This window comes from Pseudomonas fluorescens (genome assembly GCF_005938625.1).
Taxonomy (GTDB): Bacteria; Pseudomonadota; Gammaproteobacteria; order Pseudomonadales; family Pseudomonadaceae; genus Aquipseudomonas; species Aquipseudomonas fluorescens_BD.
In genome coordinates this window covers 1-56,484 of sequence record NZ_VCNJ01000003.1, presented here as the reverse complement: position 1 = coordinate 56,484, position 56,484 = coordinate 1, and the positions used below count along the sequence as shown (strand labels likewise).

Sequence of the window (56,484 nt, the reverse complement as noted above, 5' to 3'; positions counted from 1 at the left end):
CCCTGAGCGGGTGGCCATGGGCATGGGTGCCGAGTCGGTCAGCGAGCTGCGCGAAATCGGCAAACTGCTGGCGTTCCTCAAGGAGCCGGAGCCGCCGAAGGGCTTGAAAGACGCGTGGTCGAAACTGCCGATCTTCCGCAAGATCATCTCGATGGCGCCGAAAGTCGTCAAAGACGCGGTGTGCCAGGAAGTGGTCATCGAAGGCGACGACGTCGACCTGGCGATGCTGCCGGTGCAGACCTGCTGGCCCGGCGACGTCGGCCCGCTGATCACCTGGGGCCTGACCGTCACCAAAGGCCCGAACAAGGATCGCCAGAACCTCGGCATCTACCGTCAGCAAGTGATCGGCCGCAACAAGGTGATCATGCGCTGGCTCAGTCACCGTGGCGGCGCCCTGGATTATCGCGAGTGGTGCGAAAAGCATCCGGGCCAGCCGTTCCCGGTGTCCGTGGCCCTCGGCGCGGATCCGGCGACCATCCTCGGCGCGGTGACGCCAGTGCCGGATAGTCTCTCCGAATACGCTTTCGCAGGCCTCTTGCGCGGTAACCGCACCGAACTGGTCAAGTGCCGTGGCAACGACCTGCAAGTGCCGGCAACCGCCGAAATCATCCTCGAAGGCGTAATCCATCCGGGCGAAATGGCGGACGAAGGCCCGTACGGCGACCACACCGGTTACTACAACGAAGTCGACAGTTTCCCGGTGTTCACCGTCGAACGCATCACACACCGGATCAAACCGATCTACCACAGCACCTACACCGGCCGTCCGCCGGATGAGCCGGCAATCCTCGGCGTGGCGCTGAACGAAGTGTTCGTGCCGATCCTGCAGAAGCAGTTCCCGGAAATCACCGACTTCTACCTGCCGCCGGAAGGCTGCTCGTACCGCATGGCCATCGTGACCATGAAGAAGTCGTATCCAGGGCATGCCAAGCGCGTGATGCTTGGTGTCTGGTCGTTTTTGCGACAGTTCATGTACACCAAGTTCGTTATCGTCACCGACGACGATATCAACGCCCGCGACTGGAACGACGTGATCTGGGCCATCACCACGCGCATGGACCCCAAGCGCGACACGGTGATGATCGATAACACGCCGATCGACTACCTCGACTTCGCCTCGCCGATCTCCGGCCTGGGTTCGAAAATGGGTCTCGATGCCACCCACAAGTGGCCGGGCGAAACCACTCGCGAGTGGGGTCGCGTGATCGTCAAGGACGACGCCGTCACCCAACGGATCGATGCCATCTGGAATCAGTTAGGAATAGATTGATGCGTGTAACCCTGCAGCCCTCCGGAGCGGTGCTTGAGATACAGCCCGGTGAGCGGATTCTCGATGGCGCGCGGCGCCTGGGCTACGAATGCCCGCAAAGCTGCCGCAACGGCAATTGTCATGTGTGTGCGGCGCTGCTGGTGGAAGGCCGCGTCGCCCAGGACGGCAAGGTGCACGACCACGGCGAGTTCTACACTTGCATAGCCGAGCCGCTGGAAGACTGCATCCTGCTGTGGGATGGCGTGCTCGCGCTGGGAGAATTGCCGGTGCGCAGACTGTCGTGTCAGGTCATCGAATGCCGCGACGTCGGTGGCGACACCTGGCGCGTGCGTCTGCGTGCGCCGGCGGGCAAGCCGCCGCGCTATCACGCCGGGCAGTACTTGATGATCGAACGCGAGAACGGCGAGAAGTCGGCGTTTTCCATGGCCTCGGCGCCGCACGGCGGGCGTGATCTGGAAATCCACGTGCTGGCGCGCGAATCCAGTGCACTGAGCCTGATCGAGCAACTGCAACGCAACGCCATGGTGCGGGTCGAGCTGCCATTCGGTGATACGCATCTGGCCGAGCTGCCGGATGGGCCGTTGGTATTGGTCGCTGCGGGTACTGGCATGGGCCAGATTCACGCCCTGATCGAGCATTGCCGTGCCAACGGCTTCAAACATCCCGTGCATCTGTACTGGGGCGTGCGCCGTCCGGAAGATTTCTATGAGATCGAGCACTGGGACGAATGGCTGAAATTGCCCAACCTGTTCCTGCACAAAGTCGTCAGCGATCAATGCGGTTGGGAAGGGCGCTGCGGCATGCTGCACGAGGCGGTCTGTGAAGACTTCCCCGACCTGAAACCTTTGCACGTCTACGCCAGCGGCTCACCAGCCATGGTCTACGGCACGCTGGACGCGCTGGTTGAAGCGGGGATGGATGCTCATCAAATGCGCGCAGACGTATTCGCCTACGCCCCACGTTCCTGATTCTTTATAACTCGCTATATAGCCGATCGGTATTTATGTAATTGCATAAATACCGCTAGGTTATATATCAATCAGGCAATCAATTAAGAACTGTGCCATGGCACTCAAATTGCCTTAAAACATATGTGCCTTATTGTTACAGCGGTGCGTTCTATTAAGTAATTCTTCACCCGCGGGGAGCTGAACGCTATTCGCCATGAGCGCCATTGAAAACGCTTTTCTGAATTTGAATTACCCTCCGCGGCTCGATCTTGGGCCGCAGCTGACGCACGAACAACTTCTCGCTTCCATGCAATCGACCATGGCGCGCCACAAGGGCGGGCCGGTGTGGCTGTTCGCCTACGGTTCGCTGATCTGGCGGCCGGAGTGTTCGGCAGTGGAGCGGGTGCGCGGACGCGTGCACGGCTACCATCGTGGCTTGTACCTGTGGTCGCACGAGCACCGCGGTACCCCGGAAATGCCCGGTCTGGTATTTGGTCTGGATCGTGGCGGTTCGTGCAGCGGCTTCGCCTATCGCTTGCCGGAAGATAATCTCGACGCGGCGCTGTACGCATTATGGAAACGCGAGATGCCGGTGCCATCCTATCGCCCACACTGGCTCAACTGCCGGCTCGAAGATGGCACTCAGGTTCAGGCATTGGGGTTCGTGTTGGAGCGGCACCTGCCCAGCTATGCCGGCAACTTGCCGGATCACGTGCTGAGTCAGGTGTTCGAAAGCGCTAGCGGGCGTTACGGCACCACTCGCGATTATGTCGAGCAGACCGCCCACGCCCTGCGCAGCCACGCCATGCCAGATCGAAATCTGGAGGCGCGGCTCAAGCGCTGTCAGTCACAGGCCGATCAAGCGACCGCTTCACGGCTCTGACTGGCGACTTGTTTGTGCCACAACGTCGGGGCGAGGAAGGCCATCGACAGCAGGCAAGCGCCTACCAACAGGACAAAACCACCGTCCCAGCCGAAATGGTCAACGGTATAGCCCATCGCTGCACTCGCCGCGACTGAACCACCCAGATAACCGAACAGACCGGTGAAGCCCGCCGCAGTGCCGGCGGCTTTCTTCGGTGCCAGCTCCAGCGCCTGCAGACCGATCAGCATCACCGGGCCGTAGATCAGGAAGCCGATCGAGAACAGCGCGATCATGTCGACGGTCGGGTTGCCGGCCGGGTTCAGCCAGTAAACCAGGGTCGCCACGGTCACCAGTGCCATGAACACCATGCCGGTCAGGCCACGATTGCCACGGAAGATCTTGTCCGACATCCAGCCGCACAGCAGCGTGCCCGGAATACCTGCCCATTCGTAGAAGAAGTAAGCCCACGAAGTTTTGTCGACGGTGAAGCCCTTGGCCTCTTTCAGGTAGGTCGGCGCCCAGTCCAGCACGCCATAACGCAGCAGGTAGACGAAGACGTTGGCCATGGCGATGTACCAGAGCATTTTGTTGCGCAGCACGTATTTGACGAAGATCTCTTTCGCACTGAATTCGTCTTCGTGGCTGGCGTCGTAGCCTTCCGGGTAATCGTTCTTGTACTTCTCGATCGGCGGCAAGCCGACCGATTGCGGGGTGTCACGCATGGTGATGAACGCGAACACGGCCACGCCCAAGGCTACGGCTGCCGGTACGTAGAACGCCGCGTGCCAGTCGTTGAACAGGCCCATGCCGAGCAGGAACAGCGGACCAATCAGGCCGCCGCCGACGTTATGCGCCACGTTCCACACGGACACCACGCCGCCACGTTCCTTTTGCGACCACCAGTGCACCATGGTCCGGCCACTCGGCGGCCAGCCCATGCCCTGAGCCCAGCCGTTGATGAACAGCAGGATGAACATCATGGTCACGCTGGACGTTGCCCAAGGTGCGAAACCGAAAATGAACATGACCCCGGCCGAGACCAGCAGGCCGAACGGCAGGAAGTAACGCGGGTTGGAACGGTCGGACACCAGGCCCATGAGGAACTTCGACAAGCCATACGCGATGGCAATCGCCGACATCGCCAGACCCAGGTCGCCGCGGCTGTAGCCTTCGTCGATCAGGTACGGCATGGCCAGGGAGAAGTTTTTGCGCAGCAGGTAGTAACCCGCGTAGCCAAAGAAAATACCGGCGAAGATCTGCCAGCGCAGGCGTCGGTACGTGCTGTCTATTTTTTCTTCAGGCAATGGAGCCTGATGTGCGGCAGGACGAAAGAAAGCAAACATTCAAGAGCTCCAGATTTCTTGTTTTGACTGCGGATGCGAATGTTACAGTTTCGTTACCGAAAATAGCACCGGTTCGCATCGAGCAAATAGCGGAAAATGTTGGAAGTCGCGTGTTCCTTTACGAACCTGTCGCTCAGCTGTAAGAACAGGGCGTTTTTGTGGCCGCCGGGATGTTGTGGCATAGACTCGCGATCTACAGATCGACTGATATCTCGAGATAAGCGATGACCCCGAAAGTTCGCAGGCTATTGCCCAGACTGTTGATGGTCGCAGCGGTGACTGTTTCAGTGTTGGCACTGAGCTTTGCCCAAGGTTCTGCAGCACCAGGCCTGCGCAATGTCACCGTATTGATCGTCCGCCATGCGGAAAAGCCTGATGTCGGCCGAGAACTCAATACCCGGGGCGAACAGCGCGCCGCGGCTTACGCGGACTATTTCACCTCTTTGCAGTTGGACGACCAGACACTCACGCCCCAACGTCTGATCGCTACCGCCGACAGCCCGGAAAGCATCCGCCCGCGACAGACGCTGATTCCACTGTCCCGGCGCCTGCAACTGCCGATCGAGCAGCCCTACGTCAATAACGACGTCGACAAACTGGTCAGCTCGCTGCGCAAGAATAATCAGGCGAAGACCGTGCTGATTGCCTGGCACCACGGCCATATCAACAAACTGATTGCTGCGTTCGGCGGCGATGGCCCGGCGCTGATCGGCCAGCCGAAATGGCCGGTGGATGTTTACGATTGGCTGATTGTTTTGCGGTTCGATGACAAGGGGCAGTTGATCCAGTCGCGTAGCGAGAAGGTTCAGGAACATCTGATGCCGGGCGACACGGCGGCGTCGCCCGGTCATTGAGGCGCCTCAGCGCACCTGCACCACCACCTTGCCCACCGCCTTGCGCTGGCCAAGATCATTGATCGCCTGCGCCGCGTTGCTCAGCGGATACACCTGCGACACCAGCGGTTTCAACTTGCCCTCGGCAAACCAGCCGAACAACTGCTGGAAGTTCGCCGCGTTGTCCTGCGGCTGGCGCTGGGCGAATGAACCCCAGAACACGCCAAGTACCGCCGCGCCCTTGAGCAACGCGAGGTTCACCGGCAGTTCCGGGATGCGCCCGCTGGCGAAGCCGACCACCAGCAAGCGACCGTTCCAAGCGATGGCGCGAATGGCTTGATCGAACAGGTCACCGCCGACCGGGTCGTAAATCACGTCGGCGCCCTGGCCATCGGTCAGGCGTTTGATTTCGTCCTTTAGGCTGGTTTCGCTGTAGTTGATCAGCTCATCGGCGCCGGCAGCCTTGGCCACCGCGAGTTTCTCGGCACTGCTGGCGGCAGCAATCACGTGTGCGCCCGTGGCTTTGCCGATTTCCACGGCAGCCAGGCCGACACCGCCGGATGCGCCAAGCACCAGCAGGGTTTCGCCCGGTTGCAGGTTGGCGCGTTGCTTGAGGGCGTGCATCGAAGTGCCGTAGGTCATGCTGAAGGCCGCGGCGATGTTGAAGTCCATTGACGGCGGGATCGGCAGCACGTTGTAGCCAGGCACCGCGACCTGTTCGGCAAAACTGCCCCAGCCGGTCAGGGCCATGACCCGGTCACCGACCTTGAGGTGGCTGACCTTTTCCCCGACTTCGCGAACCACGCCAGCCGCTTCGCCGCCCGGCGAGAACGGGAAGGGCGGCTTGAACTGGTACTTGCCCTCGATGATCAGCGTGTCCGGGAAGTTGACCCCGGCGGCGTGCACGTCCAGCAGGATTTCATTCTTCTTCAGGGCGGGACTGGCGACGTCTTCCAGCACCAGCGATTCGGCAGGGCCGAAGGCTTTGCACAGCACGGCTTTCATCAGGGCTATTCCTTTGGGAGTGATGGCCGATAAGTGTAGGTGTGTCAGTCAACGGGTCAACGAGCATGCCCGGCCCTGATAGTCAGCCATAAGCTTGTGCTTGCGCGGCGGGTCGTTATGCTAGGCCGCAAACCGGATAAGGAGCGAATTGTGAAAGCGTGGATCATGTTGTTGCTGGCCCTGTCTCTGCCTGTGGCAGCGCTGGCCGAAGAAGCCAAAGAAGGCGAAGCGCCGAAGGTTAGCTACATCACCCTGAGCCCGCCGTTCGTGGGCAACTACGGGCTGGACGGCACACCGAAACTCAAGGTCTACAAGGCCGATGTGGCGCTGCGTGTGACTGGCGAAGAGGCGAGCAAACTGGTCAAAGCCAACGAACCGTTGATCCGCAATCAGCTGGTGGCGCTGTTTACGCAGCAGACCACCGAGGCGATGGGCAGCATCGAAGGTAAAGAGAAGCTGCGTCAGGAAGCGCTGAAACAGACCCAGCAAGTGATGAATGACGAGACCGGCAAGCCGGTGGTTGAGGATCTGTTGTTCAACAACCTGATCATTCAGTAAGCATTAAAGTCAAAAGTTCGCCGCCCACGGCAGCTCCTACAGGGAACCGCATTCCAATGTAGGAGCTGCCGAAGGCCGCGATCTTTTTGCGCGTCAGCGCAGGGCAAGCACCGCCGCCCACTGCTCGGGTGTGACCGGCATCACCGACAACCGCGACCCCTTCTGCACCAGTGGCATCTGCGCCAGCGCGGTCTGCTGCTTCAGATAATCCAGCTTCAATACCCGTGCAAACGTCTCGACGTGTTCAACGTCAATCGCACTCCAGGCATTTTTCTCCGCTGTAGCCTTCGGGTCGAAGTAATGACTCTCCGGCTCCAATGCGGTGGGATCCGGGTACGCTGCCTCGATTATCTTGCCGATCCCGGCAATTCCCGGCTCAGGGCAGCTGGAATGATAGAAAAAGAATTCATCGCCCACCGCCATTGCGCGCAGGAAGTTGCGTGCCTGATAGTTGCGAACCCCGTCCCAGCGCGCTTTACCGAGTTTTTCCAGACCTTTGATCGAGAGTTCGTCGGGCTCGGACTTCATCAGCCAATAGGCCATGGTTTTTTGCTCCTGAAACGGTCATTGGGCAGGTTGTCGGGCAATTTTATGACAAACCGACAGTCGGTTGACGTCAGCGTTTGCGCGCAGGTTCACGTTGTCGCAAAATGCCGGCCTTTAAAGCTTGACGCTGCTGCACGGCCTACAAACGGAAACCGCTGCTGTCATCGTGATGATGTGCCTTGAGGGGGGCAATCGATGAAACGCAAACCGGATTTACTATGGACTTTGGTAATTTTGTTTGGCCTGGGCGTCGTGACCACTGGTTACGCACAAAGCCTGTGGGCGAACAAGGCCGACGCGCCGATTGAAGTTGCACAGCAAGTACAACAGTCGACAGCCTTCAAGCGCTGAAGCTGCTCTCCCGACGCCGCTGATCTGCGCGGCGTCCTATCCTGCGAAATACCACGCCTTGTCGCTGACCGTACCTTGTAACGGTACATCCCAGCTCGCCTGCGCCAAGCGCTCGACCTTCTGACATTCATGTGCCAGACCCAGCAGCGTCGGCTTGCGCCAGTTTTTGCGCCGCGCCAGATACGCCAGGCTGCGGTCATAGAAACCGCCGCCCATCCCCAGGCGCCCGCCGACATCGTCAAACCCTACCAACGGCAACAACACCAGATCCAGCGCCCAGACCTTGCGTTGCTGCGCCAGATTGGCTCGCGGCTCGAGAATGCGGAAGCGATTGGGTTTGAGTTTTTCACCGGGACGAATGCGCTGGAAAACCATCTTGGTTCGCGGCCAGGCGCTGAGCACCGGCAGATAGGTCGCTTTACCGCGACGCTGCGCTTCACGCAGCAACAGACGCGGATCGATTTCACCGTCGGTGGGCAGGTACAGAGAGATATGTCTGGCCCGGCGAAAATGCGGGTCTTGCGCCAATTGTCGGTACAGGCCTTTGGCGGCCTGGCGTTGCTCACTCTTGGTCAGCAAGCGGCGCGCCTTGCGCAGCAGGCGGCGGAGTTGCGGGCGGGGCAGCAGCGCGGGTTCGGTCATGGTTCGGCTTCGGCAGGTTGGACGAAAACGTACGCATAAAAAATCCGATGGCGGTTTTCACCGACATCGGATTCGAATCAGGCTCCCCGGATGAACCGCTGTCAACTTAGCCCTTGAACCCGAAAGTTCAAGGTGGAAGATGCAGTAGACTTTAAGGCTTTCCGTCTAGCGGACATGCACACCAGCCCAACGTGCAACTTCCAGGGTAGTGCGAATCGGCTCAGGGACATCGTCAACTGGCAAGCACCCCAGGGAGTGCCGCGAGTATACCGCAAGCGGCCAGTCGAATCAGCCCTTGGTGTTGGTCTGATCGTCGGCGAGTACCAGATCGACACGATCGAGCAAGTCACGTACCTGTTCACGGGTCGAACCGCTGGCCTGGATATCCGGGCGCTCTTCTTTGTGCAAGAGGTCATGGGTGATGTTCAGCGCGGCCATCACGGCAATACGGTCGGCGCCGATGACTTTGCCGCTGCTGCGGATCTCGCGCATCTTGCCATCCAGATAACGGGCGGCACTGACCAGATTGCTGCGTTCTTCCTGCGGGCAGATGATCGAATACTCTTTGTCGAGGATCTGCACGGTGACGCTATTGCTTGAACTCATGAGTCTTGCTCCAGGGCCTTGAGGCGCGAAATCATCGATTCGACCTTACGCCGGGCGATTTCGTTTTTTTCAATGAGGTGAGCGCGTTCCTCGCGCCAGGTCTTTTCCTGAGCTAATAAGAGTGCGTTTTGACTCTTAAGTTGCTCGACTCGGGTAATCAGCAGTTCGAGTCTGGCCATCAGCGCTTGCAGGTCGGTGTCTTCCATTGTGTCCACTGGGTCGGAGTCTGTCTGATGGGATAGCTGGCGGACAGCCTTTAATAGTCTTGGCGAGTCTGTCGATGTAGGATACAAGGCCTTCATTCTAGACATAGCGCCGTCTGGCGCCTAGCTGCCCATGACCATTGCGAATTCCCCGTACCAAGCCTTTGCCACCCTGCTGACTACCAGCGGCCACAACGTCTCGCCTGCCGAACTGCATGGCGTGCTGCTCGGACGCAGCTGCGCCGGTGCCGGCTTCGATAACGAAGGCTGGCTGATCGACGCCGCCGAACTGCTCGAAGGCGATATCCAGGACAACGTCCGCAATGCCCTGATCGGCCTGCAAGAGATGGTCAAAGGCGAACTGACCGGCGACGACGTCACCGTCGTTCTGCTGCTGCCGACCGATGACGCGCCACTGGCCGACCGCGCCGCTGCACTGGGCGAGTGGTGCCAGGGCTTCCTCAGCGGTTTTGGCCTGAACTGCCGCGACAGCAGCATGCTCAGCACTGAAGCCACCGAAGTGCTGCAGGATCTGGCCGCCATTTCCCAGGTGCAAGACGCCCTGGAAGAGTCCGAAGACGGCGAGACCGACTACATGGAAGTCATGGAGTACCTGCGCGTCGCGCCGTTGCTGCTGTTCTCGGAAACCAAGAAAGCCGACGTGCCGCCAGCCGCCAAGCCGTCGCTGCATTAATCGCGTGCCAGGGAAAGCCATCTGCCCATGACCCATATCCCGAAAGCGGAATACAGCCGTCGCCGCAAGGCCCTGATGGCGCAGATGGAACCCAACAGCATCGCGATTCTGCCCGCCGCCGCGGTGGCCATCCGCAACCGCGACGTCGAGCACGTCTACCGTCAGGACAGCGATTTCCAGTACCTCAGCGGGTTTCCCGAGCCGCAAGCCGTCATCGTCTTGATGCCCGGCCGTGAGCATGGCGAATACGTGCTGTTCTGCCGTGAACGCAACGCCGAACGCGAATTGTGGGATGGCTTGCGCGCGGGGCAAGAGGGCGCGATCCGCGACTTCGGTGCCGACGACGCCTTCCCGATCACCGACATTGACGACATCCTCCCGGGCCTGATCGAAGGCCGCGACCGGGTGTATTCGGCGATGGGCAGCAACCCCGAATTTGACCGCCACCTGATGGACTGGATCAACGTGATCCGCTCTAAAGCGCACCTCGGCGCCCAGCCGCCGAACGAATTCGTTGCCCTGGATCATCTGCTGCACGACATGCGCCTGTATAAATCGGCGGCAGAAGTGAAGGTGATGCGCGAAGCCGCACGGATCTCGGCGCAAGCCCATATCCGCGCGATGCAGGCCAGTCGGGCCGGGCTCCACGAGTACAGCCTCGAAGCCGAACTCGACTACGAATTCCGCAAGGGCGGGGCGAAAATGCCGGCTTATGGTTCGATCGTCGCCGCCGGGCGCAACAGCTGCATCCTGCATTACCAGCAGAATGACGCGGTGCTCAAGGACGGCGATCTGGTGTTGATCGACGCCGGTTGCGAGATCGACTGCTACGCCAGCGACATCACCCGCACCTGGCCGGTCAGCGGCAAGTTTTCGCCCGAGCAGAAAGCGATCTACGAATTGGTGCTGGCTTCGCAGGAAGCCGCATTCGCCGAAATCGCCCCGAACAAGCACTGGAATCAGGCGCACGAAGCCACGGTTCGGGTGATTACCACGGGGCTGGTGAAGCTTGGATTGCTGCAGGGCGAGGTCGACGAGTTGATCGCCAGCGAAGCCTATAAAGCCTTTTACATGCACCGCGCCGGCCACTGGCTGGGCATGGATGTTCACGACGTTGGCGAGTACAAGGTCGGCGGCGAATGGCGGGTGCTGGAAGTCGGCATGGCGCTGACTGTAGAGCCGGGCATCTACATTGCCCCGGACAACCAGAACGTAGCAAAAAAATGGCGCGGCATTGGCGTGCGCATCGAGGACGACGTGGTCGTGACCAAGACAGGCTGTGAAATCCTCACCACCGGCGTACCGAAAACCGTCGCTGATATCGAAGCGCTGATGGCGCAAGCAAGGACACACGCGGCATGAGTCGAGTCAATCTGGCAATCATCGGTGGCGGTCTGGTCGGCGCCAGTCTGGCGTTGGCCTTGCAGGCCGGGGCCAAGGCGCGTGGCTGGAAAATCGTGCTGATCGAGCCGTTCGCCCCCGGCGACAGCTGGCAGCCGAGCTACGACGCACGTTCGTCGGCGCTGTCCTTTGGCTCGCGGCAGATTTATCAACGCTTGGGCGTGTGGCAGGAAATCTCCCGCCGCGCCGAGCCAATCAAACAGATTCACGTCTCTGACCGTGGCCGCTTCTCCACCGCGCGCTTGTCGGCGATGGAAGAGGGCGTGCCGGCGCTCGGTTATGTAGTGGAAAACGCCTGGCTCGGCCAGTGCCTTTGGCAGCACCTCGATAAAGAGGTGATCAGTTGGCGCTGCCCGGCAGAAGTCACGCGCATGGAACCGTTGCCCGACGGCTATCGCCTGACCCTTAACGATGAAACCACGCTGGAATGCGATCTTGCAGTGCTCGCCGATGGCGGGCGCTCAGGGCTGCGCGAACAACTGGGCATCAACGTGCGCAAGCGTCCGTACAACCAGAGCGCGCTGATCGCCAACATCACCCCGAGTGAAGCGCACAACGGTATGGCGTTCGAGCGCTTCACCGATGAAGGGCCGATGGCGCTGCTGCCGCTGCCGGAAAATCGTTGCGCCCTGGTTTGGACCCGTTTGGGCATGGACGCGCAGCGTCTGGCTGATTTGAGCGAACGCGATTTCCTCAGTGAACTGCAGGGCGTGTTCGGTTATCGCCTCGGCACGCTGAAACAGGTCGGTGCGCGGCATTTGTATCCGTTGGCGCTGGTCGAGGCCGAAGAACAAGTGCGCTCGCATCTGGCCGTGCTCGGCAACGCGGCGCACAGCCTGCATCCGATTGCCGGTCAGGGTTTCAACCTGTCACTGCGGGATGCTGATGCCTTGGCCGCTGCGTTGTTGTCCAGTGAAAAGCCGCTCGGCGACTTCGCCACATTGCAGGCTTATCGCGAGCGTCAGCGTCTCGATCAGGATCTCACCGTCGGCTTCTCCGATCAGGTCACGCGGCTGTTCGGCAGCACGCAGCCATTGGTGTCGCTGGGGCGTAACATCGGCCTGCTCGGCCTCGATCTGTTGCCGCCGGCCAAGCGCTGGTTTGCCCGTCAGGCCATGGGTTTGGGAACACGACCGGATGCTTAAGTGGTTGACCGGCAAATTCGGTAAAGCACGATTGATGCGCTGGGTGATGACTTTCTACCCGCCGTACCTCGGCGCCGGTGTGCGGGTTCGGCATATCAGCGATGACTTTCGCGATGTGCAGGTGTCGATGGGCCTGGGCTGGTACAACCGCAATTACGTCGGTACCCAGTTCGGCGGCAGCCTGTATTCGATGGTCGATCCGTTTTTCATGCTGATGCTCATGGAAAACCTCGGTTCGCGTTACATCGTCTGGGACAAGGCTGCGGACATCGATTTCATCGCACCGGGCAAAGGCCCGGTGTTCGCCCGCTTCAATATCGACGAGACCTTGCTCGCCGAGATCCGCCGGCAGACCGCCGATGGCGAGAAATACCTGCCGCAGTTGCAGGTCGACATTCATGACGGCGCCGGCAATCTGGTGGCGCGGGTCGGTAAAACCCTTTACGTGCGGCTCAAGCCGCAAGCGAGACAGGCTTAAAGCATGGAAATGCGCGCAGATCTGCTGATTGTCGGAGCCGGAATGGTCGGCAGCGCTTTGGCGTTGGCGTTGCAGGACAGCGGCCTCGAAGTCCTGCTGCTCGACGGCAGCCCGTTGAGCGTCAAACCCTTCGACGCCGAGGCCGCTTTTGAGCCGCGAGTGAGTGCCTTGTCGGCCGCCAGTCAGCGAATCCTCGAACGCCTCGGCGTGTGGGACGGCATCGCCAAACGCCGCAGCAGTCCGTACACCGACATGCACGTCTGGGACGGCAGCGGCACCGGGCAGATTCACTTTTCGGCGAGCAGTGTGCACGCCGAGGTGCTTGGCCATATCGTCGAAAACCGCGTGGTGCAGGATGCCTTGCTCGACCGTTTGCACGATTGCGATCTGGGCATGCTGGCCAATGCACGGCTGGAACAGATGCGCCGCTCCGGCGATGACTGGCTGCTGACGTTGGCTGACGGTCGCCAGTTGCGCGCGCCGCTGGTGATTGCCGCTGACGGCGCCAACTCGGCGGTTCGCCGTCTTACCGGGATGGCCACTCGCGAATGGGATTACATGCACCACGCCATCGTTACCAGCGTGCGCAGCAGCAAACCGCATCAGATGACCGCGTGGCAGCGCTTTACCGATCACGGGCCGTTGGCGTTTCTGCCGCTGGAGCGTGACGGCCAGCAGGATTGGTGTTCGATCGTCTGGTCGACCACGCCGAGTGAGGCTGAGCGCTTGATGGCGCTGGATGAAATGGATTTCTGTCGTGAGCTGGAGCGCGCCTTTGAAGGTCGCCTCGGTGAGGTGATCAGCGCTGATCCGCGGTTGTGCGTGCCGCTGCGTCAGCGCCACGCCAAACGCTATGTGGCTGAAGGCCTGGCGCTGATCGGCGATGCGGCGCACACCATTCACCCGTTGGCGGGGCAAGGTGTGAACCTTGGTTTCCTCGATGCGGCGGTGCTGGCTGAAGTGTTGTTGCAAGCGGCCGAACGCGGTGAGCGTCTGGCGGATGTGAAGGTGTTGAGCCGTTACGAGCGTCGGCGCATGCCGCATAACCTTGCGCTGATGGCGGCGATGGAGGGCTTTGAGCGGTTGTTCCAGGCCGATCCGTTGCCGGTGCGCTGGTTAAGGAATGCCGGGTTGAAGCTGGTGGAGCAGATGCCCGAAGCGAAGGCGCTGTTTGTGCGGGAGGCGTTGGGGTTGACCGGTGATCTTCCGGCCCTCGCCAAAGCCTGACATTTTCGTTGCTGCTGATGGCCTCATCGCGAGCAGGCTCACTCCTACATTTGAAATGCATTCCCCTGTAGGAGCTGCCGCAGGCTGCGATCTTTTGATGTTGTTTTTAAGATCAAAAGATCGCAGCCTGCGGCGGCTCCTACAGGGATGGCGGTCAATCATGCAACATCTGGTAACTCCTTCAAAAAGAGTTCGATTGAGGTGGTAAATGTGAGTCCTTATCATTTGGCCCACATTTTCCGACCGAGAGACCACTCCCATGTTGGCACCCAAGCGTCTTCTGACTGCGCTGGCCCTGACCCTGATCGGTAGCACCACGGCCCAGGCCGCTGATGAGGTGGTGGTTTACTCGTCGCGCATCGATGAGCTGATCAAACCGGTCTTCGATGCCTACACCGCCAAGACCGGGGTGAAGATCAAGTTCATCACCGACAAGGAAGCGCCGCTGATGCAGCGCATCAAGGCCGAAGGTGAAAACGCCACCGCCGACCTGCTGCTCACCGTCGACGCCGGCAACCTCTGGCAAGCCGAGCAGATGGGCATCCTCCAGCCGTTCACCTCGAAAACCATCGACGCCAATATCCCCCTGCAATATCGCTCGTCGACTCATGCCTGGACCGGCCTGAGCCTGCGTGCGCGTACCATTGCTTACTCCACCGAACGGGTGAAACCGGGCGAACTGACCACCTACGAAGCACTGGCCGACAAGAACTGGGAAGGGCGCCTGTGCCTGCGCACGGCGAAGAAGGTCTACAACCAGTCGCTGACCGCGACCATGATCGAAGTCCACGGCGCGGCGAAGACCGAAGAAATCCTCAAGGGCTGGGTCAACAATCTGTCCACCGACGTGTTCTCCGATGACGTTGCAGTGCTGGAAGCGATCAATGCCGGCCAGTGCGACGTGGGCATCGTCAACACCTACTACTACGGTCGCCTGCACAAGCAGAAGCCGCAGCTGCCGGTGAAACTGTTCTGGCCGAACCAGGCCGATCGTGGTGTGCACGTGAACCTGTCGGGCATTGGCCTGACCAAACATGCGCCGCACCCGGAAGCGGCCAAGGCTTTGGTCGAGTGGATGACCACACCAGAGGCGCAGAAGATTTTTGCTGACGTGAACCAGGAATTCCCGGCCAACCCGGCGGTAGCACCTTCGGCAGAAGTGGCGGCGTGGGGCAAGTTCATTGCCGATACCTTGCCGGTGGAAGTGGCGGGCAAGCGTCAGGCTGAGGCGATCCGGATGATGGATCGGGCGGGTTGGAATTGAGGCTTTTTCGATAAACCTGTCTGCTTCAAGATCCAGCCCCTCACCCCAGCCCTCTCCCCAAGGGAGAGGGGGGAAAGGGAGCCGATCTGAGTTGGATTCAAATCCTGAGTTCGGCTCGATATTTCAGGTCGATGTAGCTTGCATAAGCACCTCGGTCAGTCCCCTCTCCCTCTGGGAGAGGGCTAGGGTGAGGGCAGCAGTCCTGACCTGAAACACCAAGTCCAAGAACACTCACATCCCTCCAGAGTCCAAAAAGTGGCCCACCCCGCCCAACGCCGCTGGTATCCCATCGTTTTCGCCATCGCCGCGCTGGTGCTGTTGCCCCTGAGCGTTCTGCTGCTCTCCTGGCAGACCATCGACCAGCAAATCTGGTCGCACCTGTGGGAAACCCAGATGCCACGCCTGCTGGGCAATACTCTGACGCTGGTCGTTGGCGTCGGTGTCGGTGTGACGCTGCTCGGTGTCAGCCTCGCCTGGCTCACCAGCCTCTGCGAGTTCCCCGGTCGGCGCTGGCTCGACTGGGCGCTGATGCTGCCCTTTGCCATTCCGGCCTATGTGCTGGCCTTCGTCTTCGTCGGCCTGCTCGACTTCGCCGGCCCCGTACAAACCCTGCTGCGCGAATGGTTCGGCACCGGTCTTCGCTTGCCACGGGTGCGCTCCACCGGCGGGGTGATTATCGTGCTGGTGCTGGTCTTCTATCCGTACGTTTACCTGCTGGCGCGCACCGCGTTCCTCGCCCAGGGCAAAGGCCTGATGGAAGCCGCGCGGGTACTTGGCCAGTCACCGTGGCAGGCCTTCTGGCGCGTGGCGTTGCCGATGGCGCGTCCGGCCATTGGCGCGGGCGTGGCGTTGGCACTGATGGAAACCCTGGCGGATTTCGGCGCGGTGTCGGTGTTCAACTTCGACACCTTCACCACCGCGATCTACAAGACCTGGTACGGCTTCTTCAGCCTGCCGAGTGCGGCGCAACTGGCCAGCCTGTTGCTGCTGGTGGTGATGCTGGTGCTCTATGGCGAACGTCGCGCGCGTGGCGCCAACCGGGCAAGTAACGAGCGACCTCGGGTGAAAGCGCTGTATCACTTGCGTGGACTCAAGGCTTTTGCGGCGGCGAGCTGGTGCGGCCTGGTGTTCGCCTGCGCCTTCGTCATTCCGGTGCTGCAACTGGTTGTCTGGTTCTGGCAGCGCGGTCGTTTCGATCTCGATGAGCGCTACACCGGTCTGATCCTGCACACCCTGTATCTGGGCGGCATGGCCGCGTTGATTACCGTCAGCGTTGCTTTGCTGCTGGCGTTTGCCCGGCGCTTGGCGCCCACGCAAGCGATCAACTCCGGCGTTGGCCTGGCCAATCTGGGCTACGCCTTGCCGGGTTCGGTGCTGGCGGTATCGATCATGCTGGCGTTCAGTTACCTGGATCGCGAGCTGGTCATCCCACTCTCCGGCTGGCTCGGCGGCGCGGGTAAACCTTTGTTGCTCGGCAGTCTGGCAGCGTTGTTGATGGCTTATCTGGTGCGCTTCGTCGCAGTTGCTTACGGACCATTGGAAAGCAGTCTGGCGCGTATACGGCCATCTTTGCCCGAAGCGGCACGAAGCCTGGGTGTCAGTGGGCCGCGACTGTTTTTCAAAGTGTATCTGCCACTGTTGCTGCCCGGCACACTGAGCGCGGCGTTGCTGGTGTTCGTCGATGTGCTCAAGGAAATGCCTGCGACCCTGCTGATGCGCCCGTTTGGCTGGGACACGCTGGCCGTACGCATCTTTGAAATGACCAGCGAAGGCGAATGGGCGCGGGCGTCTTTGCCAGCGCTGACCCTGGTTCTGGTCGGATTGTTGCCGGTCATCGGCCTGATTCGCCGCTCTGCCCATCGAAACACTTAGTCGTCAGTCCTGAATCATGCGGCTACAATGCGCGGCATTCGGTGCGGTTCGTCTGACAGATCTTTTCGCTGAACTTGGCTGAAAGCCTTCTATTACAAGGCTTTCACGCTGTGCAGCGACTGTCCGCACCTTCGCCACGCCCGGAAGGAGAAACCCATGGGACAGCGTACGCCTCTGTATGACCTGCATCTCGCCCTCGGCGCGAAGATGGTCGATTTTGGCGGTTGGGACATGCCACTGCATTACGGCTCGCAGGTCGAGGAGCACCACGAAGTGCGCCGCGATTGCGGGGTGTTCGATGTATCCCACATGACCGTGATCGATGTCACCGGCCCCCAGGCCAAAGCCTGGCTGCAGCATTTGCTGGCCAATGACGTCGATCGTCTGCACCGCCCTGGCCGTGCGTTGTACAGCACCATGCTCAATGAGCGCGGCGGCATCGTCGATGACATGATCGTCTACCGACTCGACGATGCGTATCGTCTGGTGTTCAACGCCTCCACCCGCGATCAGGATCTGGCCTGGATGACCGAGCAGCTCGGTGCTTATGACGTGCAACTGCACGAACGCACCGAACTGGCGATGCTCGCCATTCAAGGTCCGCAGGCCCGGCACAAGATTGCCGAACTGGTGACCCAGTCCCGCGCCACGCTGATCCAGCACCTCAAACCCTTCGAAGGCTACACCGACGGTGACTGGTTCATCGCGCGTACCGGTTATACCGGTGAAGATGGCCTGGAAATCTGCCTGCCGGCCAGTCAGGCGCCGGGGTTCTTCAACGATCTGGTCGGTGCCGGCATTTCCCCGATCGGCCTCGGTGCTCGCGACACTCTGCGCGTTGAGGCCGGAATGAACCTCTACGGTCAGGACATTCATCAGGAGGTTTCGCCGCTGGCGTCGAATATGGCCTGGAGCATTGCCTGGGAACCGGCCACACGCCAGTTCATCGGCCGTGCTGCACTGGAAGCGGAAAAAGCCGCCGGCGTTGCGCACAAACTGGTCGGTCTGGTGCTGGAGGAACGCGGTGTTTTGCGCGCTCATCAAGTGGTTCGTATCGCCGATGTTGGCGAAGGAGAGATCACCAGTGGTAGTTTCTCTCCTACGCTAAGCAAATCGATTGCCCTGGCGCGTGTTCCGATGGCAACCGCCGACCGCGCCGAAGTGGAAATCCGTGGCAAGTGGTACCCGGTACGGGTAGTCAAACCGACCTTCGTCCGCCATGGCAAAACTTTGATCTAACCTTTTCCGGCGGGCAGACCGCTGACAATTTCTTGAGGACACCGAAGATGAGCGATATCCCTGCCGAACTGCGTTTTGCCGAGAGTCATGAATGGGCACGTCTGGAAGCCGACGGCACCGTCACTGTGGGCATCAGCGATCACGCGCAGGAAGCGCTGGGCGATGTGGTGTTCGTCGAGCTGACTGAAGTGGGCAAGGTCTTCGCTGCGCAAGATCAGGCCGGTGTGGTCGAGTCGGTGAAAGCCGCCTCCGACATCTATTCGCCAATCAGCGGTGAAGTCATCGCGATCAACGAAGAGCTGGGTGGTTCGCCTGAACTGCTGAACTCCGACCCGTACGGCGCGTGGATCTTCAAGATCAAGCCAACCGACGCGGCTGAGCTGGACAAGCTGCTGGATGCTGCGGCGTACAAGGCTGCCATCGGCGAGTAAGCGTTAAGCAATACCCAAAGCCCCGACTCGTCGGGGCTTTTTCATGGGCGATACAAATCCCCTGTAGGAGTGAGCCTGCTCGCGATAGTGCTCTTTCAGACACATTAATGCTGACTGACACACCGCTATCGCGAGCAGGCTCACTCCTACAGGGGGACGCGGTGCACTGAAAATGGGTTGCCATGTGGGCTGCTATGCTGGTTTGACCGTGTTGCATTGACGCCGAGCGCCAGCCAAGAGAGAGCCCGTCATGTCCCAGTTGCCGTCCCTGAGCCAGTTACGCGACCCCGATGCCTTCCTGCGCCGTCACCTCGGTCCCGACGCTGCCGAACAACAGGCGATGCTCGACAGCCTCGGCCTCGGCAGTCGGGTCGAGCTGATCGAGCAGACCGTGCCGCCGGGCATTCGCTTCAATCGCGCACTCGATTTGCCCCCCGCGCTGAATGAACAAGCGGCATTGGCCAAGCTTCGCGGTTATGCCGAGCAGAACCAAGTCTGGACCAGCCTGATCGGCATGGGCTATCACGGCACTCTCACGCCGACCGTCATCTTGCGCAACGTGCTGGAAAATCCCGGCTGGTACACCGCGTACACGCCGTATCAACCGGAGATCGCGCAGGGCCGGCTCGAAGCGCTGCTGAATTTCCAGCAACTGACCATCGACCTCACCGGTCTGGAACTGGCCAATGCGTCTTTGCTCGATGAGGCCACGGCGGCGGCCGAAGCCATGGCTTTGGCCAAGCGCGTTGCCAAGTCGAAGAGCAATCTGTTTTTCGTCGATGAGAACTGTCATCCACAGACCATTTCCGTGGTGCAGACCCGCGCTGAAGGCTTCGGTTTCGAGCTGATCATCGACGCTGTGGATAACTTGAAACAGCATCAGGTGTTCGGTGCGTTGCTGCAGTATCCCGACACCCACGGCGAGATTCACGATCTGCGGCCATTGATCGATCACCTGCATGCGCAACAGGCGCTGGCCTGCGTCGCCACGGATTTGCTGAGTTTGTTATTACTGACGCCGCCGGGTGAGCTGGGCGCTGATGTGGTGTTCGGTTCGTCCCAGCGCTTTGGCGTACCGATGGGTTATGGCGGCCCCCATGCGGCGTTCTTTGCCAGCCGCGAGGAATACAAACGGGCGATTCCGGGGCGGATCATCGGTGTGTCGAAAGATGCCCGAGGCAACGTGGCGCTGCGCATGGCGTTGCAAACCCGCGAGCAGCATATTCGCCGCGAAAAGGCCAATTCGAACATCTGCACGGCGCAGGTGCTGCTGGCCAATATCGCCAGTTGCTACGCGGTGTATCACGGGCCGGAAGGCTTGAAGCGTATCGCCCAGCGCGTGCATCGATTGACCTGCATTCTGGCGGCCGGGCTTGAGCGCAAAGGCGTCAACCGGATCAATGCGCAGTTCTTCGACACGCTGACGCTGGACGTCGGCGGTGCGCAAACGGCCATCATTGAAAGTGCCCATGCTGCGCAGATCAACCTGAGGATTCTGGGGCGCGGTCGGGTGGGTTTGAGTATCGATGAGACGTGCGATGAAATCACCGTGGCGAAATTGTTCGATGTGCTGCTCGGTGCCGATCATGGGTTGAACGTCGAGGAACTTGACGCCGAAATCCTCGTATCGGGGATCCCGGATAATCTCCAGCGCAAAACCCCGTACCTGCGCCACCCGGTATTCAACGCCCACCACAGCGAAACCGAGATGCTGCGTTATCTCAAACAACTGGAGAACAAGGATCTGGCGCTCAACCAGTCGATGATCCCGCTGGGCTCCTGCACCATGAAACTCAACGCCACCAGCGAAATGATCCCGATCACCTGGCCGCAATTCGCCAATCTGCATCCGTTTGTGCCCCGCGAGCAAGCCGTCGGCTACACCTTGATGATCGAGGAACTGGAGCGCTGGTTGTGCGCAATCACCGGGTTCGATGCGATCTGCATGCAGCCCAACTCCGGCGCCCAAGGCGAATACGCCGGGCTGCTAGCCATCCGCAAATATCACGAGAGCCGGCAGCAGGGCGCGCGGGATATCTGCCTGATTCCCTCCTCGGCCCATGGCACCAACCCGGCGTCGGCGCAGATGGCCGGAATGCGTGTGGTGATCGTCGAGTGCGACGACGCGGGGAACGTCGATCTTGAGGATTTGAAAGCGAAAGCCGCCGAGGCGGGGGCTAAGTTGTCGTGCCTGATGGCGACCTATCCGTCGACCCACGGCGTGTACGAGGAGGGCATCAGCGAGATCTGCGAAGTTATCCACAAGCACGGCGGCCAGGTGTACATGGACGGCGCCAACCTCAACGCGCAAGTCGGGCTGGCGCGGCCGGCGGACATCGGCGCCGACGTGTCGCACATGAATTTGCACAAGACCTTCTGCATCCCCCACGGCGGTGGCGGCCCGGGCATGGGGCCCATCGGCATTCGTGCGCATTTGGCGCCGTTCGTCGCCAATCATCCGGTGGTGCCGATCGATGGGCCGTTGGCGCAGAACGGCGCCGTCAGCGCGGCGCCATGGGGCAGTGCAAGTATTTTGCCGATCAGCTGGATGTACATCGCCATGATGGGACCACAGTTGGCGGATGCCAGCGAGGTAGCGATTCTGGCGGCGAATTACCTGGCGCAGCATTTATCCGGCGCGTTTCCCGTGCTGTATACCGGGCGCAACGGGCGGGTGGCACACGAATGCATTCTGGATTTGCGGCCGTTGAAGGCGCAGACCGGAATCAGCGAAGAAGACGTCGCCAAGCGCCTGATGGATTACGGCTTTCATGCGCCGACCATGTCATTCCCGGTGCCGGGCACCTTGATGGTCGAGCCGACCGAAAGTGAGTCCAAGGCTGAGCTGGATCGGTTTATCGGCGCAATGCTGAGCATTCGCGCGGAAATTACTGAGGTGCAAAACGGTAACTGGCCGGCCGAGGACAACCCGCTGAAACGGGCGCCGCATACCCTGGCGGATGTCACCGGGGTGTGGGAACGGCCGTACAGCATCGAACAGGGCATCACCCCGGATGCGCACACCAAGGCACACAAATATTGGCCGGCGGTGAATCGGGTCGACAATGTTTACGGCGATCGCAACCTGTATTGCGCCTGCGTCCCGGTGGACGACTACCGCTGAAGATCAAAAGATCGCAGCCTGCGGCAGCTCCTACATGGGAACGCATTCACATGCAGGAGCTGCCGCAGGCTGCGATCTTTTGCTTTTGAGTTACTCGGAAGCCACGGCGTTCTTCGCCAGAATCGCATTCGCCAGTTCCATGTCTGTCGCCTGCAGGCCCGGATTGTCAGCGCGAACCTTCTGCATCGCGGCTTCCAGATACGGCCCACGAATGCCGCCGTCACTGGCAACGAAACTGCCGGCATCATCCTGCGCGGCGATGATCAGCTTGTGATCCTTGAAGGTCAGGTAGGTCGAACCGGTGGTGGCACCGGACGAGATGACGTTACGCCAAAAGCTGTCCGCCATGGCCGAACCAACGGGAAGGGACAGCAAGGCCAGAGTGGCGACAGCAAGTTTGAGACGCATGATGAGATGACTCCTGGGGGTTAACTGAGGCGTTGGATCGCCATTTCCCCGATCCGGTTCCGTGGCGGCTTATTTCTGCTCGCTCTGCGGCGTCACCCGCAGCACTTCCTCAACCGTCGTCAGTCCCGCCGCGACTTTTTGCGCGCCGGACAAACGCAAGCTGCGCATGCCTTCCTTGAAGGCCTGGCGGCGGATCGCCGTGAGGTCGGTGTCCGGGGTGATGAACGCCTTGAGGCTGTCGCTCAATTGCATGATCTCGTAGACCCCGGCGCGTCCGTGGTAACCGGTGTCGCGACATTCGACGCAACCGATCGCGCGCTGAGCGTTACTCGGCAGCGGTGCCTGCCATGGGCGAGTCAGGGTTTGCCAGTCTTCCTCCGCCAGTGTCAGTGGTGCCTTGCAATGCGGGCACAAGGTACGCACCAGACGCTGCGCCATGACCCCGAGAACGGTGGCTTTGATCAGGTAATGCGGCACGCCGAGTTCGAGCAGGCGGCTGATCGCGCTGGGCGCGTCGTTGGTGTGCAGGGTTGATAGCACCAAGTGCCCGGTCAGCGCTGCCTGAATGGCCATTTCGGCGGTTTCGAGGTCGCGGATCTCGCCGATCATGATGATGTCCGGGTCTTGCCGCATCAGTGCGCGCACGCCGGCGGCGAAGCTCAGGTCGATGTTGTGCTGCACCTGCATCTGGTTGAACGCCGGCTCGACCATTTCGATCGGGTCTTCGATGGTGCAAAGATTCACTTCCGGCGTCGCCAGTTTTTTCAGCGTGGTGTACAGGGTGGTGGTCTTGCCTGAACCGGTCGGTCCGGTGACCAGAATGATGCCGTTGGGCTGGCTGGTCATGTCCTGCCAGCGCCTCAGATCGTCGGCGCTGAAACCCAGTTGATCGAAATCCTTGAGCAACACTTCCGGGTCGAAGATCCGCATGACCATTTTTTCGCCGAACGCGGTGGGTAGCGTTGAAAGCCGCAGCTCCACTTCGCCGCCGTCCGGGGTCTTGGTCTTGACCCGGCCGTCCTGGGGTTTGCGCTTTTCGGCGACGTTCATCCGCCCGAGGCTTTTCAGGCGACTGACAATCGCCATGGTCACCTGCGGCGGGAATTGATAGACGTTATGCAGTACGCCGTCGATGCGAAAACGCACCGTGCCTTGTTCGCGCCGTGGTTCGATGTGGATATCGCTGGCGCGCTGCTGGAAGGCGTACTGAAACAGCCAGTCGACGATGTTGACGATGTGCGCGTCGTTGGCGTCCGGCTCCTGATCGCTGGCGCCGAGGTTGAGCAGTTGTTCGAAGTTGCCGAGGTTGCCACTCTGGGTGTCTGCATGGTTGGCGCCGCTGACCGATTTGGCCAGGCGGAAAAATTCGACGCTGAAACGCTGGATATCCGCCGGGTTGGCCACCACGCGTTTGATCGGCAGTTTCAATACGTGCGTCAGATCGGCTTCCCAACCGGTGACGTAAGGCTGGGCGCTGGCCACGGTGACCGCATCACGATCGACCGCCACGGCGAGAATCTTGTGCCGCTGCGCGAAGGCATAGGACATCAACGGGGTGATCGCGGCGACATTGATCTTCAGCGGGTCGATGCGCAAATACGGCTGGCCGGCCTGTTGCGCCAGCCACAGGGTCAGGCTTTCCAGGTCGAGGTGTTTGCCCGGACGGCTTAAGTCGTCGAGCTGCTGGCTGGCGATGAATTCCAGCGGGTGCATCTGGCCGTGGGCGGCATGGCGACGGCGGGCATTGAGTGCCTGCTCCGCCGCGTCCTGACAGATAAAACCTTGGGCGACCAGTTCACGCAACACATCGTTGAGATCCAGCCAGCGGTCCTGAGTGGCGAATTGAACGGACATGCGGGCTTCCTTTTAAGCGACAGTGCGCAAAAGGATAGTCGCGGCCCTGCCGACCGTTGGGCCACTACCCGACGAAGCCGTTGCCGGATTTGTCAGCCCGCCGCTTGTGCCGGCGCATCCCAGGCGCTGTCGGCGTTTTGCAGGTTCACCGAGCAGACGCTGATCAGGTTACGAAGTTTTTCCGCGATCACTTGTGCGCGATGCCAGCTCAACCCGCCCATGACCAGGTCGATCGACAGCAGATCGTCCATGCGCTGCACGTTGACCTGCTCGGGTGTGAGGAATTGCAGCGCGAACAGGTTGAGCACGCGCACCAGCAAGTCCGGCTCGGCCTCGGCGAGGATTTGATAGTGCGCCAGGCAATGGGCGTTGCTGACGTTCCAGACGTCGGCGCGGGTGGGCGTGGTGGTGACGGCTTCGAGGTGCGGCATGGCGAGTCTCCAAAATCTCTGGAGGAATTTTTACATTCGGTGCCGGGTATTTCTTGGCTATGATCGGCGTTAATGACGGCTGATCGAAAAGATCAATTCGCATAATCCGGTTATTGAGGTTTTTCTATGCGCAGTGAGTTGGACAGCTACGACCGCAAGATTCTTGCTCTGCTGCAAGAGGACGCCTCACTTTCGAGCGCGCAGATCGCCGAACAGGTCGGCCTGTCGCAATCGCCGTGCTGGCGGCGGATTCAGCGGATGAAAGAGGAGGGGATCATTCGTGGCCAGGTGACCTTGCTCGATCGCAAGAAGATTGGTCTTAACACGCAGATCTTTGCCGAGATCAAACTCAACGCGCACGGGCGTTCGAACTTCACTGAGTTCACCGAAGCGATTCGTGGGTTTCCGGAGGTGCTGGAGTGCTATGTGCTGATGGGGGCGGTGGATTTTTTGCTGCGCATTGTCGCGGCGGACATCGAGGCGTATGAGCGGTTCTTCTTCGAGAAGCTGTCGCTGGTGCCGGGGATTCAGGAAGTGAATTCGATTGTGGCGTTGTCGGAGATCAAATCCACCACCAGCCTCCCGGTTTGAGGTAAGGCGGCTGGCCTCTTCGCGAGCAGACTCGCTCCCACATTGGAATGCAATCCCCTGTGGGAGCGAGCCTGCTCGCGAAAGCGGTTTTACATGCGCAGCAGCATTTTCCACGCGCGATTCTGGTAAACCGCAATCGCCTGATGCTTGCGCGCGTCGAGCAGTTCGTCTGTGATCGTCGGCTCGTTGGCCAGTTGCGCCAACTTGTTCAGCTCGCCGTACAGGCGGTCCATTTCCGGGATGTCCAGCACGTTACGGGCGTGGTGCAGCCAGACCTGAATGCGCTCGATACGCGGCAGTTGCTCAGCCAGATCTTCCGGCTGCTGCTGGTAGCGCTGCAATTGCAGAGCGGTGGCTTCTTCACCCAGCAAACGCGGCAACCAACTGTGCAGTTGCGCGCCGCCCTGACGGTTGCCACGTACGTTACGGTCGGCAGTCCAGGTGCGGGCCAGCAACCAGCGCGAAGTGTTCAGCGAGAACGAGCCCCAGCGCGGGTCTTCGAGTTCTTCGAGGAACTGCTCTGGCGCGGCTTTACGCACGTCTTCGTCTTCGATACCGGCCTGCACCAGTGGGCGCCAGTCTTCCAGCAGTGCATCCAGGGCGACGCGCAAGTCGTGGGTCGACTGACGCGGCGCGGCCTGGCCGAGGCTGCTGAGCAGGGCGCGCATTTCCGCGAGGCTTTCGACCCAGTCGAGCAACAGGCGCCAGTGACCGTTGAAACGATATTGTTCCGCCAGACGCTGGCTGCTGCCGAGCAAGTGCCAGCTCAGTGCGGCGAAGGCGTCGTCGAGTTGGGTTTCCGCGGTCAGCGCCGGCGCCGGCAGGCTCAGCGAGTAGCTGTTGGCGTCGTACAGACGATAGCCGCGCTCAGCCTTGCTGATGTCGCACGGCATCAGCGCCAGGGTTTCGGCCAGCTCGGCCGCCAGTTCCAGCAGCGCGGCAGGCTCGCCCTCGCGCAGTTCCAGTTCCAGTTCGCAGATTTCTTCTTTCTGCTTGCCGACCACCACGTGGCCGAGATCCAGCGCGGCTTCGATGACCACTTTGCTCTTGCCACGGCCCCAGGCGATTTCCGCACGTTCACGGACGAAATCGGTGGTGAAGATCGGTTTGAGGGTTTTCTTGTCCAGCTCTGCCAGCGACTCGGGCCAGCATTCGCCGTCGAGTTTCTTCACGTCGAGCTTGGCTTTCGGCAATTTCCAGTCGTACTCGTTACGCTCGGACAGACCGGCGACGCTCTGGCCACGGGTCTTGAGGGTCTGAATCACTTCATCACCGTCCTTGCGCAGGCGCAGGGCAACCTTGGCCTGGGCCAGGTCGCGCTCGGGGGTGTCGAAGTACTGGTTCATCAACTCACGGCGTTCCCAGCCACTTTTGTTGCGTTTTTTCAGTAACGGGTGCTCGCGCAGGGCGGCGAGGGTTTCGCGGCTGACGCGGAGTTTGATTTCGGTTTCTTTCTGCATGGCCGGAAAATCCAGGATCGGGAGCGCAGCCGGGGGAATGTGTGGCTGCCAAGGCCGTGCAGTGTACAGGACTCAAACTTCCTACGCCCTGCGGCGGTTTATTCCGAGCGCCGGATGGTTCTATGATGGACTTCAATTCGGGAGTTGGAGTCAGCGATGCCTTTGCCGTCCATGCAAGACCAGTTCGCGGCGCTGATCGCCGCGCCGTCGGTCAGCTGTACCCAACCGAACCTTGATCAGTCCAACCGCGCGGTGATCGATTTGCTCGCCGGCTGGCTGGGGGATTTGGGTTTCAGCTGCGACATCCAGCAAGTCAGCCCCGGCAAATTCAATCTGCTCGCCAGTTTCGGCAGCGGCCCCGGCGGGCTGGTGCTGGCCGGGCACAGCGACACGGTGCCGTATGACGATGCGTTGTGGCAGACCGATCCGCTGAAGCTCACCGAAGTCGATGGCCGCTGGGTCGGCCTCGGCAGTTGCGACATGAAGGGCTTCTTTGCGTTGATCATCGAAGCGGTGCTGCCGCTGCTTGATCAGCCGTTCAAGCAACCGCTGCTGATCCTCGCCACCTGTGATGAAGAAAGCTCGATGTCCGGCGCCCGCGCGCTGGCCGAGGCCGGGCGTCCGCTGGGCCGCGCGGCGGTGATCGGCGAGCCGACCGGGCTCAAGCCGATCCGCATGCACAAAGGCATCATGATGGAGCGCATCGACATCCTCGGGCAGAGCGGCCATTCGTCGGATCCGCGCCTGGGCCACAGCGCTCTCGAAGCGATGCACGATGCGATTGGTGAACTGCGTGGCCTGCGCCTGTTGTGGCAACGTGAATTCAACAACCCGCAGTTCAGCGTGCCGCAACCGACGATGAACTTCGGCTGCATCCATGGCGGCGATAATCCCAACCGCATCTGTGGTCAGTGTTCGCTGGAGTTTGATTTGCGACCGCTGCCCGGCATGGACCCGAAAGTCCTGCGCGCGGAGATTCTGCGCAAGCTCAATCCGGTGGCCGAGCGGCATCAGGTGAAGATCGATTACAAGCCGTTGTTCCCGGAAGTGCCGCCATTCGAGCAGGATGCAGACGCCGAACTGGTGCGCATCGCCGAAAAGCTCACCGGTCATAGCGCCGAAGCAGTAGCGTTCGGCACTGAAGCACCTTATCTTCAGCGCCTCGGCTGCGAAACCATCGTGCTCGGCCCCGGCGACATTGCCTGCGCGCATCAGCCCGGGGAGTACCTTGAAATGTCACGTTTGCAGCCTACCGTGCATCTATTACGGCAACTGATTGAACATTACTGCCTGACCCCGGACAAAGTTCTATGAATTGAACAATGTCCATGTGGGAGCGAGCTTGCTCGCGAAGGCGTCGGGTCAGTCGACATTGATGTATCTGATACACCGCTTTCGCGAGCAAGCTCGCTCCCACAGGGATTGTGTTTTGCCTGATCAAACGCTGTAAATTGCCTGCATTCCAACCCGTATTCATGAGGAGAGCGCGCGTGTCGCCAAGCCTGTTCCGACGATAACCATCAGCCCGCTGTGCGTTTTCCGTTTCGCCCCTTTTTAGGCTGCTATTTATTACAGGCCCAGGTTCATGCCCGAATACGTTAACTGGCTTCGTCACGCGTCCCCTTACATCAATGCCCACCGCGACTGCACCTTCGTCGTCATGCTGCCCGGCGACGGCGTGGAGCATCCGAATTTCGGCAACATCGTTCACGACATCGTTCTGCTGCACAGCCTTGGCGTGCGTCTGGTGCTGGTGCACGGTTCGCGTCCACAGATCGAAACCCGTCTCGCCGCCCGCGGCCTGACCCCGCATTACCACCACGGCATGCGCATTACTGATGCGGCAACGCTGGAGTGTGTGATCGATGCGGTGGGGCAGTTGCGCATCGCTATCGAAGCGCGGCTGTCGATGGACATGGCTTCGTCGCCGATGCAGGGCTCACGTCTGCGCGTGGCCAGCGGCAACCTCGTTACGGCGCGGCCGATTGGCGTGCTTGAAGGTGTCGATTATCACCACACCGGCGAAGTGCGCCGGGTTGACCGCAAGGGTATCAACCGTCTGCTCGACGAGCGTTCAATCGTGCTGCTGTCGCCGCTGGGCTACTCGCCAACCGGTGAAATCTTCAACCTCGCCTGCGAAGACGTCGCCACCCGCGCCGCCATCGACCTGGGCGCAGACAAGCTGTTGCTGTTCGGCGCCGACCTCGGCCTGATCGACGAAAACGGCAAACTGGTGCGCGAACTGCGTCCACAGCAAGTGCCAGCGCATTTGCAGCGTCTGGGCAGCAGCAACTATCAGGCTGAACTGCTCGATGCCGCCGCCGAAGCCTGCCGTGGCGGCGTGGCGCGCAGCCATATCGTCAGTTACGCCGAAGACGGCGCGCTGCTGACCGAACTGTTCACCCGTGACGGTGGCGGTACGCTGGTGGCGCAAGAGCAATTTGAACTGGTGCGCGAGGCGGCGATTGAAGACGTCGGCGGCTTGCTCGACTTGATCAGTCCGCTGGAAGAGCAGGGGATTCTGGTGCGTCGTTCGCGCGAGGTACTGGAGCGCGAGATCGAGCAGTTCAGCGTGGTCGAGCGTGAAGGCATGATCATCGCCTGCGCGGCGCTGTATCAGATTGCCGATTCCGATGCCGGCGAGCTGGCGTGCCTGGCGGTGAATCCGGAGTACCGCCATGGCGGTCGCGGTGATGAACTGCTGGAGCGCATCGAAACCCGGGCACGGGCGCAGGGTTTGAAGACCTTGTTCGTTCTCACCACGCGTACCGCGCACTGGTTCCGCGAGCGCGGGTTCGAACCGAGCAGTGTGGAACGCCTGCCAGCGGCGCGGGCGTCGCTGTACAACTTTCAGCGCAACTCTAAGATCTTCGAAAAAACCCTGTAACCGAGTTGCTCCATTCGCGAGCAGGCTCGCTCCCACATTTGGAACGCGACTTCCTGTGGGAGCGACGGTGCGACGATTCGACCTGCTCGCGAAGCTTTTATTGCGCCACGAACTTGGCGCTCACATACGGTGAATAGTCCGGCAGCACCGTTTCAACTTTCCCTTGTTCCTTCAAAAACTTCGCCGTCTCAGCAATCGCCTTCGCAGTGCCGCCGTCCAGCAGCGCCGTGGTTTGCTGCGCCTTGGCATCCGGGAACGTCGAACCTGCGAGCAGTTCCGGCACATCGGCGGCGTTGGCACCGGTCAATTTGGCGATTTTTTGCACAGGTTCGGACTCAGCCGTCCAGCTGTCTTTATGGCTGGCGTAATCGGCAAACGCGTCTAGAGTGACCTTGGCAAATTTGGCCACGACCTCAGGATGTTTCTCGGCAAAGTCTTTACGGGCGACCCACACCTCAAAGGTTGGCGCACCCCATTGGCCCACTTGCGCGGCATCGGTCAGGGTCTTGCCGGTCTTGCGGATTTCCCCCAGCGCCGGCGACCAGACAAACGCGCCATCAATATCACCGCGCTTCCACGCAGCGGCGATCTCTGCCGGTTGCAGGTTCACTACTTTGACTTTCGAGGTGTCCAGGCCCCAGTGCTTGAGCGCGCCGAGCAGGCTGTAGTGGGAGGTGGAAACGAAGGGTGTGGCGATGGTTTTGCCGACCAGATCCTGCGGTGTATTGATGCCGCTGCCGTTGCGCACCACCAGGGCTTCGGCGGCATTGATCTGCGCCGAAACGATGAACGCGACGATGGGCAGATTGCGCGAAGCGGCAGCGGCCAGCGGGCTGGAGCCGAGATTGCCGATCTGCACGTCTCCGGAAGCAATGGCTGTCACAACTTCCGGGCCGCTGTTGAAGCGGCGCCAGTCGATTTTCTCGCCGAGGGTTTTCTCGTAGACGCCGTCGGCCTGGGGGACTTTGCTTGGGTCGATACCGGTTTGATAGCCAACAGTGAGGTTGGCGGCGTGAGCGGAAAAACAAATCAGTGCTGACACACAAACTGTAACAAATTGACTAGATAGTGCGCGTTTGGCCATCATGGCGTCGCCTTTTCGATAGGGTTTGACGAATTGCGGTTGCGTCAAAGCTAATCGATATAAAAAAAGGCTAACAAATACCATTTAGGAATGAGCTTAGTCGCCGATACGCTGTTTCCCGGCGGAGGTGGCAAGATACTGGCCATATTCCGAAATGATATGAAAAAGAATGAATAAATTCTTTTTGGGTTTATCAGGAAATCTTTACTCTGCACGGACCAAATCACTGCGATTAGACCTTGGTCGTAGACACACAAGGTTACGATTGACTTGTCAGTCACGGTCTGGCGCTAATCGCGCATCTTAGGATCCAGGGCATCAGACCCCGGGCCAGGAACACAAGAATTAGAAACGAGAGGAGCTTTACATGAACAAGTCCACCTTGGCCCTGGCTGTGGCCGTAGGGGTTATGGCGCAGCAGGCAGGCGCCGCCGGTTTCATCGAAGACAGCAAAGCTACTTTGGGGCTGCGTAACTTCTACATCAACACCGATAACCGCGATTCGGGCACCAAAGCTGCTGGCGCTCAGAACAAGCAGGAAGAGTGGGGCCAAGGCTTCGACCTGCGCTTCATTTCCGGTTACACCCAAGGCACCGTCGGCTTCGGTATCGACGCCATCGGCCTGCTGGGCGTGCGTCTGGATTCGGGCGGCGGCACCAACGGCGCCACTGCTTCCTCTTACGGCGGCACTGTGTTCCCGAGCAAGTCCAACGGCGAAGCGGTTGATAACTTCTCGAGCCTGGGCCTGACCGCCAAAGCCAAGATCTCCCAGACTGAGTTGAAGCTGGGTACTCTGCAGCCGAAGAACCCGGTCATCGTGACCAACGACGGTCGTCTGCTGCCACAAACCTGGCAGGGTGGCCAGATCACTTCCGGCGACATCAAGGACCTGACCCTGGTCGGTGGTCAGATCGAAGCCGTGAAGGGGCGTAACTCCAGCAACAACGAAAACCTCTCGATTGGTGGCGCCAACTCCCGTGGCACTGCATTCCGTGACAGCAACAAGTTCATCTACGCCGGTGGTGACTACAAGATCACCAAAGACCTGACTGCCCAGTACTACTACGGCAACCTGGAAGACTTCTACAAGCAGCACTTCCTGGGTCTGGTTCACAACTGGGCAATCGGCCCGGGCGTTTTGAAGTCCGACTTCCGTTACTTCAACAGCTCCAACGACGGCAAGAACGGCAACGATTCGGCTTACTACAGCTCGGGTAACTACACCGGTTTCCGTAACGGTCGTGGCGAAGTCGACAACAACCTGTACAGCGGCCTGTTCCTCTACACCGTTGAAGGTCACACCTTCGGTGGCGGTTACCAGGTTTCCAACGGTAGCAGCGACTTCCCTTGGCTGAACCAGGGCGACGGCTCGTCGAACTACACCATCACCGACATGCAGATCCAGAAATTCGGTCGTGCCGGCGAGAAAACCTGGCAAGCACGCTACTCGTATGACTTCGCCAAAATCGGTGTACCTGGTCTGACTGCCGGTATGGTTTACCTGCGTGGCGACAACATCGACACCGTGGGCACCAACGGTCGTGAAAACGGCAATGGCCGTTCCGAGTGGGAACGCGACCTGACCATCGGTTACGTCGTACCAGAAGGCCCACTGAAAAACCTGGGCCTGATGTGGAAAAACGCTACCTGGCGCAACGACATCCCAGGTCAGCGTGACCAGGATGAAAACCGCCTGATCGTCAGCTACTCGATCCCGCTGCTGTAATAGCGCGCTCCTGCACCTGATGTAAAAAAGCCCCGTCCGGCATCGCGCCGGACGGGGCTTTTGCGTTTTCGAGTCAGGCCCACCCCCGTAAGCCCTCCCCGAAATTCCCCTCTTTACAGCAACTCAAGGCCTTCTCGAACCTTGCGGCTGATGTTCGTCGGGATGCCGCCGAGCGTCCAGTGAACAGATGTTTAATATTCACTTATGATCTAGATATCTGATTATTTATTCTTTTTCACGATGGCAAATCCCGGGCTACAGTTGAGGTCTCGAACAACTCATCAGGAGCAGCACCATGAGCCTCAGACTCGGCGACATCGCCCCCGATTTCGAACAGGACTCCAGCGCCGGCAAGATTCGTTTCCACGAATGGCTGGGCGATAGCTGGGGCGTGCTGTTTTCCCACCCGGCGGACTTCACCCCGGTGTGCACCACTGAGCTGGGTTTCACCGCCAAGCTCAAGGATGAGTTCAGCAAACGCGGCGTCAAAGCCATCGCATTGTCGGTCGACCCGGTGGACTCGCACCACAAGTGGATCGAAGACATCAACGAAACCCAGAACACCATCGTCAACTTTCCTATCCTGGCCGATGCCGATCGCAAAGTCTCGGATCTGTATGACCTGATCCACCCGAATGCCAACGACACGCTGACCGTGCGTTCGCTGTTCGTGATCGACCCGAACAAAAAGATTCGTCTGACCATCACCTATCCGGCGAGTACCGGGCGCAACTTCCACGAGATTCTGCGGGTGATCGATTCGCTGCAGCTCACCGACAACTACAAGGTGGCCACCCCGGCCAACTGGCAGGACGGTGAAGAGGTGGTGATCGTGCCGTCGCTCAAGGATGAGGAAGAGATCAAGCAGCGCTTTCCGAAGGGCTATCGCGCGGTGAAGCCGTACCTGCGCCTGACGCCACAGCCGAACAAGTGATCTTCTTGGGCAGATCGTTCCCACGTCGAGACGTCGAACCGTCCGCGTGGGAATGCCGCCCGTGACGCTCCGCGTCACAGTGGACGTGGAGCGTCCATGGATTCATTCCCACGCAGAGCGTGGGAACGATCAGCGTGTAGCCACAAAGCAGGGGATTTCAGGCCGTTTCGACGGCCTTTTTTTTCGCCCGCAGTTTGTTGAGCTGTATATCTCCAAAATGCATAACCAAATGAATAAATATGATTTATGGATATATAAATCAGCTGGTAAGGTCACTCCCATCGAAGCGAGATCGCAACCCGCGAATCGCCTGTAACGCTTAAGGAATTGTCTCGATGCTGGTCGTCTCACTCGGTGGCAGTCCCAGCCTGCGCTCCCGTTCCGGGGTGCTGCTGGAGCGCTCGCAGCGTTGGTTGCAGCAGCAAGGCGTGGAAGTGGTGAGTTATCAGATTCGGGATTTCCCGGCCGAAGATTTGCTCCACGCCCGCTTCGACAGCCCGAAGGTGCTCGACCTGCTGCAACAGATTGAAAACGCCGACGGCCTGTTGATCGCCACACCGGTTTACAAAGCGTCTTTCTCTGGCGCGTTGAAGACGCTGCTGGATCTGCTCCCAGAGCGTGCCTTGAACCACAAGATTGTTTTGCCAATGGCCACCGGCGGCAGCATCGCCCACATGCTGGTGGTCGATTACGCCCTCAAGCCTGTTTTGTCGGCGCTGAAAGCCCAGGAAATGCTCCAGGGGATTTTCGCCGAGGACAACCAGATCGCTTACGGCGAAGGCAGTGCTGCGGCGCAACTGGCTCCGGCGCTGGAGCAGCGACTGCATGAAGCGCTGGATCAGTTTGTCGGCGCCATGGCCCGCCGGCCGAAACCGCTGGAACCGGGCCTGTTGAACGAACGTTTGTTGAGTGCTCGCTGGAGCATTTAAGCCTCACCAGAACTTGATGTAACTCACCTTACTCAGCCGCTAACGGCCAAGCAGGTGCAGCCAAAACCCAACAGCAAAAAAGGAGAGCGCTATGCGCACTGTATTTTTGCGTCGCGGTCTGGTCGCTCTGTTTGCTGCGGCTGTCACCTTCGGCGCCATCACTCAAGCTCAAGCCGAGACACTTCGGATCGGTTATCAGAAGTACGGCACGCTGGTGCTGCTCAAAGCCAAGGGCACTTTGGAAAAACGTCTGGCTGCCCAAGGCGTCGACGTGCAATGGACTGAATTCCCCGGCGGCCCGCAACTGCTGGAAGGCCTGAACGTCGGCTCGATCGACTTCGGCGTCACTGGCGAAACTCCACCGGTGTTCGCTCAGGCGGCCGGCGCCGATCTGCTTTACGTCGCCTACGAACCGCCAGCGCCGAACAGCGAAGCGATCCTTGTGCCGAAAGACTCGCCGATCAAATCGGTGGCCGATCTCAAGGGCAAGAAAGTCGCCCTGAACAAAGGCTCCAACGTTCACTACCTGCTGGTGCGTGCGCTGGAAGACGCCGGCCTCAAATACACCGACATTCAAACCGTATTCCTGCCGCCGGCCGATGCCCGCGCCGCGTTCGAACGTGGCAGCGTCGATGCCTGGGTCATCTGGGATCCGTACCAGGCCGCCGCCGAGAAACAACTGCAAGCGCACACCTTGCGCGACGGCAAAGGCATCGTCGACAACCACCAGTTCTATCTCGCGACCAAGCCATACGCACAGAAAAACCCTGAGGTGATCAAAACCCTCGTGGAAGAAGTGCGCGCCGTTGGCGAGTGGTCGAAAGCCAATCCTGAAGACGTGACCCAACAGGTTGCGCCACTGCTAGGCCTGCCGGCGGACATCACTCTGACCTCGGTGAAACGCCAGGGTTACGGCGCGCTGTTCCTGACCCCGGAAGTGGTCGCCGCGCAGCAGAAAATCGCTGACACGTTCTTCCAGCTCAAGCTGATTCCCAAGCCGCTGAGCATCAAGGACGTGATCTGGACACCACCGGCCGCTGTGGCTAAAGCGCAGTAATTCGAATTCCTAAGGAGACCACTCCATGAGCCTCAATATCTTCTGGTTCCTGCCTACCCACGGCGACGGCCATTACCTTGGCACCGCTGAAGGCGCGCGCGCCGTCGACCACGGTTATCTGCAACAGGTCGCGCAAGCGGCGGATCGTCTGGGCTTCGGCGGTGTGCTGATCCCCACCGGCCGTTCTTGCGAAGACTCGTGGCTGGTGGCGGCGTCTCTGATCCCAGTGACCCAGCGTCTGAAGTTCCTCGTTGCTCTGCGCCCCGGGATCATTTCCCCGACGGTCGCGGCGCGGCAGGCAGCGACACTGGATCGTTTGTCCGGCGGCCGTGCGCTGTTCAACCTGGTAACTGGCGGTGATCCGGAAGAATTGGCTGGCGACGGTCTGTTCCTCAGCCACGAAGAACGTTATCAAGCCTCGGTGGAATTCACCCGCATCTGGCGTCGTGTACTGGAAGGGGAAACGGTCGATTACGACGGTCAGCACATCAGCGTGAAAGGCGCGAAGCTGCTCTATCCGCCGATCCAGCAACCGCGTCCGCCGTTGTACTTCGGTGGCTCGTCGGAAGCGGCGCAGGACTTGGCTGCCGAACAAGTGGAAATGGTCCTGACCTGGGGTGAGCCGCCAGCAGCAGTGGCCGAGAAGATCGCACAGGTTCGCGCCAAAGCCGCCAAGCTCGGTCGCACCGTGCGCTTCGGCATTCGTCTGCACGTGATCGTCCGCGAAACCAACGCAGAAGCGTGGCAAGCGGCGGATCGTTTGATCTCGCACCTGGACGACGAGACCATCGCTCGCGCTCAAGCTTCGCTGGCGCGTTTCGATTCGGTTGGCCAGCAACGCATGGCCGCACTGCACGGTGGCAGCCGCGACAACCTCGAAGTCAGCCCGAACCTGTGGGCCGGTGTCGGTCTGGTGCGCGGCGGTGCCGGCACAGCGCTGGTCGGCGATGGCCCGACCGTCGCAGCACGCGTGAAGGAGTACGCGGATCTGGGCATCGACACGTTCATCTTCTCCGGTTATCCACATCTTGAAGAGTCGTATCGCGTCGCTGAACTGCTGTTCCCGCACCTCGACATCGAGCGTCCGGAACTGCCGAAAAGCGCCGGTTATGTCAGCCCGTTCGGCGAGATGGTCGCTAACGACATTCTTCCCAAAGCCGCGTCGCAGAGCTGAGGCGCGCCATGAAAAAAATCATCCACAGCCTCGCGCCCTGGGCGTTGCCGGTGTTGTTGCTGGCGGTGTGGCAGTTGTCGGTGTCGGCCGGTTGGTTGTCGACACGGATTCTGCCGGCACCGGTGGCGGTGATCGAAGCCGGCGTGAGCCTGGTGCGCAGCGGTGAAATCTGGACGCACCTGGCGATCAGTGGCTGGCGTGCGGCCCTCGGTTTCACTATCGGCGGCAGTATCGGTCTGGTCTTGGGCTTTATCACTGGCCTGTCGAAATGGGGCGAACGCCTGCTCGACAGTTCGGTGCAGATGATCCGCAACGTGCCGCACCTGGCGCTGATTCCGTTGGTGATCCTGTGGTTCGGCATCGACGAGTCGGCGAAGATTTTTCTGGTGGCGCTGGGCACGTTGTTCCCGATCTACCTCAACACCTATCACGGCATTCGCAACGTCGACCCGGCGCTGGTGGAGATGGCGCGCAGTTATGGTCTGAGCGGTTTCAGCCTGTTCTGGCAGGTGATTTTGCCGGGTGCGCTGCCTTCGATTCTGGTCGGTGTGCGCTTCGCCCTGGGCTTTATGTGGCTGACGCTGATTGTGGCGGAAACCATCTCGGCCAGCTCGGGCATCGGCTATCTGGCGATGAACGCCCGCGAGTTTTTGCAGACCGACGTGGTGGTGCTGGCGATCCTGCTTTACGCGGTGCTCGGCAAACTTGCCGACCTTGCCGCCCGTGGACTTGAACGTGTGTGGTTGCGCTGGCACCCGGCGTATCAGGTTGCCAAAGGAGGTGCGGCATGACCGCTCAACAACCTCCACGCCTGCTGCGCGGGATTCCGCTGGCGGTGCGCAACCTGCAGAAAACCTTCGGTTCGCGGCAGGTGCTGCGTGACATTGATCTGCATATTCCGGCGGGGCAATTCGTCGCCGTGGTCGGGCGCAGTGGCTGCGGCAAAAGTACTTTGCTGCGCTTGCTCGCCGGCCTCGATCAACCGACTGGCGGCGACTTGCTCGCAGGTGCCGCGCCGCTCAGCGATGCGCGGGAAGACACCCGATTGATGTTCCAGGAAGCACGGCTGCTGCCATGGAAAAAGATCATCGACAACGTCGGCTTGGGCCTTAAAGGCAACTGGCGTCCGAAGGCGCTCGAAGCACTGGACGCGGTGGGTCTGGCGGATCGTGCCAATGAGTGGCCGGCAGCGTTGTCGGGCGGACAAAAGCAGCGCGTTGCGCTGGCCCGTGCGCTGATCCATCAACCGCGTCTGCTGTTGCTCGACGAACCGCTCGGCGCACTGGACGCGCTGACCCGCATTGAAATGCAGCAACTGATCGAACGTCTCTGGCAGCAACACGGCTTCACCGTGTTGCTGGTGACCCACGACGTCAGCGAAGCGGTGGCGATTGCCGACCGGGTGATTCTGATCGAGGACGGTGAAGTCGGTCTTGATCTGCATGTGGAACTGCCGCGGCCGCGAGTGCGTGGTTCACACCGACTGGCAGCGTTGGAAACCGAAGTGCTTAACCGTGTTCTCTCCCTGCCCGGCGAACCGCCGGCGCCGGAACCTGTTTCACCACTGCCTACGCAACTGCGTTGGGCGCAATGAAGCAGCTGCGAGCCTCAAGCTACAAGCTACAAGTAGAAGCGCTGTGCTTTTGCTTGCCGCTTGAAGCTTGTCACTTGCCGCTTATTTCGACCTCAGGAGAAATATCATGACTATCAAAGCCATCAACGTCCGTAACCAGTTCAAAGGCTCGATCAAGGAAATCGTCCTCGGCGACGTGCTGTCGGAAATCGACGTGCAGACCGCTTCGGGCATCGTCACTTCGGTGATCACCACCCGCTCGGTCAAAGAGCTGGAACTGGTGGTCGGCAGCGAAGTGATCGCTTTTGTGAAATCCACCGAGGTGTCGATCGCCAAGTTGTAAGCCGGTGAGCAAAAAACAACCCCGAACGGCGCGAGCCCTGCGGGGTTTTTTGTGCCTGGCGATCGTTCCCATGCTCCGCGTGGGAATGCCTCTTGGGACGCTCTGCGTCCAGTGACGCGGAGCGTCACGGGCTGCATTCCCACGCAGAGCGTGGGAACGATCATGGCTCAGCGCTTGGGCAGGTAAGGTGGCAAATACAGGCCGATATAAGCATCAAACACGCGCATCCCTTCCTCGGCCATGCGCGGGGTGATCTGCCCATGTTGCTGCACCGAGCGCGCATAAACCCGGTCACCCAACTCCATCGCCAGGGCAAACACATCGACATCCTCCGGCAGCCTCGGCAACTCGAAGTGATGATCGAACAGCTTGTGCATCAGATCGCCCAATTCGATGTCGTGCTGACGGTCAGCCTGAGTCACTTCGGTCAAACCATGCTGGGCAAGAATCAACTGACGCGCCGCCGCGTCTTCGTCATAGATCTCCAGCATGCGTTGCTCGACCAGCCGCGATAAATCGCGCCAGTCATGCAGGGCTTCATGATCGATTGGTGCTTGCAGGCAGGCGCGAAACGCGGCGTGGACATCCGCCGTCAGTGCTTCGAGCAGCGCCGGGACGCTGGCGAAGAAGTGGTACACAGAGGAGGGCGGAATCTGCGCGCGCTCGGCGACGCTGTAGATCGACAGACTGGCCACGCCCTCGGCAGCCAGCAGCGTGCGCGCGGCGTCGAGTATCGAATCGATGCGCGCCTGACTGCGGGCACGGGGTTTGCGGACGGGGGCGGGTCGCGTCATGGAAGTCTCCTGCGGGGCAGCGGGCATTGTACGAGCCGGCTTGTGCGTTGTCTTGTCTGCCGCTTTCGTCGGAACGCCGCCCGGAGCAAGCTCGCTCCCACAGGGGATCTACTGTGTACGCACAAGTCATGTTGAATGGAGATCCCTGTGGGAGCGAGCTTGCTCGCGAACCGCCGCAGGCGGCCATTCACCCCAACACCAGGAATTTGTGTTCGGCCATAAAAAACGCCGTGGGCTATGACAGCCGACGGCGTTTTTATCTGGTTCGCAACCCGCTTAAACGGTATGCAGATACCAGTTGTACTCAAGGTCGGAGATGGAGTGTTCGAACTCCTCCAGCTCGCTTTCCTTGCAGGCGACGAAGATATCGATGTACTTCGGATCGATGTACTTGGCCATTACCTCGCTGTCGTCCAGCTCGCGCAATGCATCGCGCAAGTTGTTCGGCAGGCTTTGTTCGTTCTGCTCGTAGCTGTTGCCTTCGACAGGCGCGCCCGGTTCGATCTTGTTGGTCAGACCGTGGTGCACGCCGGCCAGTACCGAAGCCATCAGCAGGTACGGGTTGGCGTCGGCGCCGGCAACGCGGTGTTCGATACGCACGGCATCGGACGAGCCGGTCGGTACGCGAATCGCCACGGTGCGGTTGTCCAGGCCCCAGCACGGCGAGTTCGGCACGTAGAACTGTGCGCCGAAACGACGGTACGAGTTGACGTTCGGGCAGAGGAAAGCCATCTGCGCGGGCAGGGTCTCGAGCACACCGCCGATCGCGTGACGCAGCGCGGCGTTCTGCTCGGGATCCTCGCTGGCAAAAATGTTTTTGCCTTCTTTATCCAGAATCGAAATGTGTACGTGCAGACCATTACCTGCCTGGCCCGGGTACGGCTTGGCCATGAAGGTGGTGTCCATCTCATGGTCGTAGGCGATGTTCTTGATCAGACGCTTGAGCAGTACCGCGTAGTCGCATGCCTTGATCGGGTCGGCGACGTGGTGCAGGTTCACTTCGAACTGCGCCGGGGCACTTTCCTTGACGATGGCGTCGGCCGGAATGCCTTGCTCTTTGGCACCTTCCAGAATGTCCTGGAGGCAGTCGACGTATTCGTCGAGGTCGTCGATCAGGTAGACCTGCGTCGAGTGCGGGCGCTTGCCGGAGATCGGCGAGCGTGGCGGCTGAGGGCGGCCGTTCACGTTTTCCTGGTCGATCAGGTAGAACTCTAGTTCGAAGGCGGCGCAGATGGTCAGGCCCAGCTCGTCAAACTTTGCAACAACTTGACGGAGCACTTCGCGTGGATCGGCGAAGAATGGGTCACCTTCGAGTTCGTGCATGGTCATCAACAGTTGCGCGGTCGGGCGCTTCTGCCATGGCTCGTTGCACAGGGTATCGGGGATCGGATAGCAGATACGATCGGCGTCGCCGATGTCCAGGCCCAGGCCGGTGCTTTCCACCGTAGAACCATTGATATCCAGAGCAAATAGAGAGGCCGGCAGGTTGATGCCTTTCTCGTAAACCTTGTGGAGGCTGGTGCGTTCAATGCGCTTGCCGCGCACCACACCATTCATATCCGCAATCAGAAGGTCAACGTACAGAACCTCAGGATGTTCCTTAAGGAACGCGTTCGCTTCGTTAAGCTGAACGGCACGCGGGGGTACCGACATGATGCAACACCTTTGTTGTTAAAAATATCAATCATTGATCTTTTCTGGTTTCAGTCAACCCGAACGGCCTGCCGAAGTCAAGCGAGGCCTTTTTTGCCCTAAAAAAGCGCTGTGAGGGCATTTATGGGGCACTTTCGGGCGATTTTTGGCCCTTGGGACGCTGGGCACCCGCGGGCTTGAGCAGGCCGTGTTGTATTTTTTACGGGGGTGTTGTGTAAAAAAATGAACAAGGCTAAGCTCCGATCAAACCCATAACAGCAATAATACCGGGGTGCTTCATGTCTCGCCTGCCGTTAATCGGCATCACCGACTGCTCGCAACAGTCCGGTCTGCATGCTCATCACATCAGTGGCGACAAATCCGTCCGTAGCGCAGCCAGCATGGCTTGCCGCTTGCCGATGATGTTCCCGTCCATGACCGTTCAAGCGTCAGCGTCCGATATTCTGGACGTACGGGAAAGCATCCTGTTTATGGCGTCCCCCTCCAATATAGATCGCTTTCACTCCCAAAGCCTGTGCCGCTTCTCAAGCCGTGCTCATGATTCTGCACGCCTGGACTGTGCACAGGAAATGCAACGCCAGCGTAAAGGGCAGGTAAGCTCCTCTTTCATTGTCTATGCGCGGTGCCAGGCATAAGCCGGTACTGCGCGAGCAAGCCACCTTTAACGCGACGCTCCACGCGTCAAACTTTGCCTGACATCACGTCAGGAGACTCAGCCCAGAGGCATTTATGAGTAACAACCTCGACCAGCTCACCGATTGGTTGAAAGACCACAAGATCACAGAAGTCGAATGCATGATCGCCGACTTGACCGGGATCACCCGGGGCAAGATCTCGCCGACCAACAAGTTCATCGCCGAAAAAGGCATGCGCCTGCCCGAGAGCGTGCTGTTGCAGACCGTGACCGGCGACTACGTCGAAGACGACATCTATTACGAACTGCTCGACCCGGCCGACATCGACATGATCTGCCGCCCCGACCAGAACGCCGTGTACCTGGTGCCGTGGGCCATCGAGCCGACCGCGCAGGTGATCCACGACACCTACGACAAGCAAGGCAACCCGATTGAGCTATCGCCGCGCAACGTCCTCAAGAAAGTCCTGAAACTCTATGCCGACAAAGGCTGGCAGCCGATCGTGGCGCCGGAAATGGAGTTCTACCTGACCAAGCGCAGCGACGACCCTGACTATCCGTTGCAGCCGCCGATCGGTCGCTCGGGCCGTCCGGAAATCGGTCGTCAGTCGTTCTCCATTGAAGCGGCGAACGAATTCGACCCGCTGTTCGAGGACGTCTACGACTGGTGCGAACTGCAGGAGCTGGACCTCGACACGCTGATCCACGAAGACGGCACGGCGCAGATGGAAATCAACTTCCGTCACGGCGACGCACTGTCACTGGCCGACCAGATCCTGGTGTTCAAGCGCACCATGCGTGAAGCCGCACTCAAGCACGACGTCGCCGCGACCTTTATGGCCAAGCCGATGACGGGCGAGCCGGGCAGTGCGATGCACTTGCACCAGAGCATCATCGACATCGAAACCGGCAAGAACGTCTTCTCCAATGAAGACGGAACCATGAGCCAACTGTTCCTGCACCACATCGGTGGTCTGCAGAAACTGATCCCGGAATTGCTGCCGCTGTTCGCACCGAACGTCAACTCGTTCCGCCGCTTCCTGCCGGACACCTCGGCACCGGTGAACGTCGAGTGGGGCGAAGAAAACCGCACCGTTGGCCTGCGCGTGCCAGATGCCGGCCCGCAGAACCGCCGCGTGGAAAACCGTCTGCCGGGCGCCGACGCCAACCCGTACCTGGCGATTGCCGCGAGCCTGCTCTGCGGTTACATCGGCATGGTCGAAGGCCTCAACCCGAGCGCGCCGGTGGTCGGTCGTGGTTATGAGCGCCGCAACCTGCGCCTGCCGCTGACCATCGAAGATGCGCTGGAACGTATGGAAAACAGCGCGACCATCGAGAAGTACCTGGGCAAAACCTTCATCACTGGCTACGTCGCGGTAAAACGGGCCGAGCATGAAAACTTCAAGCGCGTGATCAGTTCCTGGGAGCGTGAGTACCTGCTCTTCGCCGTCTGATACGCCGGGCGCGGTCCTCAGCGGCCGCGCCTTCACCGATAACAAGGAGAATTGGCATGACCAGCAACAACCCGCAAACCCGCGAGTGGCAAGCACTCAGCAATGATCACCACCTGGCCCCGTTCAGCGACTTCAAGCAACTGAAAGAGAAGGGCCCGCGGATCATCACCAACGCCAAGGGCGTTTACCTGTGGGACAGCGAAGGCAACAAGATTCTCGACGGCATGGCCGGTCTGTGGTGCGTGGCCATCGGTTACGGTCGCGATGAGCTGGCCGACGCGGCCGCCAAACAGATGCGCGAGCTGCCGTACTACAACCTGTTTTTCCAGACCGCGCACCCGCCGGCACTGGAACTGGCCAAGGCGATTGCCGACGTTGCGCCGGAAGGCATGAACCACGTGTTCTTCACCGGCTCCGGCTCCGAAGGCAACGACACCATGCTGCGCATGGTTCGCCATTACTGGGCGATCAAGGGCCAGCCGAACAAGAAAGTCATCATCAGCCGCAAGAACGGTTATCACGGTTCGACCGTGGCCGGCGCGAGCCTCGGTGGCATGACGTATATGCACGAACAAGGCGATTTGCCGATCCCGGGCATCGTCCACATCGCGCAGCCGTACTGGTTCGCTGAAGGTGGCGAGATGTCCCCGGAAGAGTTCGGCATCTGGGCGGCCAATCAGCTGGAGGAGAAGATTCTCGAAGTCGGCGTCGACAACGTCGGTGCCTTTATTGCCGAGCCGATCCAGGGCGCCGGCGGCGTGATCATTCCGCCCGACAGCTACTGGCCGCGCATCAAGGAAATCCTCGCCAAGTACGACATCCTGTTCGTGGCGGACGAAGTGATCTGTGGTTTCGGCCGTACCGGTGAGTGGTTCGGTAGCGATTTCTACGACCTTGCGCCCGACATGATGACCATCGCCAAAGGCCTGACCTCCGGTTACATCCCGATGGGTGGCCTGATCGTGCGCGACACCGTGGTGGCGGTGCTCAACGAAGGCGGCGATTTCAACCACGGCTTCACCTACTCCGGTCACCCGGTGGCAGCAGCGGTGGGTCTGGAAAACATCCGCATTCTGCGCGATGAAAAAATTATCGAGAACGCGCACAACGAAACGGCACCGTATTTGCAGAAACGTCTGCGGGAACTGAACGATCACCCGTTGGTGGGTGAAGTTCGCGGAGTCGGTCTGTTGGGCGCGATCGAGCTGGTGCAGGACAAGGCCACTCGCAAGCGTTACGAAGGCAAGGGTGTCGGCATGATCTGCCGCCAGTTCTGCTTCGACAACGGCCTGATCATGCGCGCTGTGGGCGACACCATGATCATTGCGCCGCCGCTGGTGATCAGCAAAGCGGAGATCGATGAGCTGGTTACAAAGGCACGTAAATGCCTGGACCTGACCCTCAGTGCGTTGCAGGGCTAAGTGCTAGGCTTTGAGCGGGGGAGCCGCGGCGCGCTCGCTCAAAGCTGTCAGAAAGGCTGGTCTTTTCTTGAAAGACCGCCTCGGATCTTGCCAGACTAGCCGCGGTTCCAGTTGTCCGGGTTCGGCCGCTGAACAAAGTGGTTCAAAAAAGAAAAATTTGGAGCATTAACGCATGAAGGCATTAGGCAAAAAGCTCGCTGGCAAGACTCTGCTCGCCATGTCCCTGATGGGAATCATGGCGGCTGCGGCGCAGGCGGACGACAAGGTGTTGCACGTCTACAACTGGTCCGACTACATCGCCCCGGACACCATCAAGAAGTTTGAAGACGAGTCGGGCATCAAAGTCGTCTACGACGTCTTCGACAGCAACGAAACCCTCGAAGCCAAACTGCTCGCAGGCAAGTCCGGCTACGACATCGTCGTGCCGTCGAACAACTTCCTCGCCAAGCAGATCAAGGCCGGTGTCTACCAGAAGCTGGACAAGTCCAAGCTGCCTAACTGGAAGAACCTCAACACTGATTTGCTCAAAGCCGTGTCGGTCAGCGACCCGGGCAACGAGCACGCTTTCCCGTACATGTGGGGCTCGATCGGCATCGGCTTCAACGCCGAGAAGGTCAAGGCTGCACTGGGCGCCGACGCGCCGGTCGATTCGTGGGATCTGATCTTCAAGCCGGAGAACGCGGCCAAGCTGAAATCCTGCGGCATCAGCCTGCTCGACTCGCCAACCGAGATGATTCCGGTGGCGCTGCACTACCTGGGCCTGCCAACCGACAGCCAGAAGAAAGAAGACATCGACAAGGCTGAAGCGCTGATCATGAAGGTGCGTCCTTCGATCGCCTACTTCCACTCGTCCAAGTACATCTCCGACCTGGCCAACGGCAACATCTGCGTAGCGATCGGCTACTCGGGTGACATCTACCAGGCCAAGTCCCGCGCGGCTGAAGCCGGTGACAAGGTGAAAGTCAGCTACAACATTCCGAAAGAAGGTGCCGGCAGCTTCTACGACATGGTCGCCATCCCTAAAGATGCCGAAAACGTCGAAGGCGCCTACAAGTTCATGACCTTCCTGCAGAAGCCGGAAATCATGGCGGAAATCACCAATGCCGTACGCTTCCCGAACGGTAACGCCGCTGCCACGCCACTGGTTGATAAAGACATCACCAGCGACCCGGGCGTCTATCCACCGGCTGACGTGCTGGCCAAGCTGTACGCGATTGCCGACTTGCCGGCCGCGACCCAGCGCATCCTGACCCGCAGCTGGACCAAGATCAAATCCGGTAAATAAGCCGGTTTGAAGCAACCACCGCTGGCCGTCGTCCCCCGCGAAGGCGGCCAGCGGATTAATTAAATGACAGAAAGTTTTGCTGGAACGGTTTTTCGAGGGTAAGTTGCGCGCCGGTTTTGTTGCCGGGCAGCCATGGCTGTCATGCAGCGCGGGGCAACTTGGGCCCAACTAATTTAGAGGACCTCCACTTGCCTATTTTTTCTTCTTTGCGCAAAGCCCTGCTGGCCACTGCCGGCCTGACGATTGCTGTCGGAGCCCAGGCCGCCGGTACGGTGCATATTTATAACTGGTCCGATTACATCGGCGAGACCACCCTGGCCGACTTCCAGAAAGCCACCGGGATCAAACCGGTCTACGACGTCTTCGACTCCAACGAAACCCTGGAAGGCAAGCTGCTGGCCGGGCGCACCGGCTACGACGTGGTCGTGCCGTCGAACCACTTCCTCGGCAAGCAGATCAAGGCGGGCGCGTTCCAGAAGCTCGACAAGTCGCAGCTGCCCAATTATTCCAATCTCGACCCGGCGCTGCTCAAGCGTCTGGAGCAGAACGATCCGGGCAACCTGTACGCCGTGCCGTACCTGTGGGGCACCAACGGCATCGGTTACAACGTCGATAAAGTGAAGGCCGTTCTGGGTGTCGACAAGATCGATTCGTGGGGCGTTTTGTTCGAGCCGGAGAACATCAAGAAGCTGCAAAGCTGCGGCGTGGCATTCCTCGATTCGGCGGATGAAATGATGCCGACCGTGCTCAACTACCTGGGCCTGAATGCCAATAGCACCAACCCCAAGGACTACGAAAAAGCCACCGACAAGTTGCTCGCGGTGCGCCCTTACGTGACCTACTTCCACTCTTCGAAATACATCGGTGACCTGGCCAACGGCGACATCTGCGTGGCCATCGGTTTCTCCGGCGATATCTTCCAGGCGAAGAACCGCGCAGCCGAAGCCAAGAAGGGCGTGAACATCGCCTACGCGGTGCCGAAAGAGGGCGGCGCCTTGTGGTTCGACATGCTGGCAATCCCCAAGGACTCGTCGAACGTGAAGCAGGCCCATGCCTTCATCAACTATCTGCTGAAACCTGAGGTGATCGCTCAGGTCAGTGATTACGTCGGTTACGCCAACCCCAACCCGGGTTCGGACAAGTTGATGGAACAATCCATCCGCACCGATGCGTCGGTGTACCCACCGCAGGCCGTTATCGACAAAGCTTACGTGTCGATCGAGTTGCCACCGAACATTCAGCGCCTGATGACCCGCAGCTGGACCAAGGTCAAGTCGGGGATGTAAGGCACACACTATCCTGGGTTCGCCTTGCGGGGCGGACTGCATTGTTTTTTTCTGGGAGTTTCGTAAATGGCAGTTGCCTCCGGCGCCTATAAGAAAGCCCTCGAGGGCGACCAGACACCGAAACAGGTGTTGGTCAAAATCGACCGGGTCACGAAGAAGTTCGACGAGACGATTGCCGTGGACGATGTGTCCCTGGAAATCAAAAAGGGCGAAATCTTCGCTCTGCTCGGCGGTTCGGGATCGGGCAAATCTACCCTGCTGCGGATGCTGGCAGGGTTCGAACGGCCCACGGAGGGGCGCATTTTCCTCGACGGCGTCGACATCACCGACATGCCGCCGTACGAGCGACCGATCAACATGATGTTCCAGTCGTACGCCTTGTTCCCGCACATGACCGTGGCGCAGAACATCGCCTTCGGCCTCAAGCAGGACAAGATCCCGGCCGCTGAAGTCGATGCTCGCGTGGCCGAAATGCTCAAGCTCGTGCAGATGAGTCAGTACGCCAAGCGCAAGCCGCATCAACTGTCCGGCGGTCAGCGTCAGCGTGTGGCACTGGCCCGTTCCCTGGCCAAGCGGCCGAAGTTGTTGCTGCTCGACGAACCGATGGGCGCACTGGATAAAAAACTGCGTTCGCAAATGCAGCTGGAGCTGGTCGAGATTATCGAGCGCGTCGGCGTGACCTGCGTAATGGTGACCCACGACCAGGAAGAGGCCATGACCATGGCCGAGCGCATCGCGATCATGCACCTGGGCTGGATCGCGCAGATCGGCAGCCCGATCGACATCTACGAAACCCCGACCAGCCGTCTGGTCTGCGAATTCATCGGTAACGTCAACATCTTCGAAGGCGAAGTGATCGACGACGCCGAAGGCCACGCGACCATCACTTGCAAAGACCTCGACCGGCAGATCTACGTCGGCCACGGCATCAGCACCTCGGTGCAGGACAAATCGGTGACCTACGCGATCCGTCCGGAGAAGCTGCTGGTCACCGCCGACCAACCGACCTGCGAATACAACTGGTCGAGCGGCAAAGTCCACGACATCGCCTACCTCGGCGGTCACTCGGTGTTCTACGTTGAATTGCCGAGCGGCAAACTGGTGCAGTCCTTCGTCGCCAACGCCGAACGTCGCGGCGCGCGTCCGACCTGGGGTGATCAGGTCTACGTGTGGTGGGAAGACGACAGCGGCGTGGTACTCCGCTCATGAACATGCGCAAATTCAAACGCCGTATCAACCGAATAATCCCCAATGGCCGGCAACTGGTCATCGGGGTTCCGTTCATCTGGCTGTTTCTGTTCTTCATGTTGCCGTTCTTCATCGTCCTGAAGATCAGCTTCGCCGAAGCCGACGTGGCCATCCCGCCGTACACCGAGATCTACACCTACGCCGAGCAAAAGCTGCAACTGCTGCTGAACCTGGGCAACTACGCGATGCTGGCGGGCGACGAGTTGTACATCGCCGCTTACCTCGGCTCGTTGAAAATGGCGCTGATCAGCACCATCCTCTGTCTGGTGATCGGCTACCCGATGGCCTACGCCATCGCCACCGCCCGTAAAGAGATGCAAACGGTGCTGGTGCTGCTGATCATGATGCCGACCTGGACGGCGATCCTGATCCGCGTTTACGCGTGGATGGGCATCCTCAGCAACAACGGCCTGCTCAATGGTTTCCTGATGAGCATGGGCTTTATTGACGAGCCGCTGCAGATCCTCAACACCAACCTCGCGGTGTACATCGGCGTCGTTTATTCGTACCTGCCGTTCATGATCCTGCCGCTGTACGCCAACCTGGTGAAGCACGATCAAAGCTTGCTGGAAGCCGCTTCCGACCTCGGTTCGAGCACCTTCAACAGCTTCTGGAAAATCACCATTCCGCTGTCCAAGAACGGCATTATTGCCGGCTGCATGCTGGTGTTCATCCCGGTTGTCGGTGAGTTCGTGATCCCGGAACTGCTCGGCGGTCCGGAAACCCTGATGATCGGTAAAGTCCTCTGGCAAGAGTTCTTCAATAACCGTGACTGGCCGGTGGCGTCCGCGCTGGCGGTGGTGATGCTGGCGATCCTGATTGTGCCGATCATTCTGTTCAACCGCAGTCAGGCCAAGGAAATGGAGGGTAAAGAATGAAGCGCTTCCGTTTCTCCAGCCTGATGCTGGTCATCGGTTTGTTGTTCATCTACCTGCCGATGCTGATCCTGGTGATCTACTCGTTCAACGCCTCCAAGCTGGTGACGGTGTGGGGCGGCTGGTCGATCAAGTGGTACGTCGGCCTGCTCGACAACACGCAACTGATGGGCTCGGTGTTGCGCTCGCTGGAAATCGCCTGCTACACCGCCGTAGCGGCAGTGGCATTGGGCACCCTGGCGGCGTTCGTACTGACCCGCATCACCCGCTTCAAGGGCCGCACGCTGTTCGGCGGTCTGGTGACGGCGCCGTTGGTGATGCCGGAAGTGATCACTGGTCTGTCGCTGTTGCTGCTGTTCGTGGCCATGGCGCAGATGATCGGCTGGCCGCAGGAGCGTGGCATCGTCACCATCTGGATCGCCCACACCACATTCTGTGCGGCGTATGTGGCGGTGGTGGTGTCGGCGCGTCTGCGTGAGCTCGACCTGTCGATCGAAGAAGCGGCGATGGACCTCGGTGCACGGCCGTGGAAGGTGTTCTTCCTGATCACCATTCCGATGATCGCGCCATCGCTGGCGGCGGGGGGCATGATGTCGTTCGCGCTGTCGCTGGATGACCTGGTACTGGCGAGCTTCGTCTCCGGGCCGGGTTCGACGACCCTGCCGATGGAAGTGTTCTCGGCGGTGCGTCTGGGCGTGAAGCCCGAGATTAACGCCGTGGCCAGTCTGATTCTGCTGGCGGTGTCGATCGTGACCTTCATGGTCTGGTTCTTCAGCCGCCGCGCCGAAGAAGCGCGCAAAAAAGCCATCCAGCAAGCCATCGAAGAAAGCGCTGCCGATTCTTGGAAACAGCCGGACGTGCGTCGCGCGCCAAGCCCGGAGGCTGCGTAAGCACTAATGGGTTGGCCTCATTCTCGAGGCCAACCCAATTCAAACTGTAGGAGTGAGCCTGCTCGCGATAGCGGAGTGTCAGTCAGGAAATTTCCAACTGACAGGAAGCCATCGCGAGCAGGCTCACTCCTACATGGGTTTTATGCAGTCCAGGGAGAGTTGCGGATGACTTCAACGAAGTTCATCGGCTTGAACCCCGGCTCTTGATCCTTCAGCACGTCAGTCTTCACATTGCCGAACGTGGTCTGCGGACGATGACGCAAGCCATCGGCAAACGCGCAGATGATGCACTCCTTGAAACCTTCCCCACGCGGGTGCGCATGCACCACCGCCTCGCGCTGCACGGTGCTGAAGGCTGCGTAATCCATACCCAGCACGTCCATTTCCACACCAGCGGTCACCAGCGCCACGGTTGGGCGCAGATGCTTGGGCACGCCCGGCGTGGTGTGCAAGGCAATCGACAGCCACACCTGTTCGATGTCGTCATCACTCAACCCGTAGGGTTTGAGAAACGCCGCCGCCGCGTTGGCACCGTCCACTTCGAAACGCTCGTCATCACTGCGATGACCTTCGACCAGACCGAGGTCGTGGAACATCGCACCGACGTAAAGCAGTTCCGGATCGTAGGCAAGTTGCTGGCGCTCGCCGCTCAATGCACCGAACAGAAAGACCCGGCGCGAGTGGTGGTAGAGCAGGTCGGATTCGATGTCGCGGATGTATTCGGTGGTGGCGCGGGCGAGGGCGCTGTCGGGGATTTTGATGCCGGCGATGGTTGTGGTCATGGGAGGTTTCCTCACTAAAACGCCGTTGTGGCGCTGATGGGGAAAGTCTGTTCCCGATGCTGAAAGGGGACAATCGACGCATGGCTGCGATCCTTGCCATTCGACGCGCAAATCGTGCCAAGCTAAAAAGATCGCAGCCTGCGGCAGCTCCTACATGGGAACGCGGACACCTGTAGGAGCTGCCGAAGGCTGCGATCTTTTGCTCTTAAAGGGGGAATCCACAGCCATGAACAAAACCGTCGCCATCGTGGTGTTCGCAGGCGTGCAGTCACTGGATGTCAGCGGCCCCATGGATGTGTTCGCCGAGGCCAATCGCTTCTTGGCCGCCGAGGATCACTATCGGCTCGAAGTGATCGGCGTCGAACGCGGCCCGATGGCCTGCTCCAACGGGTTGAACCTGAATGCCCATTGGCATTTCAGCGAAGCACTAGATGCCTACGACCTGTTGCTGGTCGCTGGCGGGCCGCAATTGCCGTTCATGGATTTCGGTGCGCCATTCGACGCTTGGCTGCGCGAGGCCTGCGCACGGGCGCAGCGTTTCGGCTCGATTTGCAACGGTGCGTTCATGTTGGCACGGGCGGGATTGCTGGAGGGGCGCAGTGTCACCACCCATTGGAACGATGCCGAGGCGTTGGCGCAGTTGTGTCCGTCAACGCAGGTCGAAGCCGATCGCTTGTATGTCGAGGACGGCACGCTCTACACCTCGGCGGGGGTCACGGCGGGAATTGATCTGTCGCTGTATCTGCTGGCGCGTGATCACGGTGCTGAAGTGGCGCTAAGCGTGGCTAAACGGCTAGTGGTGTTCACCCAGCGGTCTGGTGGCCAGTCGCAGTTCAGCCCGTTCCTCACGCCGCACGCGGAACCAACGTCGGCGGTGGCGCTGGTGCAGTTGTATGTGCTGGCCAATCTCACTGGCGACCTGACGATTGCTGATCTGGCCAATGCGGCAAACATGAGTGCGCGTAACTTTTCTCGGGTGTTTGCTCGGGAGGCGAAGGTGACGCCGGCGGAGTTCGTCGAGCGAGCGCGGGTGGATGCGGCGCGGGTGATGCTGGAGAGCACGGCGGCACCGTTGAAGACTGTGGCGTATCAGTGCGGGTTTCGTGACGCGCAACATATGCGCGGGGTGTTTAACCGGCGGTTGGGGGTGACGCCGCAGCAGTTTCGGCTGAATTTTGCGGCGATGGTTTGACCCTCACCCCAGCCCTCTCCCAGAGGGAGAGGGGGCCGATTCGGGGATATTGGGGAGATACGCCGACGTGATGTTGCTGTACCGAATCCATAATCGACTCGATCTCTCAGGTCGGTGCATAGCGAAAGACACCTCGGTCAGTCCCCTCTCCCTCTGGGAGAGGGCTAGGGTGAGGGGCTTTTAAGGCGCTGCCCGTGCCGGCAAAAGCTTCAACGTACTGCGCGTATTCGCTGTCACCTCTTCGTCGTTGAAATGCGCTTGCACATATATCCCGTCGACATACGCCTCAGCCTGATCGTCATAGTGGCTGTCGAACGCCACACCGCTCTGCCCGACCGGGTTAATCGTCAACCCATGCGCCGGATCGGCAAAATCCACCAAGCGCCGTGTCGACGGCCCATAAGTCACCGGCCATGGCGCCGGGCCGATCTTCGCCGACAGATTGTTCGGCACTTCATGACTGCCCGGCGCCGCAAACGGCCCGACATTGAAAATCCGATCCAGCGGCTTCTGCTGTCCCAACGGATGGCCGTGAGTCAGCGTATGCGCCGCGCCCCATTTCCACTCGGCAGAGTTATCGCCCAGGGTCTGCTTCAAGTGCTGCATGCTCGCCTGCCACGCTGTGCGCACGACATCGGCGCGGGTCTCTTTGGCCGGCGTGTTGCGGTTATCCCACCACGGTGAGTCGGCGTTCGCCGCCAGCTTCGGCAGCGCCGCGTCGATCACCCGCGTCGATAGCAAGGTGTCGAAAAAGTCATTGCCCAACTCATCGCGCATCGCCGCATCGGCCAGGTCGTAGAGAAACTGGTTGAACACCGTCGCACTGACCGAATCCAGCGGATAGTCGCCCGGCCATTGCGCCAGTTGCTCGACCAGTTTCAGTTGCGCCGGATCGCTGACCACCTCGCGCAACACCGGCAGCAACGGTGCGAGCAAGCGTGGGCCATAACCGGTCGCCGTGCCCAGTTGCAGTTTCTGATTGGCTTCGTTGGTCCACTTCACGTTCTTGTCGCTGAGCTGGCGATTGAGTTGCTGCCCGCGATCGGCAAGGTTGTAGTAACCAGGAATCTCCATGCCGGTCGGCGACACGGGCTGGAAGTTGGCCGAGACGATGTAGCCGCGTGCCGGATTCTCTTCCTGCGGGTTGGCGCTGAACGGGTAGAAACCGTCCTTGTCGGCCTGATTGCTGCTGCCGTCGAGAATGAACTCCGGTCTGACTCCGGCCGGGCGCTTGGGCAGTAATGCCGAGGCCCACCAGGCGATGTCACCCTTGGCGTTGGCGTAAACCAGGTTCAGCCCTGGTGCCTGCACTTTCGCCGCAGCGGCGCGGGCCTTGGCCAAGGTGTCGGCACGGTTGAGCTGGTAGAAACCTTCGAGGATCGGGTTCGGCGTTTCGAGAAAGGCCCACCACATCGCAATCGGGGTTTTGCCGGCAGCGGTGCCCAAGGCATCGTTGACGATCGGGCCGTGGGGCGACTGGCGCAGGGTGAGGGTCACCGGCGTCTGGCCTTTCACGTTGATCTGCTGCTCGGTGACGACCATGTCGGTCCATTGGCCGCGATACCAGACCTGATTCGGGTTGTCCGGGTTGACCTTCTCGGCAATCAGATCGAGATCGTCGTTCTGGAACATGGTCAGGCTCCAGCCGAAATCGAGGTTGTGGCCGAGAAAGGCAAACGGCACCAGCGCTTGATGATGGCCGTACAACTCAAAACCCGGCGCCGACAATTGCGCCTCGTACCACACCGACGGCACCGAGAAGCGAATATGCGGGTCACCGGCCAGCAGCGGTTTGCCGCTCTGGCTGCGGCTGCCCGCGATGACCCAGGCGTTGCTGCCTTCGAACTGCGGCAGGCCGTTGTCGATCAGCGCTTGTTCGCTGAGGCGGGCGAGGGCATTGAGGTCTTTCCAGTCGCCGGCGGCGAGGGCCGGCGCAGGCTTGGCGTGACCGTTGACCAGTACACCTTTGGGCTGCCAGTCGAGGTCGAACACGTTAAGGTAATCGGCGCCGAGCTGATCGCGCACGTAGGTCAGCAGCGGCTCGGTGCGAAATGCGGCGGCAAAGCTGTAGGCCATGTAGCCGGCGACGCTGATGCTGTCTTCTGCCGTGAACGGCCGCTTGGGGATGCCCAGCACGTCGAACTCGATCGGTGCGGCGTGGCTGTCCTGATACTGGTTGATGCCATCCAGATAGGCTTGCAGGCCCTTCCACGCTGGCGACTGTTTATCGAGACTGGCGACATAACTGGCCGCGCGCTCACGGATGCGCAGGCTGCGGAACAGTTTGTCGGTGTCGAGCAGCTTCGGCCCGAGCACTTCGGCCAGTTCGCCCCGGGCGAGGCGACGCATGGCTTCCATCTGGAACAGCCGGTCCTGGGCATGCACGTAGCCGAGGGCGCGGTAGAGATCGGTTTCGTTCTCGGCACGGACGTGCGGCACGCCGCGTTCGTCGTAGCGTACGGTTACCGAACCTTGCAGATTGCGCAGTTCGACCTGGCCCTGGCGCGTCGGTTGTTTGCTGTAGACATACCAGCCGACGCCGGCAAGCAGAACAACGATGAGCAAGCCAGTTACGGTGAACACGCGCTTCATGGTGACTCCTTGTGCATGCGGGATTGCCGCCCGTCGGGCTGCAAACAATTAGCACAGACCTTCTGTGCCGTGCAGCGCTGTCCTTGAAAAGTCCGGAATGCCTTACTTCGCCTCCACCGGCCACGGGCAGTAGCAACCGACCGCCAGGGTGTGCGTGGCATTGACCGGACGATCTTGCGTCAGGGCATTCAAAATCGGTTCGATAAAGCTGTTGCTGGAGTTGCAGGTCAGGCCTTCGCTGTACGGGCCGAAGTACGCCAGCTTGCCGCTGCGGTCCCAGATCGCCACGGCCGGGCTGGCCGGCACCTGTTCGGAGCCGGGCAATATGGTGATGGTTTTCAGGCTGCTGAGGGTCGCGGGTAACTGGCCGTGGCTGCCAGTTTTTTGCACGGCGAAGAACTCAACGCCTTTGGCGCCGAACTGCTCGACCATCTCGGTCAGGTGCTGCTGATTACCGACGTTGCACGGACAGGCCGGGTCCCAGAAGTGCACCAGGCGGATCTTGCCGGGACCGGCGAGATTGTCCGGCAGGCGCAGCGGATCACCGGAAAACACCGCCGTGTGTTCACTGAACGCACGCAGATAACGCCCTTGAAACCAGTCATACGCCGCCCACAGCACCCCGGCGCAAATCAGCGCGAGCAGGCTGGCAAACAGTGCGGTGCGGTAGGGCGAACGCATGGATTTGGTTCCTCAGAGGCGGGCTAGCTTGCCATGCTTGCTCCGACAGATGAATATCGCAGGCCGATAAAGTCTGTTTACCGCTTTGGAATTGCCTTATGTCTGCCACTTTCGACCCTGATCAAATCCGCGCGAGCCTCAAGCCTTTGGCCGAGTGGCAGCCGTTGTCGGACGAGGCGAAGGCGTACCAGCAGTTCTATAAAACCGATTTCCCCCATCGCGATGTCTGGCGTGGCATGGGCCGTTTCGAAGTCGACGGTTATGAGTTGGTCAGCCATTGCTGGTGGCCGGAGAAGGTCAAGGCGACGCTGTTTCTGCTGCACGGCTACTACGATCACGTCGGGCTCTACCGGCATGTCATCGAGTGGGCGCTGGATCAGGACTTCGCGGTGATCGCCTGCGACTTGCCGGGCCATGGTCTGTCGAGCGGGCCACGCGCAAGCATTCGCGATTTCTCTGAATATCAGGACGTCCTGCAAGCGTTGTTCGCCGAGGCGCAGTCGATCGCGCTGCCGCAGCCGTGGCATCTGTGCGGGCAGAGCACCGGCGGGGCGATTGTGGTCGATCACTTGCTCAACCATGGCGAAAACAGCCCGGCACAGGGCCAGGTGATTTTGATGGCGCCGCTAGTGCGCCCGCGGGCGTGGGGTTGGTCGCAGCTCAGTTATTACCTGCTCAGACCTTTTGTCAGAGGCGTCGCGCGACGCTTCAGCGAGAACTCCAACGATCCGGATTTCCTGCCGTTTCTCCAGGCCGATCCGTTGCAGCCGCGACGCTTGCCAACCAAGTGGGTGGGGGCGTTATCGCGCTGGATCATTCGCGTCGAGCACGCGAAAAAAAGTCCGCGACGGCCACTGATCATTCAGGGGCAGGCGGACATGACGGTCGACTGGCAGCACAATTTGCAGGTGATGAAGTGGAAGTTCGACCGGCCGCAGATCTTGCTGCTGGCCGAGGCGCGGCATCATCTGGCGAATGAGACGGTGGAGATGCGGGAAGAGTATTTCGAGTTCTTGAGCAAGCGGATCAGGGGCCGGAATCTCTAGCGCTTGTGAGGGCCCCTTCGCGAGCAAGCTCGCTCCCACAGGGGAGTCGGGGTGTTCACAAATGTTGTTTCCACTGAAGATCCAGTGTGGGAGCGAGCTTGCTCGCGAAGGCGGCTTATCGGGCGACGAAGATCACTGCCCGACCGCCAACCC

At 60.1% G+C, this 56,484-nt stretch carries 53 protein-coding genes and 1 other RNA gene (1 of these 54 only partly in view); 37 read left to right on the top strand and 17 right to left on the bottom strand.

Going from position 1 to position 56,484, the window contains the following annotated elements; translation table 11 throughout:
- From ubiD to FGA82_RS02145, 3 genes are all read left to right on the top strand, one after another.
- A protein-coding gene (gene ubiD, locus FGA82_RS02155) for a 4-hydroxy-3-polyprenylbenzoate decarboxylase (protein WP_077574985.1) crosses the window boundary here: on the top strand, positions 1-1,270 show its 3' portion. Its footprint begins 197 nt before the window's first position; 1,270 of the gene's 1,467 nt are visible here — the last part of the coding sequence; its start codon lies beyond the left edge, outside the window; it ends in the stop codon at positions 1,268-1,270.
- On the top strand, positions 1,270-2,238 hold the full coding sequence (locus tag FGA82_RS02150; RefSeq protein ID WP_141125880.1) for a CDP-6-deoxy-delta-3,4-glucoseen reductase: 969 nt from the start codon (positions 1,270-1,272) through the stop codon (positions 2,236-2,238). The genes ubiD and FGA82_RS02150 overlap by 1 nt, the downstream gene beginning before the upstream one ends.
- 196 nt (positions 2,239-2,434) lie before the next feature.
- A complete protein-coding gene (locus FGA82_RS02145; RefSeq protein ID WP_141125879.1) occupies positions 2,435-3,103 on the top strand; it encodes a gamma-glutamylcyclotransferase in 669 nt (222 codons plus the stop codon).
- Here FGA82_RS02145 and glpT read toward each other — a convergent pair.
- Positions 3,079-4,428: a glycerol-3-phosphate transporter gene (glpT, locus tag FGA82_RS02140; protein WP_007911178.1), complete on the bottom strand. Its 1,350-nt coding sequence runs from the start codon at positions 4,426-4,428 to the stop codon at positions 3,079-3,081. The two genes, FGA82_RS02145 and glpT, sit on opposite strands and share 25 nt — an antisense overlap.
- Positions 4,429-4,652: 224 nt before the next feature.
- Between glpT and FGA82_RS02135 the strand changes: the two genes are divergently transcribed.
- Entirely contained in the window at positions 4,653-5,282 is a 630-nt protein-coding gene (locus FGA82_RS02135) for a flagellar basal body-associated protein FliL (protein ID WP_141125878.1), read from the top strand.
- 6 nt (positions 5,283-5,288) lie between these two features.
- On the opposite strand, the gene FGA82_RS02130 is transcribed toward FGA82_RS02135, so the two are convergent.
- On the bottom strand, positions 5,289-6,266 hold the full coding sequence (locus tag FGA82_RS02130; RefSeq protein ID WP_141125877.1) for an NADPH:quinone oxidoreductase family protein: 978 nt from the start codon (positions 6,264-6,266) through the stop codon (positions 5,289-5,291).
- Between the two features lie 150 nt (positions 6,267-6,416).
- On the opposite strand from FGA82_RS02130, the gene FGA82_RS02125 reads away from it, so the two are divergent.
- Positions 6,417-6,824, top strand: a complete 408-nt coding sequence (locus tag FGA82_RS02125; RefSeq protein ID WP_026000663.1) for a flagellar basal body-associated protein FliL — start codon at positions 6,417-6,419, stop codon at positions 6,822-6,824.
- Positions 6,825-6,917: 93 nt separating this feature from the next.
- Here FGA82_RS02125 and FGA82_RS02120 read toward each other — a convergent pair whose 3' ends face one another.
- Complete coding sequence (locus tag FGA82_RS02120) at positions 6,918-7,367, bottom strand: EVE domain-containing protein (protein WP_141125876.1); 450 nt, start codon at positions 7,365-7,367, stop codon at positions 6,918-6,920.
- A gap of 198 nt (positions 7,368-7,565) precedes the next feature.
- Between FGA82_RS02120 and FGA82_RS32050 the strand changes: the two genes are divergently transcribed.
- Entirely contained in the window at positions 7,566-7,721 is a 156-nt protein-coding gene (locus FGA82_RS32050) for a hypothetical protein (RefSeq protein WP_007911192.1), read from the top strand.
- A gap of 36 nt (positions 7,722-7,757) precedes the next feature.
- On the opposite strand, the gene FGA82_RS02115 is transcribed toward FGA82_RS32050, so the two are convergent.
- The 4 genes from FGA82_RS02115 to FGA82_RS02100 all read right to left on the bottom strand — a co-directional run bounded on the left by FGA82_RS02115 (position 7,758) and on the right by FGA82_RS02100 (position 9,175).
- Positions 7,758-8,363 (bottom strand): 5-formyltetrahydrofolate cyclo-ligase, encoded by a 606-nt coding sequence (locus FGA82_RS02115; RefSeq protein ID WP_141125875.1) that lies wholly within the window; start codon positions 8,361-8,363, stop codon positions 7,758-7,760.
- A gap of 79 nt (positions 8,364-8,442) precedes the next feature.
- Positions 8,443-8,621, bottom strand: a non-coding RNA gene (ssrS, locus tag FGA82_RS02110) — 6S RNA.
- 30 nt (positions 8,622-8,651) lie between these two features.
- A complete protein-coding gene (locus FGA82_RS02105; RefSeq protein ID WP_008081434.1) occupies positions 8,652-8,969 on the bottom strand; it encodes a cell division protein ZapA in 318 nt (105 codons plus the stop codon).
- Positions 8,966-9,175 (bottom strand): TIGR02449 family protein, encoded by a 210-nt coding sequence (locus FGA82_RS02100; RefSeq protein ID WP_007940359.1) that lies wholly within the window; start codon positions 9,173-9,175, stop codon positions 8,966-8,968. Before FGA82_RS02100 ends, FGA82_RS02105 begins: the two co-directional genes overlap by 4 nt.
- Before the next feature lie 130 nt (positions 9,176-9,305).
- Between FGA82_RS02100 and FGA82_RS02095 the strand changes: the two genes are divergently transcribed.
- From FGA82_RS02095 to gcvP, 10 genes are all read left to right on the top strand, one after another.
- The gene (locus FGA82_RS02095) at positions 9,306-9,866 is read left to right on the top strand and encodes a YecA family protein (protein WP_141125874.1); all 561 of its coding nucleotides are present in this window, start codon (positions 9,306-9,308) and stop codon (positions 9,864-9,866) included.
- Between the two features lie 27 nt (positions 9,867-9,893).
- A complete protein-coding gene (pepP, locus tag FGA82_RS02090; protein ID WP_141125873.1) occupies positions 9,894-11,228 on the top strand; it encodes a Xaa-Pro aminopeptidase in 1,335 nt (444 codons plus the stop codon).
- Complete coding sequence (ubiH, locus tag FGA82_RS02085; RefSeq protein WP_141125872.1) at positions 11,225-12,412, top strand: 2-octaprenyl-6-methoxyphenyl hydroxylase; 1,188 nt, start codon at positions 11,225-11,227, stop codon at positions 12,410-12,412. The genes pepP and ubiH overlap by 4 nt, the downstream gene beginning before the upstream one ends.
- Entirely contained in the window at positions 12,405-12,890 is a 486-nt protein-coding gene (locus tag FGA82_RS02080; protein ID WP_141125871.1) for a DUF4442 domain-containing protein, read from the top strand. The genes ubiH and FGA82_RS02080 overlap by 8 nt, the downstream gene beginning before the upstream one ends.
- Positions 12,891-12,899: 9 nt before the next feature.
- Positions 12,900-14,117 (top strand): 2-octaprenyl-3-methyl-6-methoxy-1,4-benzoquinol hydroxylase, encoded by a 1,218-nt coding sequence (locus tag FGA82_RS02075; protein WP_171057235.1) that lies wholly within the window; start codon positions 12,900-12,902, stop codon positions 14,115-14,117.
- Positions 14,118-14,376: 259 nt separating this feature from the next.
- On the top strand, positions 14,377-15,381 hold the full coding sequence (locus FGA82_RS02070) for an extracellular solute-binding protein (protein ID WP_141125869.1): 1,005 nt from the start codon (positions 14,377-14,379) through the stop codon (positions 15,379-15,381).
- A 255-nt stretch (positions 15,382-15,636) separates the two neighbouring features.
- On the top strand, positions 15,637-17,253 hold the full coding sequence (locus FGA82_RS02065) for an ABC transporter permease (protein ID WP_141125868.1): 1,617 nt from the start codon (positions 15,637-15,639) through the stop codon (positions 17,251-17,253).
- A 156-nt stretch (positions 17,254-17,409) separates the two neighbouring features.
- Positions 17,410-18,492, top strand: a complete 1,083-nt coding sequence (gcvT, locus tag FGA82_RS02060; RefSeq protein ID WP_141125867.1) for a glycine cleavage system aminomethyltransferase GcvT — start codon at positions 17,410-17,412, stop codon at positions 18,490-18,492.
- 47 nt (positions 18,493-18,539) lie between these two features.
- Positions 18,540-18,923, top strand: a complete 384-nt coding sequence (gcvH, locus tag FGA82_RS02055) for a glycine cleavage system protein GcvH (RefSeq protein ID WP_141125866.1) — start codon at positions 18,540-18,542, stop codon at positions 18,921-18,923.
- Between the two features lie 250 nt (positions 18,924-19,173).
- The gene (gene gcvP / locus FGA82_RS02045; RefSeq protein ID WP_141125865.1) at positions 19,174-22,047 is read left to right on the top strand and encodes an aminomethyl-transferring glycine dehydrogenase; all 2,874 of its coding nucleotides are present in this window, start codon (positions 19,174-19,176) and stop codon (positions 22,045-22,047) included.
- Positions 22,048-22,137: 90 nt separating this feature from the next.
- Here gcvP and FGA82_RS02040 read toward each other — a convergent pair whose 3' ends face one another.
- From FGA82_RS02040 to FGA82_RS02030, 3 genes are all read right to left on the bottom strand, one after another.
- Positions 22,138-22,458, bottom strand: a complete 321-nt coding sequence (locus tag FGA82_RS02040; protein ID WP_171057234.1) for a DUF2388 domain-containing protein — start codon at positions 22,456-22,458, stop codon at positions 22,138-22,140.
- 66 nt (positions 22,459-22,524) lie between these two features.
- Positions 22,525-24,309, bottom strand: a complete 1,785-nt coding sequence (locus FGA82_RS02035; RefSeq protein ID WP_064116342.1) for a GspE/PulE family protein — start codon at positions 24,307-24,309, stop codon at positions 22,525-22,527.
- A 92-nt stretch (positions 24,310-24,401) separates the two neighbouring features.
- Positions 24,402-24,740, bottom strand: coding sequence for a hypothetical protein (locus tag FGA82_RS02030; protein ID WP_141125864.1), 339 nt, complete (start codon positions 24,738-24,740; stop codon positions 24,402-24,404).
- Between the two features lie 126 nt (positions 24,741-24,866).
- On the opposite strand from FGA82_RS02030, the gene FGA82_RS02025 reads away from it, so the two are divergent.
- A complete protein-coding gene (locus FGA82_RS02025) occupies positions 24,867-25,331 on the top strand; it encodes an Lrp/AsnC family transcriptional regulator (RefSeq protein WP_141125863.1) in 465 nt (154 codons plus the stop codon).
- A gap of 89 nt (positions 25,332-25,420) precedes the next feature.
- On the opposite strand, the gene FGA82_RS02020 is transcribed toward FGA82_RS02025, so the two are convergent.
- A complete protein-coding gene (locus tag FGA82_RS02020; RefSeq protein ID WP_141125862.1) occupies positions 25,421-26,791 on the bottom strand; it encodes an inorganic triphosphatase in 1,371 nt (456 codons plus the stop codon).
- A 156-nt stretch (positions 26,792-26,947) separates the two neighbouring features.
- On the opposite strand from FGA82_RS02020, the gene argE reads away from it, so the two are divergent.
- Both argE and argA read left to right on the top strand, forming a co-directional pair.
- The gene (gene argE, locus FGA82_RS02015; protein WP_141125861.1) at positions 26,948-28,105 is read left to right on the top strand and encodes an acetylornithine deacetylase; all 1,158 of its coding nucleotides are present in this window, start codon (positions 26,948-26,950) and stop codon (positions 28,103-28,105) included.
- A 271-nt stretch (positions 28,106-28,376) separates the two neighbouring features.
- On the top strand, positions 28,377-29,678 hold the full coding sequence (gene argA, locus FGA82_RS02005; RefSeq protein WP_064116338.1) for an amino-acid N-acetyltransferase: 1,302 nt from the start codon (positions 28,377-28,379) through the stop codon (positions 29,676-29,678).
- Positions 29,679-29,775: 97 nt separating this feature from the next.
- Here argA and tauA read toward each other — a convergent pair whose 3' ends face one another.
- Positions 29,776-30,765: a taurine ABC transporter substrate-binding protein gene (gene tauA, locus FGA82_RS02000; RefSeq protein ID WP_141125859.1), complete on the bottom strand. Its 990-nt coding sequence runs from the start codon at positions 30,763-30,765 to the stop codon at positions 29,776-29,778.
- Positions 30,766-31,129: 364 nt separating this feature from the next.
- Here tauA and FGA82_RS01995 point away from each other — a divergent pair, with 364 nt between their 5' ends.
- The 8 genes from FGA82_RS01995 (at position 31,130) to FGA82_RS01960 (ending at position 38,498) form a co-directional block, all read left to right on the top strand.
- Complete coding sequence (locus tag FGA82_RS01995) at positions 31,130-32,488, top strand: OprD family porin (protein ID WP_141125858.1); 1,359 nt, start codon at positions 31,130-31,132, stop codon at positions 32,486-32,488.
- A gap of 295 nt (positions 32,489-32,783) precedes the next feature.
- Positions 32,784-33,422, top strand: a complete 639-nt coding sequence (locus FGA82_RS01990) for a peroxiredoxin (RefSeq protein ID WP_077574963.1) — start codon at positions 32,784-32,786, stop codon at positions 33,420-33,422.
- 335 nt (positions 33,423-33,757) lie between these two features.
- Positions 33,758-34,351, top strand: a complete 594-nt coding sequence (gene ssuE, locus FGA82_RS01985; RefSeq protein ID WP_141125857.1) for an NADPH-dependent FMN reductase — start codon at positions 33,758-33,760, stop codon at positions 34,349-34,351.
- A 91-nt stretch (positions 34,352-34,442) separates the two neighbouring features.
- Entirely contained in the window at positions 34,443-35,408 is a 966-nt protein-coding gene (locus FGA82_RS01980; protein WP_038358995.1) for a sulfonate ABC transporter substrate-binding protein, read from the top strand.
- A 25-nt stretch (positions 35,409-35,433) separates the two neighbouring features.
- Positions 35,434-36,582, top strand: coding sequence for an FMNH2-dependent alkanesulfonate monooxygenase (gene ssuD / locus FGA82_RS01975; RefSeq protein WP_141125856.1), 1,149 nt, complete (start codon positions 35,434-35,436; stop codon positions 36,580-36,582).
- Between the two features lie 8 nt (positions 36,583-36,590).
- The gene (gene ssuC, locus FGA82_RS01970; RefSeq protein WP_003229260.1) at positions 36,591-37,373 is read left to right on the top strand and encodes an aliphatic sulfonate ABC transporter permease SsuC; all 783 of its coding nucleotides are present in this window, start codon (positions 36,591-36,593) and stop codon (positions 37,371-37,373) included.
- The gene (gene ssuB, locus FGA82_RS01965; RefSeq protein ID WP_141125855.1) at positions 37,370-38,176 is read left to right on the top strand and encodes an aliphatic sulfonates ABC transporter ATP-binding protein; all 807 of its coding nucleotides are present in this window, start codon (positions 37,370-37,372) and stop codon (positions 38,174-38,176) included. The genes ssuC and ssuB overlap by 4 nt, the downstream gene beginning before the upstream one ends.
- Positions 38,177-38,282: 106 nt before the next feature.
- Positions 38,283-38,498: a TOBE domain-containing protein gene (locus FGA82_RS01960; RefSeq protein WP_003229256.1), complete on the top strand. Its 216-nt coding sequence runs from the start codon at positions 38,283-38,285 to the stop codon at positions 38,496-38,498.
- Positions 38,499-38,665: 167 nt separating this feature from the next.
- Here FGA82_RS01960 and FGA82_RS01955 read toward each other — a convergent pair whose 3' ends face one another.
- Together FGA82_RS01955 and FGA82_RS01950 are read right to left on the bottom strand one after the other, a co-directional pair.
- Complete coding sequence (locus tag FGA82_RS01955) at positions 38,666-39,292, bottom strand: TetR/AcrR family transcriptional regulator (RefSeq protein ID WP_016983802.1); 627 nt, start codon at positions 39,290-39,292, stop codon at positions 38,666-38,668.
- 276 nt (positions 39,293-39,568) lie between these two features.
- Positions 39,569-40,945, bottom strand: a complete 1,377-nt coding sequence (locus tag FGA82_RS01950) for a glutamine synthetase family protein (protein WP_007913842.1) — start codon at positions 40,943-40,945, stop codon at positions 39,569-39,571.
- Between the two features lie 278 nt (positions 40,946-41,223).
- Here FGA82_RS01950 and FGA82_RS01945 point away from each other — a divergent pair, with 278 nt between their 5' ends.
- The 8 genes from FGA82_RS01945 (at position 41,224) to FGA82_RS01910 (ending at position 50,038) form a co-directional block, all read left to right on the top strand.
- Positions 41,224-41,580, top strand: coding sequence for a gamma-glutamyl-gamma-aminobutyrate hydrolase family protein (locus FGA82_RS01945; protein WP_141125854.1), 357 nt, complete (start codon positions 41,224-41,226; stop codon positions 41,578-41,580).
- A 94-nt stretch (positions 41,581-41,674) separates the two neighbouring features.
- Positions 41,675-43,033: a glutamine synthetase family protein gene (locus FGA82_RS01940; RefSeq protein ID WP_034151968.1), complete on the top strand. Its 1,359-nt coding sequence runs from the start codon at positions 41,675-41,677 to the stop codon at positions 43,031-43,033.
- A 56-nt stretch (positions 43,034-43,089) separates the two neighbouring features.
- On the top strand, positions 43,090-44,454 hold the full coding sequence (locus FGA82_RS01935; protein ID WP_141125853.1) for an aspartate aminotransferase family protein: 1,365 nt from the start codon (positions 43,090-43,092) through the stop codon (positions 44,452-44,454).
- 172 nt (positions 44,455-44,626) lie between these two features.
- Positions 44,627-45,739, top strand: coding sequence for a polyamine ABC transporter substrate-binding protein (locus tag FGA82_RS01930; RefSeq protein WP_064116330.1), 1,113 nt, complete (start codon positions 44,627-44,629; stop codon positions 45,737-45,739).
- Between the two features lie 188 nt (positions 45,740-45,927).
- A complete protein-coding gene (locus tag FGA82_RS01925; RefSeq protein WP_141125852.1) occupies positions 45,928-47,025 on the top strand; it encodes a polyamine ABC transporter substrate-binding protein in 1,098 nt (365 codons plus the stop codon).
- A gap of 66 nt (positions 47,026-47,091) precedes the next feature.
- Complete coding sequence (locus FGA82_RS01920) at positions 47,092-48,234, top strand: ABC transporter ATP-binding protein (RefSeq protein WP_007913856.1); 1,143 nt, start codon at positions 47,092-47,094, stop codon at positions 48,232-48,234.
- A 35-nt stretch (positions 48,235-48,269) separates the two neighbouring features.
- Entirely contained in the window at positions 48,270-49,151 is an 882-nt protein-coding gene (locus FGA82_RS01915) for an ABC transporter permease subunit (protein ID WP_171057233.1), read from the top strand.
- Positions 49,148-50,038 (top strand): ABC transporter permease subunit, encoded by an 891-nt coding sequence (locus FGA82_RS01910; RefSeq protein WP_141125851.1) that lies wholly within the window; start codon positions 49,148-49,150, stop codon positions 50,036-50,038. Before FGA82_RS01915 ends, FGA82_RS01910 begins: the two co-directional genes overlap by 4 nt.
- A 140-nt stretch (positions 50,039-50,178) precedes the next feature.
- Here the strand turns inward: FGA82_RS01910 and FGA82_RS01905 are convergent, their stop codons facing one another.
- Positions 50,179-50,820: an HD domain-containing protein gene (locus tag FGA82_RS01905; protein WP_141125850.1), complete on the bottom strand. Its 642-nt coding sequence runs from the start codon at positions 50,818-50,820 to the stop codon at positions 50,179-50,181.
- A 226-nt stretch (positions 50,821-51,046) separates the two neighbouring features.
- Between FGA82_RS01905 and FGA82_RS01900 the strand changes: the two genes are divergently transcribed.
- Positions 51,047-52,012, top strand: coding sequence for a GlxA family transcriptional regulator (locus FGA82_RS01900; protein WP_141125849.1), 966 nt, complete (start codon positions 51,047-51,049; stop codon positions 52,010-52,012).
- A gap of 180 nt (positions 52,013-52,192) precedes the next feature.
- Here the strand turns inward: FGA82_RS01900 and FGA82_RS01895 are convergent, their stop codons facing one another.
- Together FGA82_RS01895 and FGA82_RS01890 are read right to left on the bottom strand one after the other, a co-directional pair.
- Entirely contained in the window at positions 52,193-54,604 is a 2,412-nt protein-coding gene (locus tag FGA82_RS01895; RefSeq protein WP_141125848.1) for a penicillin acylase family protein, read from the bottom strand.
- A gap of 102 nt (positions 54,605-54,706) precedes the next feature.
- A complete protein-coding gene (locus tag FGA82_RS01890; RefSeq protein ID WP_141125847.1) occupies positions 54,707-55,285 on the bottom strand; it encodes a DUF6436 domain-containing protein in 579 nt (192 codons plus the stop codon).
- A gap of 98 nt (positions 55,286-55,383) precedes the next feature.
- Between FGA82_RS01890 and FGA82_RS01885 the strand changes: the two genes are divergently transcribed.
- Positions 55,384-56,331, top strand: coding sequence for an alpha/beta hydrolase (locus FGA82_RS01885; RefSeq protein ID WP_141125846.1), 948 nt, complete (start codon positions 55,384-55,386; stop codon positions 56,329-56,331).
- The last annotated feature ends 153 nt before the right edge of the window (positions 56,332-56,484 follow it).

What these genes read in the sequence shown, in the direction of transcription:
- FGA82_RS01895 (WP_141125848.1), bottom strand. Translation starts at nt 54,604, where the DNA reads ATGAAGCGCGTGTTCACCGTAACTGGCTTGCTCATCGTTGTTCTGCTT.
- tauA (WP_141125859.1), bottom strand. Translation starts at nt 30,765, where the DNA reads ATGATGGCCAAACGCGCACTATCTAGTCAATTTGTTACAGTTTGTGTG.
- FGA82_RS01945 (WP_141125854.1), top strand. Translation starts at nt 41,224, where the DNA reads ATGTCTCGCCTGCCGTTAATCGGCATCACCGACTGCTCGCAACAGTCC.
- FGA82_RS02115 (WP_141125875.1), bottom strand. Translation starts at nt 8,363, where the DNA reads ATGACCGAACCCGCGCTGCTGCCCCGCCCGCAACTCCGCCGCCTGCTG.
- FGA82_RS01995 (WP_141125858.1), top strand. Translation starts at nt 31,130, where the DNA reads ATGAACAAGTCCACCTTGGCCCTGGCTGTGGCCGTAGGGGTTATGGCG.
- FGA82_RS02100 (WP_007940359.1), bottom strand. Translation starts at nt 9,175, where the DNA reads ATGGAAGACACCGACCTGCAAGCGCTGATGGCCAGACTCGAACTGCTG.
- FGA82_RS01935 (WP_141125853.1), top strand. Translation starts at nt 43,090, where the DNA reads ATGACCAGCAACAACCCGCAAACCCGCGAGTGGCAAGCACTCAGCAAT.
- FGA82_RS02105 (WP_008081434.1), bottom strand. Translation starts at nt 8,969, where the DNA reads ATGAGTTCAAGCAATAGCGTCACCGTGCAGATCCTCGACAAAGAGTAT.
- FGA82_RS02025 (WP_141125863.1), top strand. Translation starts at nt 24,867, where the DNA reads ATGCGCAGTGAGTTGGACAGCTACGACCGCAAGATTCTTGCTCTGCTG.
- ssuC (WP_003229260.1), top strand. Translation starts at nt 36,591, where the DNA reads ATGAAAAAAATCATCCACAGCCTCGCGCCCTGGGCGTTGCCGGTGTTG.
- FGA82_RS01930 (WP_064116330.1), top strand. Translation starts at nt 44,627, where the DNA reads ATGAAGGCATTAGGCAAAAAGCTCGCTGGCAAGACTCTGCTCGCCATG.
- FGA82_RS02095 (WP_141125874.1), top strand. Translation starts at nt 9,306, where the DNA reads ATGACCATTGCGAATTCCCCGTACCAAGCCTTTGCCACCCTGCTGACT.
- FGA82_RS01980 (WP_038358995.1), top strand. Translation starts at nt 34,443, where the DNA reads ATGCGCACTGTATTTTTGCGTCGCGGTCTGGTCGCTCTGTTTGCTGCG.
- FGA82_RS02020 (WP_141125862.1), bottom strand. Translation starts at nt 26,791, where the DNA reads ATGCAGAAAGAAACCGAAATCAAACTCCGCGTCAGCCGCGAAACCCTC.
- pepP (WP_141125873.1), top strand. Translation starts at nt 9,894, where the DNA reads ATGACCCATATCCCGAAAGCGGAATACAGCCGTCGCCGCAAGGCCCTG.
- FGA82_RS01905 (WP_141125850.1), bottom strand. Translation starts at nt 50,820, where the DNA reads ATGACCACAACCATCGCCGGCATCAAAATCCCCGACAGCGCCCTCGCC.
- FGA82_RS02070 (WP_141125869.1), top strand. Translation starts at nt 14,377, where the DNA reads ATGTTGGCACCCAAGCGTCTTCTGACTGCGCTGGCCCTGACCCTGATC.
- glpT (WP_007911178.1), bottom strand. Translation starts at nt 4,428, where the DNA reads ATGTTTGCTTTCTTTCGTCCTGCCGCACATCAGGCTCCATTGCCTGAA.
- FGA82_RS01910 (WP_141125851.1), top strand. Translation starts at nt 49,148, where the DNA reads ATGAAGCGCTTCCGTTTCTCCAGCCTGATGCTGGTCATCGGTTTGTTG.
- FGA82_RS02145 (WP_141125879.1), top strand. Translation starts at nt 2,435, where the DNA reads ATGAGCGCCATTGAAAACGCTTTTCTGAATTTGAATTACCCTCCGCGG.
- ssuD (WP_141125856.1), top strand. Translation starts at nt 35,434, where the DNA reads ATGAGCCTCAATATCTTCTGGTTCCTGCCTACCCACGGCGACGGCCAT.
- FGA82_RS01920 (WP_007913856.1), top strand. Translation starts at nt 47,092, where the DNA reads ATGGCAGTTGCCTCCGGCGCCTATAAGAAAGCCCTCGAGGGCGACCAG.
- FGA82_RS02130 (WP_141125877.1), bottom strand. Translation starts at nt 6,266, where the DNA reads ATGAAAGCCGTGCTGTGCAAAGCCTTCGGCCCTGCCGAATCGCTGGTG.
- FGA82_RS01960 (WP_003229256.1), top strand. Translation starts at nt 38,283, where the DNA reads ATGACTATCAAAGCCATCAACGTCCGTAACCAGTTCAAAGGCTCGATC.
- FGA82_RS01940 (WP_034151968.1), top strand. Translation starts at nt 41,675, where the DNA reads ATGAGTAACAACCTCGACCAGCTCACCGATTGGTTGAAAGACCACAAG.
- FGA82_RS01885 (WP_141125846.1), top strand. Translation starts at nt 55,384, where the DNA reads ATGTCTGCCACTTTCGACCCTGATCAAATCCGCGCGAGCCTCAAGCCT.
- FGA82_RS01950 (WP_007913842.1), bottom strand. Translation starts at nt 40,945, where the DNA reads ATGTCGGTACCCCCGCGTGCCGTTCAGCTTAACGAAGCGAACGCGTTC.
- FGA82_RS02035 (WP_064116342.1), bottom strand. Translation starts at nt 24,309, where the DNA reads ATGTCCGTTCAATTCGCCACTCAGGACCGCTGGCTGGATCTCAACGAT.
- FGA82_RS01955 (WP_016983802.1), bottom strand. Translation starts at nt 39,292, where the DNA reads ATGACGCGACCCGCCCCCGTCCGCAAACCCCGTGCCCGCAGTCAGGCG.
- FGA82_RS01990 (WP_077574963.1), top strand. Translation starts at nt 32,784, where the DNA reads ATGAGCCTCAGACTCGGCGACATCGCCCCCGATTTCGAACAGGACTCC.
- FGA82_RS32050 (WP_007911192.1), top strand. Translation starts at nt 7,566, where the DNA reads ATGAAACGCAAACCGGATTTACTATGGACTTTGGTAATTTTGTTTGGC.
- FGA82_RS01890 (WP_141125847.1), bottom strand. Translation starts at nt 55,285, where the DNA reads ATGCGTTCGCCCTACCGCACCGCACTGTTTGCCAGCCTGCTCGCGCTG.
- argE (WP_141125861.1), top strand. Translation starts at nt 26,948, where the DNA reads ATGCCTTTGCCGTCCATGCAAGACCAGTTCGCGGCGCTGATCGCCGCG.
- gcvT (WP_141125867.1), top strand. Translation starts at nt 17,410, where the DNA reads ATGGGACAGCGTACGCCTCTGTATGACCTGCATCTCGCCCTCGGCGCG.
- FGA82_RS01900 (WP_141125849.1), top strand. Translation starts at nt 51,047, where the DNA reads ATGAACAAAACCGTCGCCATCGTGGTGTTCGCAGGCGTGCAGTCACTG.
- FGA82_RS02030 (WP_141125864.1), bottom strand. Translation starts at nt 24,740, where the DNA reads ATGCCGCACCTCGAAGCCGTCACCACCACGCCCACCCGCGCCGACGTC.
- gcvP (WP_141125865.1), top strand. Translation starts at nt 19,174, where the DNA reads ATGTCCCAGTTGCCGTCCCTGAGCCAGTTACGCGACCCCGATGCCTTC.
- gcvH (WP_141125866.1), top strand. Translation starts at nt 18,540, where the DNA reads ATGAGCGATATCCCTGCCGAACTGCGTTTTGCCGAGAGTCATGAATGG.
- argA (WP_064116338.1), top strand. Translation starts at nt 28,377, where the DNA reads ATGCCCGAATACGTTAACTGGCTTCGTCACGCGTCCCCTTACATCAAT.
- FGA82_RS02075 (WP_171057235.1), top strand. Translation starts at nt 12,900, where the DNA reads ATGCGCGCAGATCTGCTGATTGTCGGAGCCGGAATGGTCGGCAGCGCT.
- FGA82_RS02120 (WP_141125876.1), bottom strand. Translation starts at nt 7,367, where the DNA reads ATGGCCTATTGGCTGATGAAGTCCGAGCCCGACGAACTCTCGATCAAA.
- FGA82_RS02150 (WP_141125880.1), top strand. Translation starts at nt 1,270, where the DNA reads ATGCGTGTAACCCTGCAGCCCTCCGGAGCGGTGCTTGAGATACAGCCC.
- ssuB (WP_141125855.1), top strand. Translation starts at nt 37,370, where the DNA reads ATGACCGCTCAACAACCTCCACGCCTGCTGCGCGGGATTCCGCTGGCG.
- ssuE (WP_141125857.1), top strand. Translation starts at nt 33,758, where the DNA reads ATGCTGGTCGTCTCACTCGGTGGCAGTCCCAGCCTGCGCTCCCGTTCC.
- FGA82_RS02080 (WP_141125871.1), top strand. Translation starts at nt 12,405, where the DNA reads ATGCTTAAGTGGTTGACCGGCAAATTCGGTAAAGCACGATTGATGCGC.
- ubiH (WP_141125872.1), top strand. Translation starts at nt 11,225, where the DNA reads ATGAGTCGAGTCAATCTGGCAATCATCGGTGGCGGTCTGGTCGGCGCC.
- FGA82_RS02135 (WP_141125878.1), top strand. Translation starts at nt 4,653, where the DNA reads ATGACCCCGAAAGTTCGCAGGCTATTGCCCAGACTGTTGATGGTCGCA.